General features: G+C 67.2%; 51 protein-coding genes, 4 tRNA genes and 2 pseudogenes. 31 read left to right on the top strand and 26 right to left on the bottom strand.

The annotated features are described in order from the left end of the window. Window positions 1–86: pseudogene (locus tag ACIBK1_RS39760) on the top strand (IS5/IS1182 family transposase); the annotation flags it as partial. A 127-nt stretch (window positions 87–213) separates the two neighbouring features. Here the strand turns inward: ACIBK1_RS39760 and ACIBK1_RS39765 are convergent. The 6 genes from ACIBK1_RS39765 to ACIBK1_RS39790 form a co-directional block, all read right to left on the bottom strand. Further along, window positions 214–1947: an ATP-dependent nuclease gene (locus tag ACIBK1_RS39765; protein ID WP_396740800.1), complete on the bottom strand. Its 1734-nt coding sequence runs from the start codon at window positions 1945–1947 to the stop codon at window positions 214–216. Window positions 1948–2361: 414 nt separating this feature from the next. Next, window positions 2362–2438 (bottom strand) — tRNA-Phe (locus tag ACIBK1_RS39770). A 20-nt stretch (window positions 2439–2458) separates the two neighbouring features. Next, a tRNA-Asp gene (locus ACIBK1_RS39775) sits at window positions 2459–2533 on the bottom strand. A 109-nt stretch (window positions 2534–2642) separates the two neighbouring features. Further along, window positions 2643–2715: transfer RNA gene (locus ACIBK1_RS39780), tRNA-Glu, on the bottom strand. Continuing rightward, entirely contained in the window at window positions 2716–4350 is a 1635-nt protein-coding gene (locus tag ACIBK1_RS39785; RefSeq protein WP_396740802.1) for a metallophosphoesterase family protein, read from the bottom strand. Window positions 4351–4407: 57 nt separating this feature from the next. Beyond that, window positions 4408–5043, bottom strand: a complete 636-nt coding sequence (locus tag ACIBK1_RS39790) for a TetR/AcrR family transcriptional regulator C-terminal domain-containing protein (protein ID WP_396740804.1) — start codon at window positions 5041–5043, stop codon at window positions 4408–4410. A 68-nt stretch (window positions 5044–5111) separates the two neighbouring features. Here ACIBK1_RS39790 and ACIBK1_RS39795 point away from each other — a divergent pair, with 68 nt between their 5' ends. The 4 genes from ACIBK1_RS39795 to ACIBK1_RS39810 all read left to right on the top strand — a co-directional run bounded on the left by ACIBK1_RS39795 (window position 5112) and on the right by ACIBK1_RS39810 (window position 8730). Then, window positions 5112–6059, top strand: coding sequence for an ATP-binding cassette domain-containing protein (locus ACIBK1_RS39795; protein ID WP_396740806.1), 948 nt, complete (start codon window positions 5112–5114; stop codon window positions 6057–6059). After that, window positions 6056–6886: an ABC transporter permease gene (locus ACIBK1_RS39800; protein WP_396740808.1), complete on the top strand. Its 831-nt coding sequence runs from the start codon at window positions 6056–6058 to the stop codon at window positions 6884–6886. The genes ACIBK1_RS39795 and ACIBK1_RS39800 overlap by 4 nt, the downstream gene beginning before the upstream one ends. A gap of 12 nt (window positions 6887–6898) precedes the next feature. Then, window positions 6899–7240: a metallopeptidase family protein gene (locus ACIBK1_RS39805; protein WP_030512067.1), complete on the top strand. Its 342-nt coding sequence runs from the start codon at window positions 6899–6901 to the stop codon at window positions 7238–7240. Between the two features lie 197 nt (window positions 7241–7437). Next, window positions 7438–8730 carry an MFS transporter gene (locus ACIBK1_RS39810; protein WP_030512068.1) on the top strand — a complete coding sequence of 431 codons (1293 nt, stop codon included), beginning with the start codon at window positions 7438–7440 and terminating at the stop codon, window positions 8728–8730. A gap of 1 nt (window position 8731) precedes the next feature. On the opposite strand, the gene ACIBK1_RS39815 is transcribed toward ACIBK1_RS39810, so the two are convergent. Further along, window positions 8732–9163 (bottom strand): PspC domain-containing protein, encoded by a 432-nt coding sequence (locus ACIBK1_RS39815; protein ID WP_051762736.1) that lies wholly within the window; start codon window positions 9161–9163, stop codon window positions 8732–8734. 85 nt (window positions 9164–9248) lie between these two features. On the opposite strand from ACIBK1_RS39815, the gene ACIBK1_RS39820 reads away from it, so the two are divergent. Then, the gene (locus tag ACIBK1_RS39820; protein ID WP_396740811.1) at window positions 9249–10406 is read left to right on the top strand and encodes an acyl-CoA dehydrogenase family protein; all 1158 of its coding nucleotides are present in this window, start codon (window positions 9249–9251) and stop codon (window positions 10404–10406) included. 128 nt (window positions 10407–10534) lie between these two features. Beyond that, a tRNA-Lys gene (locus ACIBK1_RS39825) sits at window positions 10535–10606 on the top strand. Between the two features lie 715 nt (window positions 10607–11321). On the opposite strand, the gene ACIBK1_RS39830 is transcribed toward ACIBK1_RS39825, so the two are convergent. From ACIBK1_RS39830 to ACIBK1_RS39840, 3 genes are read right to left on the bottom strand one after another with little or no spacing between them, the layout of a single operon-like run. Beyond that, window positions 11322–12575, bottom strand: coding sequence for a tyrosine-type recombinase/integrase (locus ACIBK1_RS39830; RefSeq protein WP_396740813.1), 1254 nt, complete (start codon window positions 12573–12575; stop codon window positions 11322–11324). Beyond that, window positions 12575–12754 (bottom strand): helix-turn-helix domain-containing protein, encoded by a 180-nt coding sequence (locus tag ACIBK1_RS39835; protein ID WP_079315012.1) that lies wholly within the window; start codon window positions 12752–12754, stop codon window positions 12575–12577. Before ACIBK1_RS39835 ends, ACIBK1_RS39830 begins: the two co-directional genes overlap by 1 nt. After that, on the bottom strand, window positions 12744–14249 hold the full coding sequence (locus ACIBK1_RS39840) for a replication initiator (RefSeq protein WP_396740815.1): 1506 nt from the start codon (window positions 14247–14249) through the stop codon (window positions 12744–12746). Before ACIBK1_RS39840 ends, ACIBK1_RS39835 begins: the two co-directional genes overlap by 11 nt. A 132-nt stretch (window positions 14250–14381) precedes the next feature. On the opposite strand from ACIBK1_RS39840, the gene ACIBK1_RS39845 reads away from it, so the two are divergent. Continuing rightward, window positions 14382–15224 (top strand): GntR family transcriptional regulator, encoded by an 843-nt coding sequence (locus tag ACIBK1_RS39845; RefSeq protein ID WP_396740817.1) that lies wholly within the window; start codon window positions 14382–14384, stop codon window positions 15222–15224. A 586-nt stretch (window positions 15225–15810) separates the two neighbouring features. On the opposite strand, the gene ACIBK1_RS39850 is transcribed toward ACIBK1_RS39845, so the two are convergent. Further along, window positions 15811–16485: a hypothetical protein gene (locus ACIBK1_RS39850; RefSeq protein WP_396740819.1), complete on the bottom strand. Its 675-nt coding sequence runs from the start codon at window positions 16483–16485 to the stop codon at window positions 15811–15813. A 1039-nt stretch (window positions 16486–17524) separates the two neighbouring features. Further along, the gene (locus tag ACIBK1_RS39855; RefSeq protein WP_396740821.1) at window positions 17525–17803 is read right to left on the bottom strand and encodes a hypothetical protein; all 279 of its coding nucleotides are present in this window, start codon (window positions 17801–17803) and stop codon (window positions 17525–17527) included. Window positions 17804–17915: 112 nt separating this feature from the next. Between ACIBK1_RS39855 and ACIBK1_RS39860 the strand changes: the two genes are divergently transcribed. Then, the gene (locus ACIBK1_RS39860) at window positions 17916–18167 is read left to right on the top strand and encodes a GntR family transcriptional regulator (RefSeq protein ID WP_396740823.1); all 252 of its coding nucleotides are present in this window, start codon (window positions 17916–17918) and stop codon (window positions 18165–18167) included. Here the strand turns inward: ACIBK1_RS39860 and ACIBK1_RS39865 are convergent. The 4 genes and pseudogenes from ACIBK1_RS39865 to ACIBK1_RS39880 form a co-directional block, all read right to left on the bottom strand. Beyond that, a complete protein-coding gene (locus tag ACIBK1_RS39865) occupies window positions 18155–18829 on the bottom strand; it encodes a hypothetical protein (protein WP_396740825.1) in 675 nt (224 codons plus the stop codon). The two genes, ACIBK1_RS39860 and ACIBK1_RS39865, sit on opposite strands and share 13 nt — an antisense overlap. Before the next feature lie 275 nt (window positions 18830–19104). Further along, a pseudogene (locus ACIBK1_RS39870) lies at window positions 19105–19332 on the bottom strand (transposase family protein); the annotation flags it as partial. A 38-nt stretch (window positions 19333–19370) separates the two neighbouring features. Next, entirely contained in the window at window positions 19371–19622 is a 252-nt protein-coding gene (locus ACIBK1_RS39875; RefSeq protein WP_030512071.1) for a hypothetical protein, read from the bottom strand. Between the two features lie 404 nt (window positions 19623–20026). Continuing rightward, window positions 20027–20713, bottom strand: a complete 687-nt coding sequence (locus ACIBK1_RS39880; protein WP_030512072.1) for a LysR substrate-binding domain-containing protein — start codon at window positions 20711–20713, stop codon at window positions 20027–20029. 481 nt (window positions 20714–21194) lie between these two features. Here ACIBK1_RS39880 and ACIBK1_RS39885 point away from each other — a divergent pair, with 481 nt between their 5' ends. Continuing rightward, on the top strand, window positions 21195–21686 hold the full coding sequence (locus tag ACIBK1_RS39885; RefSeq protein WP_396740827.1) for a DUF5994 family protein: 492 nt from the start codon (window positions 21195–21197) through the stop codon (window positions 21684–21686). A 170-nt stretch (window positions 21687–21856) separates the two neighbouring features. Here ACIBK1_RS39885 and ACIBK1_RS39890 read toward each other — a convergent pair whose 3' ends face one another. After that, complete coding sequence (locus ACIBK1_RS39890) at window positions 21857–22720, bottom strand: sensor histidine kinase (protein ID WP_051762740.1); 864 nt, start codon at window positions 22718–22720, stop codon at window positions 21857–21859. 397 nt (window positions 22721–23117) lie between these two features. Further along, window positions 23118–23777 carry a response regulator transcription factor gene (locus tag ACIBK1_RS39895; RefSeq protein WP_030512075.1) on the bottom strand — a complete coding sequence of 220 codons (660 nt, stop codon included), beginning with the start codon at window positions 23775–23777 and terminating at the stop codon, window positions 23118–23120. Window positions 23778–24201: 424 nt separating this feature from the next. Here ACIBK1_RS39895 and ACIBK1_RS39900 point away from each other — a divergent pair, with 424 nt between their 5' ends. The 8 genes from ACIBK1_RS39900 (at window position 24202) to ACIBK1_RS39935 (ending at window position 32841) form a co-directional block, all read left to right on the top strand. Then, window positions 24202–24501 carry a circadian clock KaiB family protein gene (locus tag ACIBK1_RS39900; RefSeq protein WP_036409130.1) on the top strand — a complete coding sequence of 100 codons (300 nt, stop codon included), beginning with the start codon at window positions 24202–24204 and terminating at the stop codon, window positions 24499–24501. A gap of 2 nt (window positions 24502–24503) precedes the next feature. Further along, the gene (gene kaiC / locus ACIBK1_RS39905) at window positions 24504–26024 is read left to right on the top strand and encodes a circadian clock protein KaiC (RefSeq protein WP_030512077.1); all 1521 of its coding nucleotides are present in this window, start codon (window positions 24504–24506) and stop codon (window positions 26022–26024) included. Next, window positions 26021–27142 (top strand): ATP-binding protein, encoded by a 1122-nt coding sequence (locus tag ACIBK1_RS39910; protein WP_030512078.1) that lies wholly within the window; start codon window positions 26021–26023, stop codon window positions 27140–27142. The genes kaiC and ACIBK1_RS39910 overlap by 4 nt, the downstream gene beginning before the upstream one ends. 111 nt (window positions 27143–27253) lie before the next feature. Further along, the gene (locus tag ACIBK1_RS39915; protein ID WP_051762743.1) at window positions 27254–28012 is read left to right on the top strand and encodes an ANTAR domain-containing protein; all 759 of its coding nucleotides are present in this window, start codon (window positions 27254–27256) and stop codon (window positions 28010–28012) included. Between the two features lie 287 nt (window positions 28013–28299). Continuing rightward, window positions 28300–29139 (top strand): sensor histidine kinase, encoded by an 840-nt coding sequence (locus tag ACIBK1_RS39920; protein ID WP_396740831.1) that lies wholly within the window; start codon window positions 28300–28302, stop codon window positions 29137–29139. A 308-nt stretch (window positions 29140–29447) separates the two neighbouring features. Next, window positions 29448–30398, top strand: coding sequence for an STAS domain-containing protein (locus ACIBK1_RS39925; RefSeq protein ID WP_269321833.1), 951 nt, complete (start codon window positions 29448–29450; stop codon window positions 30396–30398). A gap of 242 nt (window positions 30399–30640) precedes the next feature. After that, a complete protein-coding gene (locus tag ACIBK1_RS39930) occupies window positions 30641–31720 on the top strand; it encodes a ferredoxin reductase (RefSeq protein ID WP_030512082.1) in 1080 nt (359 codons plus the stop codon). A gap of 11 nt (window positions 31721–31731) precedes the next feature. Beyond that, the gene (locus ACIBK1_RS39935; protein ID WP_036409133.1) at window positions 31732–32841 is read left to right on the top strand and encodes a fatty acid desaturase family protein; all 1110 of its coding nucleotides are present in this window, start codon (window positions 31732–31734) and stop codon (window positions 32839–32841) included. A 158-nt stretch (window positions 32842–32999) separates the two neighbouring features. Here ACIBK1_RS39935 and ACIBK1_RS39940 read toward each other — a convergent pair whose 3' ends face one another. Further along, window positions 33000–34703: a SpoIIE family protein phosphatase gene (locus tag ACIBK1_RS39940; protein ID WP_396740834.1), complete on the bottom strand. Its 1704-nt coding sequence runs from the start codon at window positions 34701–34703 to the stop codon at window positions 33000–33002. A 485-nt stretch (window positions 34704–35188) separates the two neighbouring features. Here ACIBK1_RS39940 and ACIBK1_RS39945 point away from each other — a divergent pair, with 485 nt between their 5' ends. The 8 genes from ACIBK1_RS39945 (at window position 35189) to ACIBK1_RS39980 (ending at window position 40111) form a co-directional block, all read left to right on the top strand. Further along, window positions 35189–35518 carry a PadR family transcriptional regulator gene (locus ACIBK1_RS39945; protein WP_030512085.1) on the top strand — a complete coding sequence of 110 codons (330 nt, stop codon included), beginning with the start codon at window positions 35189–35191 and terminating at the stop codon, window positions 35516–35518. A 2-nt stretch (window positions 35519–35520) separates the two neighbouring features. Then, window positions 35521–35937, top strand: coding sequence for a DUF1048 domain-containing protein (locus ACIBK1_RS39950; protein WP_030512086.1), 417 nt, complete (start codon window positions 35521–35523; stop codon window positions 35935–35937). Further along, on the top strand, window positions 35934–36698 hold the full coding sequence (locus ACIBK1_RS39955) for an ABC transporter ATP-binding protein (protein ID WP_030512087.1): 765 nt from the start codon (window positions 35934–35936) through the stop codon (window positions 36696–36698). The genes ACIBK1_RS39950 and ACIBK1_RS39955 overlap by 4 nt, the downstream gene beginning before the upstream one ends. Window positions 36699–36708: 10 nt before the next feature. Beyond that, window positions 36709–37473 (top strand): ABC transporter permease, encoded by a 765-nt coding sequence (locus tag ACIBK1_RS39960; RefSeq protein ID WP_030512088.1) that lies wholly within the window; start codon window positions 36709–36711, stop codon window positions 37471–37473. 261 nt (window positions 37474–37734) lie between these two features. Next, on the top strand, window positions 37735–38943 hold the full coding sequence (locus ACIBK1_RS39965; protein WP_030512089.1) for a cytochrome P450: 1209 nt from the start codon (window positions 37735–37737) through the stop codon (window positions 38941–38943). A gap of 160 nt (window positions 38944–39103) precedes the next feature. Beyond that, a complete protein-coding gene (locus tag ACIBK1_RS39970) occupies window positions 39104–39430 on the top strand; it encodes a PadR family transcriptional regulator (RefSeq protein WP_030512090.1) in 327 nt (108 codons plus the stop codon). After that, the gene (locus ACIBK1_RS39975) at window positions 39427–39783 is read left to right on the top strand and encodes a DUF1048 domain-containing protein (protein ID WP_030512091.1); all 357 of its coding nucleotides are present in this window, start codon (window positions 39427–39429) and stop codon (window positions 39781–39783) included. Before ACIBK1_RS39970 ends, ACIBK1_RS39975 begins: the two co-directional genes overlap by 4 nt. A gap of 1 nt (window position 39784) precedes the next feature. After that, window positions 39785–40111 (top strand): DUF1048 domain-containing protein, encoded by a 327-nt coding sequence (locus tag ACIBK1_RS39980; protein WP_030512092.1) that lies wholly within the window; start codon window positions 39785–39787, stop codon window positions 40109–40111. A gap of 251 nt (window positions 40112–40362) precedes the next feature. Here ACIBK1_RS39980 and ACIBK1_RS39985 read toward each other — a convergent pair whose 3' ends face one another. Further along, window positions 40363–40689, bottom strand: coding sequence for a hypothetical protein (locus ACIBK1_RS39985; protein ID WP_156081239.1), 327 nt, complete (start codon window positions 40687–40689; stop codon window positions 40363–40365). 282 nt (window positions 40690–40971) lie between these two features. Further along, window positions 40972–41094 (bottom strand): hypothetical protein, encoded by a 123-nt coding sequence (locus tag ACIBK1_RS39990; RefSeq protein ID WP_231514178.1) that lies wholly within the window; start codon window positions 41092–41094, stop codon window positions 40972–40974. A gap of 34 nt (window positions 41095–41128) precedes the next feature. Between ACIBK1_RS39990 and ACIBK1_RS39995 the strand changes: the two genes are divergently transcribed. Then, window positions 41129–41806, top strand: a complete 678-nt coding sequence (locus ACIBK1_RS39995; protein ID WP_396740839.1) for a glycosyltransferase — start codon at window positions 41129–41131, stop codon at window positions 41804–41806. 199 nt (window positions 41807–42005) lie between these two features. Here ACIBK1_RS39995 and ACIBK1_RS40000 read toward each other — a convergent pair whose 3' ends face one another. Next, window positions 42006–44777, bottom strand: a complete 2772-nt coding sequence (locus ACIBK1_RS40000) for a SpoIIE family protein phosphatase (RefSeq protein WP_396740841.1) — start codon at window positions 44775–44777, stop codon at window positions 42006–42008. Window positions 44778–45828: 1051 nt separating this feature from the next. After that, entirely contained in the window at window positions 45829–46554 is a 726-nt protein-coding gene (locus ACIBK1_RS40005) for a VOC family protein (protein WP_396740843.1), read from the bottom strand. A gap of 246 nt (window positions 46555–46800) precedes the next feature. Here ACIBK1_RS40005 and ACIBK1_RS40010 point away from each other — a divergent pair, with 246 nt between their 5' ends. Beyond that, complete coding sequence (locus ACIBK1_RS40010; RefSeq protein ID WP_396740845.1) at window positions 46801–47148, top strand: hypothetical protein; 348 nt, start codon at window positions 46801–46803, stop codon at window positions 47146–47148. A 2-nt stretch (window positions 47149–47150) separates the two neighbouring features. Beyond that, window positions 47151–47999: an AAA family ATPase gene (locus ACIBK1_RS40015; protein ID WP_396740847.1), complete on the top strand. Its 849-nt coding sequence runs from the start codon at window positions 47151–47153 to the stop codon at window positions 47997–47999. Here the strand turns inward: ACIBK1_RS40015 and ACIBK1_RS40020 are convergent. Further along, window positions 47986–48237: a hypothetical protein gene (locus ACIBK1_RS40020; RefSeq protein ID WP_076440278.1), complete on the bottom strand. Its 252-nt coding sequence runs from the start codon at window positions 48235–48237 to the stop codon at window positions 47986–47988. The two genes, ACIBK1_RS40015 and ACIBK1_RS40020, sit on opposite strands and share 14 nt — an antisense overlap. A 614-nt stretch (window positions 48238–48851) precedes the next feature. Next, a complete protein-coding gene (locus ACIBK1_RS40025; protein ID WP_396740849.1) occupies window positions 48852–49349 on the bottom strand; it encodes a DUF6461 domain-containing protein in 498 nt (165 codons plus the stop codon). A gap of 32 nt (window positions 49350–49381) precedes the next feature. Between ACIBK1_RS40025 and ACIBK1_RS40030 the strand changes: the two genes are divergently transcribed. Beyond that, window positions 49382–52180 (top strand): AfsR/SARP family transcriptional regulator, encoded by a 2799-nt coding sequence (locus ACIBK1_RS40030; RefSeq protein WP_030512552.1) that lies wholly within the window; start codon window positions 49382–49384, stop codon window positions 52178–52180. Window positions 52181–52354: 174 nt separating this feature from the next. Next, window positions 52355–52768 carry a hypothetical protein gene (locus ACIBK1_RS40035; protein ID WP_030512551.1) on the top strand — a complete coding sequence of 138 codons (414 nt, stop codon included), beginning with the start codon at window positions 52355–52357 and terminating at the stop codon, window positions 52766–52768. Window positions 52769–52896: 128 nt separating this feature from the next. On the opposite strand, the gene ACIBK1_RS40040 is transcribed toward ACIBK1_RS40035, so the two are convergent. Beyond that, on the bottom strand, window positions 52897–56985 hold the full coding sequence (locus ACIBK1_RS40040) for a golvesin C-terminal-like domain-containing protein (RefSeq protein ID WP_396740851.1): 4089 nt from the start codon (window positions 56983–56985) through the stop codon (window positions 52897–52899). Window positions 56986–57135: the final 150 nt, after the last annotated feature.

Raw genomic sequence — 57135 nt, forward strand, 5'->3', positions numbered from 1 at the left:
TCCGCTGCTGCCCTCACCGCGCCACCCCGATCGTGCAGGCCATCCTCGTCCTGCAAGCCGTCGAAGACGACCGCTACTCAGGATGAAAAAGGCTCTATGCTCACGTCTCCCTCGGCGACAAGCGCCATGCTCTGGAGAGACTGGGCCAGGTATTGAACTAGGGAAGCACGCAGGCGGCCCGTCGACTCGATCGGGCCGCCCGTACTTCTGCCTCTACTCAGGCAGAGCGTTGATCTCCATCAAGACTTGAACCATCTCTTCGAACATCTCCTCAGACTTGACGTTCTTGGCGATAGCCTCAAATGAGACCGCTTTGAAGCCAGCCCCCTGCAAGAACCGATTCATCGCAGAGAGAACATCTTTGGGTGGACAGCTTGAATATCGAAACTCTACACTTTCCCAGTTATCCCGGAAGTCGCGCAACACGGCCCTTGTGACAGCAACAGCCTTATCGGGAGAGTACTTATCCATACCCTGCACTTCGGCGAGAAACCGAGCAAATATGGAGTCCTCTTTGCTGGCCACTATCCGATCAAGCTCAGCCGTAACCGTCTCCAGGGGACACCTGCTAAGCCGTGATATGACGGCCGGGAGCAATAGGTAGCTCTCAAGCTCTTTCCTTTTCCAGACGTGAGCCCGGAACCCTGCCCCTTTTAGCTTTTCCTCTACAGCAGCGACCTGCTGGTCACTCCTGTAATCACGGTCAAGCAGGATCATGGAACGAACGGCGTTTTGCAGAAATTGGTCAGCAAACCACTTGAAGGGTTCGACGTGATTCCAGTTCGAGTAACCGTTGATTGGGACTGCAGCAAGCACTGTCTCCTGAACGATTCGCTCAAGACCAAGTCTCTTGCCCAGTAGTTTGAGGATCTTTAGGTCTTTCCCTTCAACGAAGAGAACTCCGCGGGCACGGAGCGCGCGTGCTAGGCCGAGATTGAAGGCACTTCCAAGGGCAGCATCAAGGCCCGCCATGGATTCGTCTTTAGGGGAACGAATGGCTCTTGCGCGTGTCTTGTCCACCCAGACGATCGCGTCACGGGGAGCCTCCGCCAGTACCTCGCTTGAGTGGGTAGCCAGGACTACCTGGGCCGGCAATGAGTCGAGTAGACGCACCAGTCGACGTTGCAGGTCGGCATGTAGAAATACCTCCGGCTCATCCAAGACCAGCGTAGGAAGATCCTGCGCACGATAGAGGTGCAGCAGGAGTTGGAGCCAGATTTGGACGCCATCCCCAGCCCATACGAGCTCTTTCTCCGCCCGACTACCTGGTTCAGTATAAAAAACGTCGATACTAGATTCGCCTTCTGCGCGGTATCGACTTACTGGCTGCGAAAGCCTTATTCCACCCAGCCAGGGATCGGCAAAATCTATGAAGCTCTCCCAGTCGCCGTCATCTACGAGCATCCTGAGATTGTTTCTGAAGTGACGACTACTCAGCCGTGTTGCGAAGTTCTTTCGAACGTAGTCGTAATTTAGAATCTGCTCTTCATGCTCTAAAGGGGAGAGTGTAGGGATGATGCCGACAGTTGGGTAACCTTCTCTTGCTTCCTTTGGCGTTCGTACCACTCGGCCATCTTTGTCGAGCAAATAAAAGAAAGGGGCAGGAATCTCGTCGTCGTCATCGACCGGGAGCCATACCGCCCGCAACTTGTATCCAGAGCGCCAGGTTAACTCAAGGCTCGTCTCTTCGTTTCGGAAGTCGTGGCGGATGCTCTCGTTGAGCGCTTCGAACTCTCGAATAGGCGTCGGGTGTGCCTGTACCCACCCATCTCGATGCTGGCAAGCAAGCGATGGGCGGTTTCGTCGCGCCAGGCGCAGACAAGCCTCAGCCAGGCGAAGCGCTGTCAGGATGGTACTCTTGCCGGCACTATTTGGGCCGACCAGGAACGAAGTGTCTTGGAAGTTGATGGCAAACTTCTCAAAAGCCTTGAAGTTGCGCAGGCGCATGTCCCTAATCATGCTCTGATGCCACCCATACCTGTCTTTGAGGACCGACTTACAGTAAGGGCCGCAAGTTTACGGCTTGTGTCCGCACCACTGCAACGCGTATTCCGACCAGGAACATTACGATTGAGGTAGGCCCCCTCTGTGGGTCCAACACAGGTTTGTTTTGGCTGCCGCCGTTGAAATCGGGCTGGACGACCTCTAGGCGCCTCCACCAACGGGCCACCGGAGTGGAGGGAGCGGAGCGGACGGGCGGGGACCGGAGCTTCCTTCCGATGCAGCGACCCAACCCGGCCAGGGTTCGTGGACACACCGCTAGGCAGCTCAGTTCTGGCCGTTGCTGTCAGCGTTGCTGTCACTGGAGATCAAAAACGCCCCGGGCCGTGATCGGCTCGGGGCGTTTGGGCTGTTCAAGACTGGTGGTCAGGGGCAGGGTCGAACTGCCGACCTTCCGCTTTTCAGGCGGACGCTCGTACCAACTGAGCTACCTGACCTCGGCGGCTGCCGCCGTACGCGGTCCTGACGGGACTTGAACCCGCGACCTCCACCTTGACAGGGTGGCGAGCACTCCAAACTGCTCTACAGGACCTTTATGTCCGGGGGGCTTTCGCTTCCCCGTGTTGTTCGGCTCGCCTAGCTTACCAGCTTCCGGTAGGTCTTCGACCTTCCGTCATCCGGCGCGCCCGACGCGCTCCACGTGCCCCCAACGGGATTCGAACCCGTGCCGCCGCCTTGAAAGGGCGGTGTCCTAGGCCGCTAGACGATGGGGGCTCAAGGCTTTCGCCCTGTTCCGTGACGCCTTCCGTCGGAGACCTCTGAAGCATAGGGGACGTTTGCCCCTGATGCCAAAGCGGCCGGCGACGGCGAGCCGCTGCCGGTTGCCGTCGGCGACGGCGGCGCCTGCGGCGACTCGGGAAAAATTGTACGACCAGGGTCCGGCTCGATATGACGCTCACACTGGATCCACTGCTCACCGAGGCCGCCGACGGTGATGTCGTCCCAGGCCTCCAGGCGGTGGCTGCTCTTGCCGAAGTAGAGCACCGAGGCGGTCAGCGGGGTCGGCTCGTCGTGTTCCAGGCCGCGAAGGCCGGCGCCTCCGGTGGACCCCTGGATCATCAACCGGGTGCCGGAGGGCAGCAGCTCGGTGGACCGCGCATGGACGTGCCCGCTCAGCACGAGCGGCACATACCCGGACAGGCCGCGCCCCACGGTCGGATCGTGGACGGCCACGATGTCGGCGGCGATCTTGTCCGGGGCCGAGGTGGAGGCGGACCGGGGCCACTCGCGCGGCGCCAGCTTGGCCGCGTTGGCCCGGCCGAGGTCGAGAAGGCTCTTGCTCTCGTCGCCCGCCGCCTGCACGGACTTGTCCGGGGTGAACCTCGGGTCGCCGATGCCGTAGATGTTCAGCCCCTTGACCGTGGCCGCGGCGCCGTCCAGCACGACGGCGTTCTTCTGCTTCTCGACCGCCCGCTGGGTCGTCATGGAGTCGTGGTTGCCGCGCACGAAGACGTACGGCACGCCGAGCGAGCCGATCTCCTTGACGAACTCGTTCTCGGCCTTGGTCCCGTGGTCGCTGATGTCGCCGGTGTCGACGATCAGATCGATCTTGAACTGGTCCTTCAGCGACTTGATCATGTTCCAGCCCAGCGGGTTGATGTGCAGGTCGGAGACGTGCAGCACGCGGACGGTGTCCGGATCGGGGTCGAAGATCGGCAGGTTCGACCCCGCCTCGTACAGCTGGGAGACGTTGGTCACCAGCTTGGCGAGCTGGCCGCGATATTCGGAGAACTTGGTCACGATCGACTGGGCGCTGCCGACCAGGGACGGCACACCCGTGAGCAGCCCGGTGTACCGGGGCTCGGCGATCGAGCGGGGGTTGAACGTCAGCGCGGAGACGCCGCCGAGAACGACGACCATCACCAGCGAGCCCGCCGCGGTCCAGACCGCCCGCGACAGCCGCCGGAAGGCGACCAGGCCGGTGATGAACCCGACGGCGACGGCGAACAGCACCGCGCGCAGGACGAGGCTCCGCAGACCGGAGATGACGTCGGCCTCGATGGTCGTCGGCAACCGGTCGGCCCACCGGGGATTCTTGAGAATCTCCTCCGCGACTTCCGGGTGGACCGCCTCGATCGTCAGGTCGAGGCGCAGCGGGCCGTCGTGGCTGTTGAAGCTGAGCGTCCCGAGGGGCCGTACGTCGATGACGGTCTCCCCGCTCCAGGACGGAGTCAGGGACATCCCGATGTCGGCAGGCCCGACCGGTGTGTCCACTTTGGCGCCGAACGCCATGCCGAGCCATCCGCCGACCACCGCCGCGAGCACGACCGCGAGCACGCGGACGGACACACGAGCGACCCGGCTGTCGGCCGTCTTACGGGCGAACGCCCTCAACCACGAGTTCTCCATCCCTTCCTGACTACCCGAAGATGCGCCCTCTTTGGTTACCGGACCACGGTCTTCCGGTTACCGACCGTCCGGGTGGGCCTCGAGACGGGCCCGCATGCCCGACAAAATCAGCGCCATGCCGTGCTCGAAAGACGCGTCCGTCTGCGGGCCCTTGGTCTCGGCCATGACGGCGCGCACGTTCGGGTACGGCGCGAGGCTCTCCAGCGCCTCCTCGAACAGGGCCGGGTCCTGCGTGCCCCGCTCCTGGTCGGCCTGCTCCTCCAGGACGAATCCGCCGAGGAAGCTCGCGAGCGTGCCGAGACCCCACATCGCGTCCGTACGGGGGAATCCGGCGCGCTGCAGCGACTCCAGGATGGTCTCGACGGTCTGCAGCGTGGCCGTGCCGGGGTGGGTGCCGGCGGCGAGGCGCGCGGTGTCGCGGTGCGACTTGAACGCGCGGCGCTGGCCCCTGCACCACTCCGCCAGCCACTCCTCCCACGACTCCCCCTCGCCGAGCGGCCGCAACGGCTCCTGCACGGAGATCACCTCGGCCATCTCGTCGAGGAGTTCCTGCTTGTTCCTGAAGTGCCAGTAGAGAGCGGGGGCCTGCACGCCCAGCTCGGTCGCGAGCCTGCGCAGGGTCAGCTGCTCCAGCCCCACCTCGTCCAGGAGCCGGATGGCGGTCCTGACGATCGTGTCGCGTTCGAGTGCCACGGTTGACAGCTTAACGGTGTTCAATGCATCCTTAACGTTGTTAAATTTAACTGCGTTAAGGAGATGCCGTGATCCATGCGGAAGGAGTACGCAAGCGGTTCGGCACGACCGAGGCGCTGCGGGGCGTCGACCTCGACGTGCCGCGCGGCTCGGTGTGCGGCCTGCTCGGGCCCAACGGCGCCGGCAAGACGACGATGGTGCGCGTCCTCACGACGCTGCTGCGCCCCGACGGCGGCTCGGCCCGGGTGGCCGGCTGCGACGTGGCCGGGGACTCCGAACGGCTCCGCTACCGCATCGGCCTCGCCGGCCAGCACGCGGCACTGGACGAGCTGCTGACCGGACGCCGCAACCTGGAGCTGTTCGGCCGGCTCTACCACCTGCCCCGCCGTACGGCCCGCCGCAGGGCCGAGGAGCTGCTGGAGCGGTTCGGCCTGACCGAGGCGACGAACCGTCCGGTGCGGACGTATTCGGGCGGCATGCGGCGCAGGCTCGACCTGGCCGCCAGCCTGATCGTCTCCCCGCCGGTGCTGTTCATGGACGAGCCGACCACCGGCCTCGACCCCCGCAGCCGTCTCGCGCTGTGGGACGAGCTGCGCGCGCTCGTCGCCGAGGGAACGACCCTGCTGCTCACCACGCAGTACCTCGACGAGGCCGACCACCTGGCCGACCGCATCGCCGTCATGGACGCCGGGCGGGTGGTCGCGGCCGGGTCGCCGTCCGCCCTGAAGGCGAAGGTGGGCGGCGACCGGGTGAGCATCGCGTTCCGCGACACCGCGGACCTGGCTCCCGGCGTCGCGGCGGTGCGCGGCGTGCTTGCCGGCGAGCCCGAGATCGACACCGCAGAACGGCGGCTCGTCGTGCCCGTCTCGGACGGCGCCGCCTCCCTGGTCAGGGTCGCCGCGGCCCTCGGCGCGGCCGGGGTCGGCGTGGAGGACCTGGGGCTGCGCCGGCCGACGCTGGACGAGGTCTTCCTGGCGCTCACGGACGCGCCGGGCAGAGAGAAGGAGGCGGCATGATCACGGTGGAACCCCCCGCGACGAGGGGGCAACGGCTGGGCTGGGCCCTGAGCGACACGTTCGTCATCGCGGGGCGCAGTTTCTCCCAGCTGCGCGCCCAGCCGGGCCAGATCGCCGCCCAGCTGATCGCCCCGGTCATCATGACCATTCTGTTCGGGTACGTCTTCGGCAGCGCGATCAGCCTGCCCGGCGGGGGCGACTACCGGAACTACCTGATGCCCGGAATCTTCATGCAGGTCATGGCGCTGTCCGCGGTCGCCGCCGCCACGTCGGTCGCCGAGGACATGGCGCGCGGCATCATCGACCGCTTCCGCGTCCAGCCCATCGCGCGCGGGGCCCTGCTGGCCGGGCGGAGCCTCGCGGACCTGTCCAAGGACTGGCTGTCGCTCGCGATGATGGCCGTCTGCGGCCTGCTGATCGCGGGATGGCGCCCGCACGGCACCCCTCTGGAGACGCTCGCCGGCTTCGCGCTGCTCGCCCTGTTCGGGTACGCGATGATCTGGGTGGGCACGTACATTGGGCTGTTCGTGAGGAACGGCGCGTCGGCGGACGCCGCCACGTTCGGCTGGCTGTTCCCGATGACGTTCCTCGCCAACGCGTTCGTGCCGCTGGAGGGGCTCCCCGGATGGCTGCGGGCGATCGCGGACTGGAATCCGATGAGCGCCGTCGTCTCGGCCGCCCGGGAGCTGTTCGGCAACCCCGGCTCGGCCGCCGCCTCCTGGCCTCTCCAGCATCCGGTGACGGCGTCGCTGTGCTGGTCGCTGCTGATCATCGCGGTGTTCGCACCGCTCGCCGTACGGCGCTACCGCACGGCAGCCTCGCGATGACACGATGAGACCGTGATCGACGTCCCGCTGAAGAGGTTCGAGGAGCTCGTGGCCGAGGCGCTCGACACGATTCCCCCGGACCTGGCCAAGGTCATGGACAACGTCGTCGTCGTGGTGGTGGACGACCCGCCCGAGCCCGGCCTGCTCGGGCTCTACACCGGCATTCCGCTGACCGAACGGGGCGACTGGTATTCGGGGGTTCTCCCGGATCGCATCGAGATCTACCGGAACCCCACGCTGGAGATCTGCGAGACCGAGGACGACGTGGTCGAGGAGGTCCGCGTCACCGTCGTCCACGAGATCGCCCACCACTTCGGCATCGACGACGAACGGCTGCACGAGCTCGGCTGGTGACGGCCCCTTTCCCCGGGTGTTTTCCCTCGTCAGGGCGGCGATCGCCGTTCGCGGCCTGCGAAACGGGACCGTCAGCGGGTTGCAAAAGTCGCTTCCGACGGGCACTGTAAGTGACATGTTGACCACGGGCTGTAAGATCCAGTCGCCGCGGCGGACACCGGCGGACATGGCCGGCGGAGCGACCTCTGCGGAGTGAGATGGCGGCCACCAAGCCCGGCAGGCTGTCCGGCCGGCACCGCCGTCCCCCCGAGGTGCGGGCCACATATCGGGAGGTCGCCGCGATCCCCGAGTTCCGGGCCCTGTGGCTCGGACAGGGCATGTCGCTCCTCGGCGACCAGCTCGCCCAGGTGGCGCTCGCGGTGCTGGTCTACAGCCGGACCGCTTCACCGCTGGCAACGGCCGCCGTCTACGCCCTGACCTACCTGCCGCCCATCGTCGGCGGGCCCCTGCTGTCCGGGCTCGCCGACCGGTACCCGCGCAGGCGGGTCATGCTCTGGTGCGACATGCTGCGCGCCCTGATGCTCGCCGTGATGGCCCTGCCCGCGACACCGTTTCCGGTGCTGTGCGCGCTGGTCTTCTTCGTCGTGCTGCTCGGCGCGCCGTTCTCCGCCGCCCGCGCGGCGCTGCTCCCCGAGGTGCTGGAGGGCGACAGGTACGTCGTGGGCTCGGCCCTGCAGAACGTGACCAACCAGGCCGTGCAGATGCTGGGATTCGCCGCCGGGGGCGCGGCGATCGCGGTGCTCGGGCCCTATCGGGCGCTGGCGCTGGACTGTGCGACGTTCCTCGGATCGGCCCTGGTGATCGTCGCGGGAGTCCGGCACCGCCCGGCGCCGCTGCGGGAGGACGGCGACCGGCCGTCCATATGGCGGATGACGCTGTCCGGCGCGCGCCTGGTGTTCGGCGAACGGCGGCTGCGCACGCTCGTTCTGTTCGCCTGGCTGTGCGGGTTCTACGTGATCCCCGAGGGCATCGCGGTGCCGTACGCCGCGGCGCTCGCCGACGGGAGGCTGCCCGTCCCGGTGATCACGGGTCTGCTGATGGCGGCGATGCCGACGGGCACGGTCATCGGCGCGTTCTTTTTCGGGCGGTTCGTCACGCCCTCGGGACGGCTGCGGGGCATGGGATGGCTCGCCATGCTGACCTGCGCGCCGCTCGTGCTGTGTGCGATCCGGCCACCGCTGGAGGGCGTGCTCGCCCTGTGGGTGCTATCCGGAATCGGTGGGGCCTACCAGCTCGCGGCCAACGCGGCCTTCGTCCAGTGTGTGCCCGCTTCGGGGCGGGCCGCGGCGTTCGGGCTGGTGCAGTCGGGCCTGCTGGCCGCCCAGGGAGTCGGCATCCTCATCGGAGGCGCCGCCGCGCAGCGACTCGGCCCAGAGGCCGTCGTGACGCTGGCGGGCGTTGCCGGGCTGTGCACCGCGGCCGTGCTCGCCATGCTCTGGACCGAGTCGCGTAGGGAGATCATCGCCAAGGTCCGGGCCGCCGCTACCTGAGTCAGGCCTGCGGACCCTGGTTCTGGGAGTCGCCGGCGGAGGGCCGGCCGTACGGGTGCTGCTCGTAGCCGGGGGCCTGCGGGGCCTGCGGGGGGTAGGGGGTGCCGGTGGGGCGGCCGCCCTGGTTCCAGCCCTGCTGGACGTTGTCCCACTTGGCCTTGGCGTCCTGCCAGACCCGGCCGTCCTTGTTCTTGTCGATGAGGTCCTGGACGATGGAGGAGTTCTTGCCCTCCTCGGGGAGGAGGAGCCAGGCGACGGCGTAGACGCCGACGCCGAGGCCGCCGAAGAAGCTCGCGACGGCGAGCCCGAGGCGCAGGATGTTGGCGTCGATGCCGGTGTACTCGGAGACACCCGAGCACACTCCGGCGACGATCCTGCCGTTCCGAGTGCGGTGGAGCTGCTTGACCGAACCGTTGGAGTTCATCTCGTTCATACCTCCACAGTGCCTTTCGGGGGGGTGGACGCACATCGGGATTCCCCCTGGCCCTACCCCGAGGAGGCCCGGATACCCTGACGCCATGGACGACCTTCTCGAGCTCGACGACCAACTCGACCCCGAGCACCGCATGATCAGGGATTCCGTAAGGGAACTCGTCTCCGGCAAGGTCCTTCCCCACGTCGCCGAGTGGTTCGAGCAGGGCACGTTCCCCGCCCGCGAGCTCGCCCCGGCCCTGGGCTCGCTCGGCCTCCTCGGCATGCACCTGGAGGGGTACGGCTGCGCCGGGCTCGACGCCGTCTCGTACGGCGTGGCCTGCCGGGAGCTGGAGGCGGGCGACTCGGGGCTGCGGTCGTTCGTGTCCGTGCAGGGGTCGCTGGCGATGTTCCCCATCTGGAAGTACGGCTCGGACGAGCAGAAGGAGGAGTGGCTGCCCCGGCTGGCGTCAGGGGAGGCCATCGGGTGCTTCGGCCTGACCGAGCCCGACCACGGGTCCGACCCCGCCGGCATGCGCACCACCGCCAAGCAGGACCCGTCCGGCGACTGGATCCTGAACGGCGCCAAGATGTGGATCACCAACGGCTCGATCGCCGACGTGGCCGTGGTGTGGGCGCAGACCGACGAGGGCATCCGGGGGTTCGTCGTCCCCACCTCGACCCCCGGCTTCTCCGCCCCTGAGATCCACCGGAAGCTGTCCCTGAGGGCCTCGGTCACCTCCTCTCTGTACTTCGACGACGTACGGCTGCCCGCCTCCGCGGTGCTGCCGGGCGTCACCGGGCTGAAGGGCCCGCTGTCGTGCCTCACCGAGGCGCGGTACGGCATCCTGTGGGGCGTGGTCGGAGCCGGCCGGGCCTGCCTGGAGGCGGCCGTGGACTACGCCACCACGCGCGTGCAGTTCGGCAAGCCGATCGGCGCCTTCCAGCTCACGCAGGAGAAGCTGGCCTGGATGGCCGTCGCGCTCGGCCAGGCCGGGCTCACCGCCCTCCACCTCGGCCGTCTCAAGGACGCCGGAAAGCTGAAGCCCACCCAGGTCAGCTTCGGCAAGCTGGCCAACGTCCGGGCCGCGCTCGACATCGCCCGCGAGGCGCGTACGGTGCTGGGGGCCAACGGCGTCACGCTGGAGTATCCGGTCATCAGGCACATGAACAACCTGGAGTCCGTGCTCACGTACGAGGGCACCCAGGAGGTGCACCTGCTCACTCTGGGCAAGGCGCTCACGGGCCTCGACGCCTTCCGCTGACGCCGCTGTTCACCGCGATCAGGGACAATCGCGTCGCCGAAGACGCGGTACTCTCTGTACCCTGCATCATGGGGAGTGTTCCACGGATCACAGCGCGACACGGGCCGGGGTCCGCGGGGCACGACCAAGGGGTGCTAGCTCAATGGCAGAGCTGCGGACTTTTAATCCGTCGGTTCAGGGTTCGAGTCCCTGGCGCCCCACCTGCGCAAACAGCTCTGCGAACATGATCGTTGAGGGCTGTTGACGGCTACGATTGACGGCAACGTCGTTCATCGGGTGGCCATGGAGCCGTCGAGCCCATCTTGACTGCCCTCCGCGCCCAGAGCATGGACGCGGTGCTGTACAAGGGCCGCACCGGGATCCCCCGGCGCTACCTCCCGCTCCCTAGGACCGGCCCGAGCCAGCCCTGCCACTGCTTACTCGACAGCGGGCCGCCTTCTCACGCTGACTCTTGCGCCAATGCCTCGCAAACTCTGCGGCCAGCGCTGGTCGATGAGGTCCGCGGCCTCTCGGCAGGCGCCACAGGCGCTAGCTCGTTCTGGGAACCATAAGTAGTCAGATGGAGACATGCCAGCTGACTCGATGCCGCACAGTGTTCTGCCGTACGAACCGTAGGCGTGGGCAATGTCAACCGGCAAGTCATCCGCAACGGCCCTCTCCCACCGCATATCCACGGGCATATACGGCGGTCGTGCGATCTCGAACCACTTGCCACCCACATGCGTAGTCGCATAGCACCAAGCACAGGACCAGATTTGCTCTTCGCATTGGTTCGGTTGCACCGGCCACTGCCACATCGCGCGCTCACACACGTCACACTTCACAACCTGATCCTCACACGCGCGATCAACCGGGCCGGAGTAAACGGCAGCAAGTGATCAGGATGAAACAACTTTCCTCAGGACAAAACGCTCTTTAAGTCAGACCTCCGAGCGCCTTTTCCAGCTTGTCGAGCGCGGTCGCCTGGTGCTCGGGCAGCACGTGAGCGTAGGTGTTCATGGTCAGCACGATCGTGCTGTGGCCGAGGATCTCCATGATCGTCCGGGTGTCCACACCCTGAGCGAGCAGGATCGTCGCGCAGGTGTGCCGGAGGTCGTGCAGTCGTACGCGCCGGATGCCCGCCGCGTCGCACACGGCCCGGAAGTGCCGGTAGAGGTTCTCCGGCTCGATGGCGGTCCCGATGTGCGTCGTGAAGACCAGGCCGTGCGGGTTGTTCCACGCTGATCCGGCTGCCAGGCGCTCCGCGGCTTGCTCGGCCCTGTGCTCCTTGAGGACCTTCACCAGGTTCTCCGGGAGCCGGATCGTACGGCGAGAGCGCTGCGTCTTGAGCGGCACGAGCTTGAGCCCCTCGCCCTTCTGCCGCTGGAGTGCCTGCCGGACGCGGAGCACGCCGTTGTCCAGGTCGACGTCATCCCAGCGGAGCCCGAGGGCCTCACCGCGCCGGAGGCCGACGCCAAGGGCCACGGCGTACACCGCGTAGAACCGCCCCTTGCGTGCCTGCCGGAGGAACTGCTTGGCCTCGTCAAGGGTGAGCGCCTGGATCTCCGGCCGCTCGACGGTGCCCAGTTGGACGTTCTTCGCAACGTTGCGCAGCACCAGGTCTTCGCGCACCGCCTGGGCCAGAGCGGCCCGGAGCAGGGCGTGAAGGTACTGGACCGTCCGGGACGACGGCACCTTGTTGCAGCACTTCCCGATCGCGCAGCATCGCTGCTGCTTCGCCGGGTCCTTGTGCCGCTTCGGCCGTTTGGCGTCGTGACCCTGGAGACAGCACTGGCACGTCTTGGACACCTTCACGAGCCACGTCCGGATGTCCTGGGCCGTGAGCTTCTTGAGCTGCTTCTTGCCGAGCCCGGGGATCAAGTACAGCCGCACGTACGTCTCGTAGCTCCGGTAGGTGGACGGCCGAACCTTCGGCTTGGCGACCTGTTCGAGCCAGTACGTCAGGTAGTCGCCGAGGCTGAGCGTCGTCGTCTCCACGGGGACGCCCTTGCGCGCGTTGGCGAGAGCTTCCGTGAGCTTGGCGTTGGCCTCCTCCCACGTCTTGCCGTACACCCGGAACCGCTTCCGGGTGCCGTCGAGGGATTCCAGGTAAGCCGCGCCCTCCCACCGGCCGTCCTTGCGCTGGTAGACGCTGCCAGCGCCGTTCGGTTGCTTCGCTCGTCTGGGCATCAGGAAGCCTCCTTCATCAATCGGGCGACGAGATCGTCTATGGCGGATCTGGGGATTCGGCGACGGTGGCCGATGAGGAACGAGGCCAGTTCGCCGGAGCGGAGAAGGTCGTAGAGCGTGGATCTGCCGATCTTGAGGAGCTGTGCGGCCTCCTCCACCGTCAGGAAGTCATCCGCCAAGCCGGTCCTCCTCGCGCTCGGCGGCGATGGCCCGTGCGGTCTCGACCCGTTGCCGGATGTGCTCGGCGAGGATCGCTTCTCCGGGGGTGTAGCCGATGCCGGCGAACCGCCAGTGACCGAGCACGAGGGTGGTCGCGTCCCCCACGGCCGGAAGGCTGTACTTCTCCCGTGCCTCCGTCGCGCGGTGCATGGCGCGCTCGCCGCGAATCCTCGTGAGCGTGGTGGAGTAGTCACGGCTCTTGGTGGAGAAGTGGCCCCGGAAGCCGAGCATGTGAGCCCAGGGCCGCAACCGTAGGTCGGCGAACTCCGGACGGCCGCCGAGGTCCCAGCACTCGCGAATCATGCGCCGGGCATGCTCGGTGACGGGCAGGGCGTCCAGGTGCAGGCCCGGTTTGAGGCCGGTCCCCTGGCAGCGCCGACAGGTGGCGAAGCGGTCACGCCCGCGGCCACCGCACGCCGGGCAGGCCAACCGTTGATCGACCGTCCCGGAGGCTTCCGCGGCCTTGGTGGCGTACTTGGCGATGTAACTCGCCACGGCGCGCTCGCTGAGGCCCTCCGCAGCACCGCCGAGGACGATGGGCCGGATGTCGAGCTGATCGCCCCATCGGAGGTCCCACTGTCCGAGGGCGCTCGGCGCAGTGGTGACCCGTACCCGCTTGACCGCTGGCGAAATGGCGCGGCAGAGCAGCGCGTGGTCCGCCCATTCGGGAGGTACCTCTGACGCGCCGCCGGGACCATCCAGGCGGATCACAGCGTGGAAGTGGACGAGTCCCCGGCGCTGATACTCCGCCACCTTGGCGAAGGAGACCCGGACGAGCTGCGCGAAGGCCCTCCGGCTCAGGCCCGCCTGACTGGCCAGCTCTCGCCGGATCTCCAGCGTGAAGCGGTGCCACAGCGCCCCGACGTGCGCCTGCCAGAGGACCGCGCCCCGGTAGTCGTAGCACCCGGGGCAGATCGGTTGTCCGAGCTGTTCGTCTTTCGGCTCGTGCCGGATGTGGCAGCCGACCGGCCGCCCGTGTTCGCAGGGTTCGTCTCGACTGCGTGGACGGCAGGGGCGGGACGTGCCGTCCTTCTCCCTTCGGGTGTGGACCGGGCCGAACGATGGAGCGGTAAGCGTGACGAAGACCCGGGGGTGTGCGCTGACCTCGGCGGGGACGCCCTTTCCTCCCGACAGCCCGGCCCTGACGAGCTGGAAGGTATCCGCCTGGTAAAGCTGCGAGCAGGCCCGGCAGACCGACGACCGGCGATTGCCGCAGGCGACGAGCAGTCGCCCGTACGGCTCATCCGCCGTGCGATACGTGTGCAGGACCTCCCCGGTGTCCGCGTGAACGACGAGGGACTCCCCTGTCAGGTGCACCGGATTGGCGCATCCCCCGGTAGCCGCGACCATCGAGCGCCAGCGGTCATGGCCTGGGTCGTTCATCAGCCGTGCGAGATCGAGCAGCCATTCAGGCTGCTGGTGTGGGGTGTGGTGCTGTTCCTCCTTGCTGTTCATGCGACCTCCTCTCTCCCGATGTGACCTAGACGTAGTCCAAGACGTGCTACGTGTTTGCTCACGTGGACATGTTAGCCAACACGTGCTACCTCTTGTAAATACATCCGCGACGAGAAGAAGGGACAACGGCACATGGCCGAGGAGAAGGAGGCCGCCCGCTGGCGGATCATCGCCGACCTCTTGCGCAACGACGTGCTGGAAGACCACTACCAGCCCGGCCAGGCCCTGCCGGGAGAAGCATTCCTCGCCAGCGAGTACGCCACCTCCCGGCCGACCATCCGCAAGGCCATCGCGCAACTCGCCGGAGAGGGGCTGCTGACCGTCGCCCACGGACGCGGCACATTCGTCCGCCCGACCCCCGACCGCCGTCTCATCCTCACCGGCTGGCCCGACCACCATGACCTGCTGAGCCCGGCCTACGACCCCGCGAAGCAAGGGTGGGAACACGTCACCGTCCCCAGCGAGGCCGAACGCGCCCAAAGCAAGGTCACGCCGAACTCGGCGCTGTTCATGACCGCCGAGGGCAGCAGAGCCGACATCCTGGCGGTACGTCGGGGAACGATGGTCGTCTACCGCTACGCCTACTGGCAGCACACCAAGACCCGCGCCCGCATCCATCTGTCCTCGTACGTACTCGCAGACCAGGTCGCGACGATCAAAGGCGAAGGCTCAGGCCGGGAGATCGATGCCCACGTCGAGCCCGAGGACTACTACACCCACCTGGAGCGCGAGCATGGGCCGCTGCGCTGGACCACCTCCGTCCACGCCCGGATGCCGTACGGCGAGACCTGCGAGGATCTCGGCATGGAGCCGATCGGAACGCCCCTGCTGGTCGTTCGCCGGGTCATGCTCAGCCAGCACGGTCGCCCGCTGGAGTTCACCGAAATCGAAGCCCCAGGCGACCGCTTCGAGGCCGCATCCGTCAGCGACCACGAGACATCCGAACCAGGAGGACTCGCGGCCCTTCGCGTGTAGTGGGCTCAAAGTTTCTTTACTGGTTCAAGGCGACGGCGCTCCGCGCCGCCGCTGGCGGCCCCACGCCCGCCCGCCGTCCGGGCGTGCGGCTCTCCGGCCGGTCCCGGACGTCGGCGACTCGGGCCGCCCCACCGTCAGCAGCGCCACGCCGTACCGACCCGAACCCGCCGACCACACGCGCCGTCGCCCACCGCTCTGCCGCCGGCCCAACCACTACGCGGCCTATCGGGCGCATATGGCGTTGCACCGGCCGCTGCGCTCCCCGGCTTCAGGTGCAGGGCCGACGAGGGCTGAGCATGAATGCGCCTCCGGCGGGGGCACTCCGGCCCCGAGGTGATCGCCAAGCATGAGCGCAGGCCGTAAGTGGCGGGGGCTGATCGCCTCGTCCGCCGTCGCCCCAGGCAGAGCCCAGCAGACCGGCTCCTACAGCGCAAGCCCGGCCGTGCGAGCAGGACAACCAGCGGGCACGGAAGGTCACCGGGAGCCAGGTACACGCGAGGCCGAGCTTGCCCCTCCGTCCCCGGCCCGCTGCCGCTTCGCGGTGGGACGACGGCGTACGAGGCGATCAGGCCTCCTACTTGAAAATTTATCGCTTCTTAGCCTTTGGCTTAGGCTTAACAAGCTCCCAGGATTGATCCGAAGCGAGAACTCCCCCGTTGTATACGACCGGATAGACATCCTCTGGCTCATCATTATCATCACCGATAAATGCCGTAACTCGGAACGGCATGCCGTGATCATCTATGATTTCTTTGAAAACATTGCCATTATCCAGGACGGATATTTGAACCCGGAACTCGCAGTAACGATTGTCTGCCGTGTTTACATGGAGCTTAAAGACCTCTTCCTCGTTATGCTTTAAGGAGATCGTTCTGTCGGCGAAGTAGTCACCCGTCAGCTCTCCATTTCTATGGAGGTTACGCGCCTTGGCATAGCGTTCATTGAGATCAAACCCGAGGCCGATTACTTCAGCGGAACCCGCGCTTGGCGAGTTGAAAAATGTTCCCCGCAGCGCATTACTACAGTGAGGCAAGGCACGCATTCCAATGATCCGGACTTGAGTTGTGCGAGCCCCTTGCAATACCAATTTGATAGTGATATTTCCTAGCGTCACGCCACCGTGACTCCGGAACCATCTGATCTCGGAATATGGATAGTCTTGCGATGATTCCGTGCGGTTCAACCCCGCCAACTCTCGTGCAGAGAGAATCGCAGGCTGCGCGAATACCCAGTAATCCGTTTCCTCCTCATGAGGCTCCACCCGTACAAGCTCGACGCGGACAGGATCCCCAAGAGGAGACGGTGAGGGTGTGGGGCTGGGGGATTTGGACCTGGGAAGATCCGGAGATGCGGAAATACTGCTGGAGGAGTTTGACGGTACGGCAGCTTCCGCGCGAGTTGCACTAGGGACTACAGAGAGGTTGGAGCCATCACCCTTGTCGAAGGGTACAGCTGCCGCAGCTAGGGCAAAACCGAATATCGCGGCCGCCCCCATTGCATACCTCGTAGCCCTTTCAGGGGAATAGTTACTGAAAAGAACGATAAGACAGCCAGTGGCCATGGCGATAGCCGACGGAATTACCGACACGCCCGGATGCCCTCCCAGACCTATATAGAGATAGGACCCAGCACCCCCTAACGTGATAACCGAGCCAAGTACCGTGAGGACGATCCTCTTTTTAGACCACACACGTGCATGCTTGCGTGGCGCTATGCGTCCAGTCGCATTCGGACGCGGAACCTCGTCCGACATATACGCCCCTCCTCACAGCCCAGACGAAATACGAAGGGTCAGAGCGACACTTGATAGGTGGGACGCCTCTTGAGGTTCGAGGGACTGCACGGCAGGTGTATCAACTTGGTAACATAGGGTCACCCAAAGTGAGGTAAAAAGGCAACCAGCAACAAGGAGGGTCAGGCTCACTTTCGGAAGAACTAAATCCACTTTTAGTGCTGGTTGTATTTAGCGAGCAGTGCCAATCAAGACCCTGCTCCACCAAAGGCTGGCCTCGCTCCGCCTCCACCCGCCGGCATAGGCGTGCTTGGGCGGTTGAGACTGGATGACCTTGTGAATTAGGTAGATCCCGCCACAGGAGATCAGCTCGTAGAGCACGGCTTGGCAGTCGCAGGTGTAGTCCACGACGCGGTATGGCCCGCGAGGCTGAGAGAACCAGAGCAGCTTCTCCGGCTCGGGGACAGCAGTGCGGAGGTGTGGCGAAAGACCTGGACAATCCGGCTCCTCCAACAGGTCCGCCGGGTCCTGGACGAGGCCCCGCAGCTTCGCGGTCATCTCGCGCCGCTCAGTGCGAGAGGTTCCAAGTGGCAGGGCACTGCGCTTCGCCGTTGGGCAGAACGTCAGCCAAGGCGGCTTGCCGGCGAAGCTCCTCGGCCAGTTGCCCAACGTCATCACCGTCGATGGTCTGGCATAGGCCTCGGTTGTAGTCCTCGTTCGTCAGGCGACCGTTCCGCGTGGCCCACAGGCGTCCTGCCGAGCTTCGCCAGATGCTCCAGCCGGGAAACGCCACCCGCAGGCCGCTGACGGTCAGGGCAGGGACACTCGCCGCCTTCTCGCTGCTCACTTTGCTCTCCTCCCGCAGGCCTATGAGCTGCATAGTAGGCAAAGAAAGCTATGGCACGCTATAGCGTGCTGTCCATCGCCACGGCGTGCAATGGCTTCCTACCGTTGCTCGCGTGGTGGAGTTCAAGGCCAATCAGCCGAGGTGGCGGCAGGTGTACGAGATCATCAAGGCTCGTATCGCCTCCGGTGAGTACAAGCCTGGCGAGCGCATCCCATCACTCGTTGCCCTGATCGAAGAGTTCGGCATCGCGAACGCCACCGGCCAGAAGGTTATGCGGGCACTCAGGGCAGACGGCCTGATCCACACCGAGCCCGGCATGGGCAGCTTCGTAACCGCCCTCGAAGAACGAGATCAGTCCGAGTAGACATAACCGATCTCAGCCAGATCCTCCTCAAGAGTGGCTAGATCGACCTCTGGATTCAGCACCGACACGATGCTTTGCGTCAGCGGCTGCAGCGCATAGACAGACCGAACCGCCTCGAGGTTCACCGCAACCTCGTAGTACTCCTCCGCGAACTCCTGATACGCCTCCGGCCTGCCGTCGAGCAGAACGTCGAACAGCCACTCGACGCTGCCGTCGTCCTTTGCGGCTTCCGGCATGCTCTTGATCGTCCCCGCTCTCCATGCAACGTCGCCGTACTCCCGCCAGAAGCACACCGTAGCCAGCGGTATCCCCGCCTCGTCGCAGAAAGCGGGCTCGGTGACCTGGGAATGAAACACCTCGGGCACAGTGTCGAGCAGGCCGGGCCACGGCATCGGAGGCTTGACGCGATACGGGCTCATGGGAGATTCGTGATCGAACCCCCGGGCATACGCGCCGGCCTGGGAGAAAATGATCGAGTATTCGTTGCCGCTTCCGTCGCGCATCGAGGCCATCTCCTCGTTCGGCGACCAACGGCAGTTGAACGAGTAATACCGTGACGCCCACTCAGGGCTCATGATCGCATCCAACGTGGCCATGGCGCGGCAGCGATCCCGCACAATCGAGATGCTGGGCAGTCGTTGGATCACCTCAAAGACGGACACAGGCCCATCCAAACCCATCGCTCTGACATCTTGCGGCGCTTACGATCTTCTCTGTCCGGGCGGCAACTGACGGCAACCGTTGACGGCAACGTCGCCAGACGCCTCCGGACGCGGCTGGACGCCCCTGGACACTTGGCCCCAGTTCAGAGGCCGTGTGCCCAGGGCGTCGATCAACTTTTAATCCGTCGGTTCAGGGTTCGAGTCCCTGGCGCCCCACCACTCCACACCCAATCTGAACTGGGATTTCTCGGCCAGATGGGTCTCGCGGGAACAGTTGATCTCGTTTGGTTGAGATACTCACGATGAAAAGGGCTTAACGAGTGATAGCCCTTGTCGGCGAAGGTCATCACGTTGTTGCTGGTCAACGCATCGATGAGGCCGACCGTCCGGGTGGCGGTCAGGTCGTGCATCGCACTGGGAAGGGCAGGAGAGGCCCAGACCAGGCGGCCGGCGGGATCGGCGAGGACCTGGACGTTCATCCCGTGGCGCTTGTGCTTGCCGGAGCGCGCGTTCGTGGCCGAACAGGGCCCTTCACAATGGCTCAGAAGCTGCTGATCCGTGTCGTGGTGTACGGGGCGAGCCGAGCCGCCACCACATGCCTGAAGTTGACCACGTAGGTGAATGGGCCCGGCTCTCCCTCGTGGGAAATTTGGAGGGACACCACAGTGCCCTGCTCCATCCAACTGACGAGTTTCTCGGCTGTGGGCATCGTGCCCTGCATGCGGAGGATCAGTTCCTTTTCCTTGCCAACGCTGAGTAAGTAGAGCAGCCCCGAGGGGGCGTCCGTGGCCATACGATTCTCCTCGCATCAGGGACGGTGGCCCGGTCCACATCGGTATCCCCCGCGATCCTCGGGGGTAGCCGGATCTCAGCGGTGATGTCTACGGCGGGAATCCGCGTCGCCGCCGCCGAGGCTTCTGGAGCCGTGCCGTCGCAGGTTCGGGCACCGGGACCCGCCTTCTACCAGTCCGTTACCGGTCCTGGATCGCTTCCTGTGCCCTTCCTGGCCCCGGCCTGCGGCTGCCCGGACGCGGGCACCGGGTACACATCCCTACGGATGGCCGTTCGTGGCCTGGGTCTTCGGTGGTTGCCGCTCCCTCGGAAGGCTCTGTCTGTGATCCTTATGCGTGCGTCCGCATCCCCTGGATCTTGGCTGCGGCCTGAGACAATCCCACTTCCGTTATCCACGCATGCACTTCAGACACCAGCCTGTGGATCCAGGCTCAGCGAGCGCGCGGTTCCGAGCCAGTCGAGCCGGCGGGCAACTTGCCGGGCGGTGTCGATGACGGCGTTGACGTATGGGGACGGGTCGCCTGAGCGCCACAGGAGCGACCAAGGGTAGTGGTGGTTTGGTTCGATCAGTGGCCGCCAGACGGTGCCTGAACGGTTGGATGTGCGGGCGGAGGAGGGGACGCAGAGCACGCAGCGGTGCTGGAGGACGAGATCTTCAGCTGCGTGGTTGCTCTCGACGGTTCCCTTGTAGACGGTGGGCTCAAAGCCGGCTGAGCGGCACAGTTCGCGGACAAATTGGTTGGACTCCGGCGTTTGGGCCTCCTCGCCGAGCAGGAGGAGTTCCTCGGCCAGGGATGCGAGCCACGGGCGGGCGGTGAAGGACCCATGGGTCAGCAGCCGGTGGAATCCAACGGTCACCCCGAACCCCGTCACAACGTACAGTGCCCCGGCCAGCACCAGGTCGGTGGGCGCCACTCCACGCCCCCACGCCAGCCAGAGCCCGAGCATCAGGGCGACGAACGGCAGCACCACGATGATCGTGGTCAGGCCTATCTGTGCTCTGCCCGCCGGAACCTGCTCGGCGGCCCCAGGAAACGGTGACGTGCCGTCGTAGTCCTTCCGATGTTTCAGGATCTGTCCGGATGTAGTCATGAAACGAGGCTTGCCGGGATCGGCCTCGTCCGGCCGGAGCGCCCGGCGGAGTCGACGGGTCACCGAGCACGCCGGCAACCGCGTTTCTCCGACCTGGGCACCCCGGAGGCCGCTCTGGGATGGTCCGAATCCCCACGGACCGCGGCCCATCTCACAGTCAAGCCCCGGGCGCCTCAACAGGAAACCGGCAACGCCAGATGAGCCGATCACCCCTGCTGATGGCGGCACCCGGTCAGCGTGGGTGACCGAGCGTTCCCGCTCAGGCCCGGACTCCGGCCTGCACCTGGACGACGCGGTCAGCGCCCACCAGGCCTGTCGCAAGCCCCCCACCGGCCAGCGGAAGGAGTAAAATTGCTGGTACCGGGGGCATTTCGAATGCCGGCAGTCGCGCCGGCACCGTCTGCGGCGTTTCATCAGACGCAGCCCCGTCGGGGCTGAGGCAGGTCGGCCGATCATGACGCTGACGCACACTCGAGTTCCCATGACCCGTGTTCTGGCGGAGCAGCCGCGTGACATACCCGTCGTACGGCTCAGCCTGGAACCAAGCCCTCGTCGCACGCGTGCTGTGGACGGGGAATGGTGGCCCCGGTCAACGGACGCGGCGGCCGAACTCCCAGGTCTTATCGCGGCCGTCGACCACCGACTGGGGAGGATGACGCTCCGGGTCGGACTGCATGTGGACGCCTGGAGCAACATTCCGCACCGAATTCCAGTCGCCGGCCGGGCCGTGAAGGTCGGATGGTTCCAATCCATGGACCGCGGGCTGGTTACCCTGACCATCAACGGCCACGAGGGAATAACGTTGCGGGTGATACCGCCGGAGGCCGCATCCGCGTCGGCCCCCAGGGACCCGAACGGTGCGCCGCCCGTGGAGGACCGGACTCCCGCGCCCGGGGTCCCGGCGGAGCAAGAGGCAGAGCAGGATGTCTGGGAGGACGAAGGCGCCCGCTTCGGGCGATCTGGCTGCCCGTGATCTGGCCCGGCATCGCGTCCGGCTCTCTGCCCGCCTTCGCGTTATCGCTCGGCCACTTCGTGCCGACGAACTTCACCGCCGGCGGGACCGTCAGATCGGTGGGCTGGACACATTGCGTGCCTGCGATGTCGCGTTGGGCGGCAGGCGGACGTCGTGGCCGAGTTCGGCGATCAGTACAGCCGTTGGTCAGGCCTCATGACACCGTCGGGGCCCGGAAAGGCCACGAGGGGAAGCCGCAGTGTGAAACGTGCGCCGCCGATGGGAGAGGTTCCGGCACGGAGAGTCCCGCCGTGAGCCTGGGCGATCTCACGGGCGATCGACAACCCGAGGCCGCTGCCGCTGCGGTCGCGGCGGCAGCCTGCGTCCAGTCTGGTGAATCGTTGGAAAATCCGTTCACGGTCGGTCTCGGCGATCCCTTCACCGTCGTCGGAGACCGCCAGTTCCGCGATGTCCCCGTTACGACTGACCTCGACCCGTACGACCTTCTCGGCGTGCCGTTGGGCATTGTCCAGAAGATTTGTGAGCACCCGGCCGATCTGGATGGCGACGATCTTGACGCAGACCGCGGGAGCGAGCCGCATCTGGACCGGAATACGATCCGCCCGACAGGAGACTTCCGCCTTGACCAACTGCGCCAGGTCGACCGGTGCCCGCCCGTACGGCACGGCGCCCCCGACTCGGGACAACAGGAGCAGATCGCTGATGATCGCCTCGAGCCGGTCGACGGCGCTCAGCGCACGCTGGAAGGTCTCGTGCGGTTGAACATCATCTGGATGCAACTGAGCCCACTCGAGCTCTGCGCGCAGCCCGGTGATGGGGTTACGCAACTCGTGTGACATGTCGGAGGCGAACCGCCGCTGTTGCTGCAGTGCTTTGTTGAGCCCTTGCAATGCGCAGATCGCGGCCCTGGTGGTCCGGGCGATCTCGTCTTCGCCGAGGGGCTCGGATACCTCCGGATCAAGGCGTGTGACATATGCGGGGATGTCAAGATTATTGATACAGCCGGACAGAGCTTCAACGTGTCTCATGTCCATATCAGTTCTTCCTTCCCGCAACCAAGCGGTCGGGGCGTGGATATCGCTAGCGCGCCTGCCTCATCCTCGTGGACCACGGGGAGCGCGTCATATGCCGGAGCATGCCGGGATTTCTTTCCGGCCCTTGGCCGGGGATGCCGAGGGTTGGATGCCTCGGGGGCGGCAACGAAGACCTCATAGCGTCTATGCGCGGCAAGGCCGGCGTACCCGCTGAACGAAAGCGGCGCTCTCGTTTGCCGGGATACCGGCACGTGGCGTTCTCGAGCCCAACCCCGCCGAGGCGGTATCTCGGGAAAGAGCCGCGGTGCGACGCATATTCACAATTTAGGCGGACGGCAGACGCCACGCCACCCGCATATGGTCCGGCTACGCCCCCCAAATGGGCCGCATCGCGGGCTCAACCAGGCTTCCGCGGTCCTGGCAGGAGCCCCGTCCGAGTGGCCAGGACAACCGCCTCGAGCTGGCTGTGCGCGCCCAGTTTCATCATGACGTTCTTGACGTGGCCCCGAGCGGTGTGGAGGCTCACGACGAGTCGCCCGGCGATCGCACGGGGATCGAGCCCTTCGCCCATCAGCCTCAGAACTTCCAGCTCGCGCGGGGTGAGCCCCGCCCGGTTCTCGCGGCCGGCGTGTGGCGCTGCGAAGCGATCCTTGAGGAGCGCTCTGAGAGGGTCACCCTCCACCATAAGGATGTTCTTCTCGACCGGGGCGCGGATCACTTTAAGAATATCCGGGAATTTGCTGTCTTTTGCCAGAAATCCGGAAGCTCCTACCGCTGCGGCGGCCGCGAACAGGTCGGGCCTGGCATCGCCTGTCAATATGAGGACGCGGACATCCGGGTGAGACGCTTTGATCCGCCTCGTTCCCTCGATGCCGTCGACATCCGGCAGATGAATGTCCATGAGCACGACATCGGGCCTGTGTACCCTCACGAGCGAGACGGCGTCCTCGACCGTTCCGGCGGCCCCCACGCAATGCAGATCGGGCTGGGCGTCGATCGCGATCTCGAGAGCGCCCGCGAGCGCCCGCTGATCCTCGACCACGAGAACCCGGATCACGGGAGTCTCCCGCCGCCCGTGACCTCGTCCACTGCTCGGCTCATGGCTGCTCACTTCACAAGCGATCTCGCCGCCGTTGAGTCGGCCGGTTCCGCTCCGCCCGTCCCCGGTGAGGCGTAGCCAACAGAGGTGAGGGCGCGTCCGCCTTGGTGCAAGCGGGCCGAAGACCCTGTGGCCTGCCCCGATGAACTCCTCATGACGCTACCCCGCATGCATCGTGATGCACAATCGGATCGATCTCAACGCCGCCGCACGCGAGCTGCGGCGACGCTTCGTGCAGCAAGCGGGCGGGGAGGACACCTCCATCCGCTGCGCGTGCCGGCTCCTCTTCCGATGCTCGTCCCCGCCTGTCTGCGGGGTACGAACAGGGGTAGACCGCACGGCCCCGTCCGGAGCCCTGCAGATGTTGGAGACGGGTCCTGACGTGACCATTTACTCATTCAGGCTGTACGTGGCCGGGAACACGGAGCGGTCCCAGACCGCGGAGGTGAACCTGCGGTTCCTGTGCGAGGCTCGCCTCTCCGGCATGTACGAGGTCGAGGTCATCGACGCCGTCGAGCGGCCCGAGCTGGCCGAGGAGGGACGGATCCTGGCCACCCCCACCGTGGTCAGGCTCACGCCGCCACCACAGCGACGGGTGATCGGGGATCTGTCCGATCACGGTCGCGCCGCCATCGCTCTGGGCCTTCCAGCCGCGGACGCGTCGCCCTCGGAAGGGCAGTGACGATGACTGACAGCAACGCCATCGGGCGGATCCCCACGGGGATCGACGGCTTCGACCACATAGCCCTGGGCGGGTTGCCCGCCGGTCGATCCACGCTGGTGAGCGGCACGACCGGAAGCGGTAAGACGCTGTTCGCCGTTGAGTTCCTCTCCCGCGGAATCACGCGATACAACGAGCCTGGGGTCTTTGTCACCTTCGAGGAGACAGCCACCGACATCCGCCGCAACTCAGCCTCGCTGGGCTTCCCCATCCAACTGTGGGAGGACGAAGGAAAGTGGGCCTTCGTCGAAGCATCGGGGAGTATCAGCGAGGACACGCCCGCCGTCGGTGCCTACGACTTCGGTGCCCTGGTGGCGCGTATCGAACACGCGGTCCGCCAGACCGGGGCTTGCCGTGTCGCGCTCGACTCGCTCAACGCGATCTCCACCCGGTTCACCGACATCGCCGTCGTTCGCCGCGAGCTGTTCCGGGTCGCCTCCGCTCTTAAGGCGCTCGGAGTCACCTCGGTGCTCACCGCGGAGCGCCCCGAAGAGTACGACGGTGTGACCCGCTACGGGGTCGAGCCATTCGTGCTCGACAATGTCATCATCTTGCGCAACGTGCTCCGGCAGGGTCGGCGAACCCGGACGGTTGAGATCGTCAAGTTCCGCGGCGCCCCGCATCGTACGGGGGAATGGCTGTTCACCATCGATCCACGGGACGGCATCGTGGTGGTCCCCCTCGCGTTCCTCACCCCGTCCGACCACGCGTCGCTCGCCCGCGTCTCGTCGGGCATTCCCGGGTTGGACGAGATGTGCGGCGGCGGCTTCTACCGGGACGCGATCGTCCTGATGACCGGGCCCCCCGGCACGGGCAAGACGCTGGCGAGTCTGCGTTTCACGGCCGCCGGCGTCGAGGCGGGTGAGCGCTGCCTGCTCTGCACCTTCGACGGGACCCCCGGGCAACTCTTCCGCAGCGCCGCGGGCTGGGGTCTGGACCTGAAGGCGATGCGGACCTCGGGTCTGCTCCGGGTCATGTCCGGCTACGCGGAGGTGATGTCGCCAGAAGACCACTTTCTGCGGCTCAGGCAGGCCATTGAGGAGTTCGCGCCCGGCCGGCTCGTCGTCGACACGTTGTCCGCTCTCGAACGCGTGGCCGCGCCGCGGACTCTCCTCGATTTCGTCATCGCGTTGGGGGCGGTCCTCCGGCAGAACGAGATCACCACTCTTCTCACGGGGACACCTGCCGGACGCGTCAGTTCGGCGAACGCGCCATTGATCACCTCCGACATCGCCGGGCTCTCCGACGTCTGGATCCAGCTCCGGTACGTCGAAAGCCCCGCCGAGATCCGGCGCGCCATCGCGGTGCTCCAGGCGCGCGGCTCCGCCCACGACCACAGCATTCGCGCACTCAGGATCGACGGCAGCGGCATGCACATCGGCGAGCCCTTGTCAGGTGTCCCCCACGTCTCCACGGGACCGGTCGATCCCGAGATCGCACGGGGGGCGTCCGAGTCCGAAGAGACAGAAGGTCCGGCGAGGTGAGTGCCGGTGGCGGGTCCCCGCCTGGCGGAAGCCGCGCAGGAGGCTCCGATCCAGGGCGGCCCGACGACATCGAATACCGGGACGAGATCAGCCAGGTCATCGTCTCGGCCTCGGCGGACGGGATCGTCGCCGTCGACGAGGAAGGGATCATCAGGCTCTGCAACCCCGCCGCCGCGGAGCTCTTCGCCCGCTCGGCAGAGGATCTGATCGGCACCCCGTTCGGCTTCCCCATCGCCGCGGGTGCGGCGACCGAGATCGACTTGATGCTGCCCACCGGAGGCAAACGGGTCGTAGAGATGCGGGTCACCGCCACGACCCTGGAAGACGAGCCCCTGTACGTCGCCGCGCTCCGCGACGTCACACGGAGCAGGTACGTCGAACGAGAGCTGGAGGCGGCCCTGGAACGCCAGAACGTGGCGGTCGCCGTCGCAGCCCATGAACTCCACAATCCCCTGGCCACCATCAGCGTGCTGGTGGACGTGCTCCGTGATCGCCTGATCGCGCTCGCTGAGGAGCAAAGAACCGAGATCGTCGAGCGCATCGCCGATCGGACGGCCCGGCTCCAGGGGCTCGTCCGAAAGCTCCTCACCGCGTCGACCATCGAAGCGAAGGGCGCGTCCGCCCGCGTGGAACGCGTCCCCGTGCTCGAAGTGCTCCTCGAACGACTCGGCGAGCTGGACGAACGGTCGCGGGACGTGTGCGTATCCTGCAGCCCTGATCTGGAGGCCCTGGTCGACCGCAGGGAGTTCGCCGCGATGGTGGACAACTACCTGGAGAACGCATTCGCCTATGGGCGTCCACCCGTCGTGGTGTCCGCGACCGGGCAGCCGGGATGGATCCTTCTCCGGGTGTGCGATCGTGGGCCGGGTGTGCCTGCGGCTTTCGTGCCGCGGTTGTTCGAGCGCTTCAGCCGTGAGCGGGAGGTTGATCGCGAAACAGAGGGGACGGGCTTGGGACTGTGGATCGTGCGAAGCTTCGCCCGGGGCAACGGCGGCGACGCCTGGCATGAGCCCCGTGAAGAGGGGGGAGCCTGTTTCTGCCTCCGTGTGCGACGAGCGCCCTCGGACCGACGAGCCCCTTCGGACCGACGAGCCCCCTCGGACCAGAGCGGAGAGTAGGCGCAACGGTCACGGTGCCACTGCGGAAGCGCACGGCGGAGACGGCTACCGCGACTCCTCAAACCGGACAAGAGTTGATATTCGGCGATCGAGTCCCCCCGGGAGGCAGTCGTGACGCGGGAACGCCAACTGACCGACGCGTTCGTCGAGTTGACGGACACCCTGGTCGGAGACTTCGACGTCGTCGACCTGTTACACCAGCTCACCATGCGCTGCGTGCGACTGCTGGACGTCGATGCGGCCGGGCTGCTGCTGGCCGATCGGCAAGGGCGGCTGCGTCCGATGGCGGCCTCCACGGAGCAGGCCCGCATGTTGAAACTCCTCGCCCTCCACGACGTGGACGGCCCCGGTCTGGACTGCTACCGCACGGGCGAGCCGGTGACGAGTGCCGATCTGGTCGCCGAGGGAGGGCGCTGGCCCCGCTTCGCCGCAGCGGCGCAGCTCACCGGCTTCGTCGCGGTCCAGGCACTGCCGATGCGCCACCACGACAGGGTCATCGGCGCACTCACCCTGCTGCGGACGGCGCCCGGCCGGCTGACAACCGATGAGCTGCACATCGGGCAGGCGCTGGCCAACGTGGCCACCATCAGCATCCTGCAGCAGCGCAGGCTGGAGCGGCACGAGGCAGCCACGGAGCAGCTGCAGACCGCGCTCAACAGTCGCACGCTCATCGAGCAGGCCACCGGGGTGCTGGCCGAGCGCCACCGCAGCGACATGGACCATGCCTTCAACTCCTTGTGCACATACGCGCGCACCCGCGGCCTGCGCCTGTCCGAGGCGGCGCATGCCGTCATCCACGGCGAACACGACATCGCTCAACTTCCGACCGACGATCACAGCCGATGGCGGGGAACCGGCAACGCCGGATGAACCGGTCTCCGCTGATCGCGACACATGGAGGCCCGGCGCGTCGGCGATCGCCGGGCGTCGATCCGGCCTGCGGTGTGGGCGACGGTGCACGAAAACGGACGTACGCCCCCATTGACTCACTTGCCGGCGATTTGATCGAGGTAAAGGACTGATTGACGGGTAAGGGATCCACAGCGGGATGGTTCTTCGGGGAGCATCCGATGGGCAGATCGATCCTGAGTGAGCGGCTGGAGCGCGCCGGTCCAAGGAGAGACACCGGTTCCCACAAGAAGTGGTGGAACCTTGTGATGGTGCTGGCCGCCGCGGTGACAGGCCGGATCTTCATCCGCCGGCTGCTGCGACGCGTTCGTACCATCTCCGGCGACCTCGCCGAGATCAACGTCAGCGATGAACCCGCCCAGATCACTCAGCGGCGTGACCCGCAGGAGGTGACGCAGCTGGTCGACAACATCAATGCGAGTCTGGACATGCTGGACCGCGAGCGGCAGTTCGCCTCCAACATCGCCCACGAGATCCGCTCCCCGCTGACCGGGATACGCGTCACAGTGGAACAGGCGACCGCTCGTCCCGGCGAGGCCGACTACCCTCGCGTGCTGGAGGCGGTCCTGCGTGGAGTGGACCGGCTGGAGGCACTGTCCACCGCGCTTCTTCTGGTCGCCCGTTCCCGCGCCGCCCAAGCCGACTGGGAACAGATCGATCTGTGCGAACTGGTCAGGCAGGAGGTCGCGGGCCGGAACGACCCCATCTCCATCGACGTCATCTGCACGCCCGATGTCCGGGTCACCGCCATGCGTACGCGGATCACCAAGATCGTCACCAATCTGCTGGACAACGCGCAGCGCCACGCCGCCCACCAGGTGCAGGTCCACGTACACCGCACCGACGGCAACGCGCGGCTGGCGGTGTCCGACGACGGCCCCGGCGTGCCGGAGAAGGACAGGGAACGCATCTTCGACCGGATGTACCAGCTCAAAAGCATTTCCCAGCGGGGCAGGCCCGGCATCCGCCTCGGTTTGGCCATCACCCGCGACATAGCCAATGCCCACCACGGAGCCGTCTGGGTCGAATCGTCCCCTCTCGGCGGCGCCTGCTTCATCCTCCAATTGCCCATAGCCGCCGCCCCCTGAGCCATGGAAGTCGTCAGCAAAGACCCGAATCCACCCCACCTGGCGCGCCGCATAACTCGAAGCAAACGGAACACGCAGGATCAAAAATCCTCTCAGATGGAATTCTCGATGCGACGGTGTCTCCGACCCGCGCTCCGGCGTTCCAGGAAATCGGGGACATTTTACTTCCAGAACGGCGCCATTCCGGAAAATCACGCGGTAATATTCAAAGACCGAGGACTTTTCGTGCGTTGGCATTCAGGTCGGCGTCGCCCGCGGCGATCTATCAGTGCGTGGTCCTTTACAGGGCCAAGACGGGCCAGGCGATCATGACCGCGACGTTGCTCTCTCGCTCCACACCACCCAGCGTCCCTGCCGACAAAGACCCCGTCTTCGGCTCTGACGTTCGACTACGGTTGGCGCCCGCCCTAGGCCTGCGGGGCACTGTGGACGGGGCATGGTGGCCTCATTCCCGTGACGCCACGCTGGAGCTGCCAGATTTCATCACCGCCGTCGACCAGCGGCTGGGACTGACGACGCTACGCGTCGGCGTACACGTTGACGCATGGGACCACATCCCCCACCGTGTCCACGCCGACGGACGCCAGGTCAAAGTGGGCTGGTTCGACAGCGCCGACCCTCGTCTCGTCACCCTGACGTTCGCGGAGGCTGAGCCTGTCATCCTGCTGGTCGTCCCGCCGTACACCGCGGATGGCCCTGCCGGGACCGCGCTCATGCTCGCCAGTCAGGGCATGGTCGGCCTGCTCCCGGTCGACCTCTTCACCACCGCAGCCCATCAAGTCGGCGATACTCGGGATGCGGACGGGGAGAACGAGGGCGGGCACATCAGCTCGCTGCCGGCGGACCTGCTCGGCGGGTGCCGGCACCACCGATCGAACGCCCACCTGCCAAGCTCGCCGCCACAGACTCCGCCTCGTCGCCGACCAGAGCATTCCATCTCCATCCGTGACCCCGCGCCACTTGGGGGAGCCGACCCGTCAGCGCCGACGACCATCCGACTGTCTGGTGAGATCGACATTTTCACCAGTCCCCACCTGCGCAAAGACCTGATGGACGTCCTGCGCTACAGCAGCAGCCTGCTCATTCTCGATTTGTCGGGTGTGGCGGCATGCGACGCCTGCGGGCTGGGGGTTCTGGTCGGCATCCAGCGCCGCGCGAAGGCGATGGGGATCACCCTCTCCCTGACCGCAGCCCGCCCGTACCTGTCTCGGTTACTGCATGTAACCGGCCTGGACCGCACCATTCCGATGACGGCGTAGCGGAAGGCCGGGAGCAGCGACGCAGGCGGCAAGCCCCTCGCCAGAGGAGAGGCCGGCTCCTCGACCCTCTTCCTGCCGCCGTGCTGCCAACGGGCCCGGGCCGCCCACCGGGGCATTACCGATCCTGGACCGCTTCCTGTGCCCTTCCTGGCCCCGGCCCACGATGCCGGACGCGGGTGCCGGGTACATGTCCGTACGGATGGCCCATTCGTGGGGATTCTCCATTGCCTTGGGAAGGCTCTGTGATCCTTACGTCCGCATCCCCTGCGACTCTCCTGCAACGGCTGTCGGCTGCCGCGCAGTGGCTGACGTCACCGCTGCTTCCCGACGACTACCTCGGATTGATCAACCCGCTCTGGGGCGCGGGAGAGCTGTGCGGCCGGGTCGAGGCGGTGCACGCGGAAACCAGCGACGCGGCGAGCCTGGTCATCCGCCCGGGCCGGGGCTGGGTCACGCACCGTCCCGGTCAGTGGATCCGGATCGGCGTCGACATCGACGGGCGGCGACACTGGCGCACCTTCTCACTGTCGTCGGCTCCGGGCAGGTCCGACGGTCGCGTCACCGTCACGGTGAAGGCCGTGCGCGGCGGGCTCGTCTCCGACTACCTGGTACGGAGCACAGCACCTGGGACGGTGCTCAGGCTGGGACTGCCCGAGGGGGCGTTCGTCCTTCCGGAGCCGCCACCGCCTCGCCTGCTCTTCGTGACCGCCGGGAGCGGCATCACACCAGTGATGGCGATGCTGGACGGCCTGCGTCTAGACAATGCGGACGGACCGGACGTCATACTGGTCCATTCGGCGCCGACACCCGCCGACGTCATCTTCGGCCGGCGGCTTCGGAACCTGGCCGCGCGATGGCCGCGGCTTCGGTTGCACGAACGGCACACGCGTTCTGAGGGACGGCTGCGGCCCGCGGATCTGGCCCGGCTCTGCCCCGACTGGACCGAGCGGTCCCTGTGGGCGTGCGGACCGCCCGCGATGCTCGACGACATCGCGGCGCACTGGACCGGGCCCGCGGACAGGCTCCATGTCGAGCGCTTCAGCCTGGTGCCGACGGCGGCGGGTCCGGGGGGACGTGTCCGCTTCACCAGGAGCGGCCGGGAAGCCGAGGCCGGCGGCGAAACGCCGTTGCTGGCCGTCGGCGAGAGCGCGGGGGTGCTCATGCCGAGCGGCTGCCGCATGGGCATCTGCTACGGATGCGTCGCCCGTCTTCGCACCGGCCAGGTCCGTGACGTACGAACCGGCCAGGTACACGGAGAGGTGGGAGACATGATCCAGACCTGTGTGTCGCTGGCGGCCGGGCCAGTCGAGATCGAGCTGTGAAAGGAACACGCATGCCTGCCACATTCCATTCGGCCTCTGTCGACACCGAGGAGTTCGGGCGCGAGCTGGACAAGATCCGCGACGAGGTGCTCGCGAGCCTCGGCGAGCGGGACGCCGCCTATATCCGCAATCTCATCGCGGTCCAGCGCAAGCTGGAGCTGGGCGGAAGAGCGCTGCTGTTCGCCTCCTGGTTGCCCCCTGCCTGGGCCGCCGGCACAGCGGCACTGGCGGTCGCGAAGATCCTGGAGAACATGGAGATCGGCCACAACGTCCTGCACGGGCAGTGGGACTGGATGCGGGACCCGAAGATCCACTCGGCCACCTGGGAGTGGGACATGGCCTCCCCCGCCGACCAGTGGAAACACTCCCACAACTTCGTCCACCACACCTGGACGAACGTGCTCGGCAAGGACCGCGACATCGGCTTTTCGGCGATGCGGATCAGTCCTGAGCAGCCGTGGCATCCGATCTATCTCGCCCAGCCGTTCTACAACGCGCTGCTGGCTCTCTTCTTCGAGTACGGCATAGCCATCTACGACGTCGAGCTGGAGCGGATCCCGTCGGGGAAAAAGGATCCGAAGGAGGCGCTGACCCAGCTCCGGGCGGTGCTGGCGAAGATACGACGCCAGATCGTCAAGGACTACGTCGCGTTCCCGCTGCTCGCCGGCCCGGCCTTCCTGCCCGTCCTGCTCGGCAACCTGACCGCGAACATGGCACGCAACGTGTGGGGGCACACCATCATCTTCTGCGGCCACTTCCCGGAGGGCGCGGAGGTCTTCACCGAGGACCGGCTGGAGAGCGAGACCCGAGGCGAGTGGTACCTCCGCCAGCTGCTCGGCTCGTGCAACATCGACGGCGGACGCCTCTTCCACATCATGAGTGGCAACCTCAGCCACCAGATCGAGCACCATCTGTTCCCCGACCTGCCCAGCAACCGGTACGCGGAGATCGCGCCGCGGGTCCGCGCCCTGTGCGAGCGGTTCGGCCTTCCCTACACGTCCGGATCGCTGGCCCGGCAGGCGGGTTCGGTCTGGAAGCGTGTCCTGCGCCTGGCCCTGCCGGGGCCGAGCCCGCAGCAACCAGCGGCCGGGCCGCCTGCGTCGTTCGAGGCGGCGGCCTGAGCCCGAGCGGATCCACTGCCGCATGGCACGGCCCCGGACCCGCGGAGAGCCCGGGACCAGATGCCCGTCGAATATGGGCCAGAACCGAAAGGCGTGCCTGTGTGGCCTGCTTGCGGAACGACCGTACGCCCCGGCCGCAGGCATGATCCCGTATACGATCAGGTGTCAGCGCCGCACGCGGGAAGGCGTAGCGCGAGAAGGGCGACGTCGTCGGTGGTCCCGTGGGGTATGCGTCGTACGATCTCGTCGCACACGTCCTCCAGCGGGAGGTGAGCCGCGGCCGCGGCCTGACGCAGCAGCCGGGCCAGTCCGGTGGCCAGGTCGCTGCCGGGACTTTCAACGAGGCCGTCGGTGTAGAGCACAAGAGTGCTCCCAACGGGCATCGGCTCGACGGCGTCGCGCCTGGTTGACTCGATACCCAGCCGGAGCCCGAGCAGTAGGTCCTGCCTGTGTTCCAGATAGCGGGCATGCCCGTCAGGGGTGACCAGCAGGGGCGGCGGATGCCCGGCGTTGCTCCAGCGCAACTGCCAGGGACCGTCTTCGGTGCCCTCCACACGCGCCAAGATCATCGTCGCCATGGGCACGTCCGTCACGGCCGACATCGCCTCATCCACGCGGTTGACGACCAGGCTGGGCGACGTGCAACGGTCCCACGCCAGCGTGCGCACCATGCTGCGCAGCTGGGCCATCTCAGCGGCGGCCGTGATGTCGTGGCCGACCACGTCACCGATGACCAGGGCGGTGACGCCGTCGGGCAGCAGGAAGGCGTCGTACCAATCACCCCCGACCTGAGACCCCACCGGGGCCGGCAGGTAGCGCGCGGCCATCTCAAGGTGGCCCACCTGCGGCAGCGGGGCCAACAGATGACGTTGCATCATTTCGGCCACCTCGCGTTGCCGGCCGAACAGGCGCGCATTGCCCACTGCCAACCCCGCGCGCCGTCCGATGTCGGCGACCAGCGTCACATCGGTGGCGTCGAAGGGGCGGGCCGGGTCGGTGCGCGCCACGGTGAGAGCCCCCAGCACCTGCCGCTGGGTGCGTAACGGCGTGATGATCGCCGACACCGCTCCCCGGGCAGCGAACAGCTCACGCTGCGCGGCGGCCATGCCGGAGCCCGCCTCGCCGACCATCTCATCCGGACCCAACAAGACGGTCTCACCCCGATCCAGCACCCGGGCCAGCAGGGAACTGGAGGGCTCGGGCAGCGGGAAGCCCTGCACCTCATCCGCAGGAGGGATCACCACCACCCGCTCCACCTCGTCATGATCGATACGCAGATCCACCACCGCCCAGTCGGCCAACCGCGGGACGATCAGCCTGCCCAGCCGTCGCAAGGCCTCGTCCACGTCCAGCGTCTGGGTCAGCACAGAGGTGATCTCAGTGACCAGCGTCAGGCGGGCGTTGAATTCCTCCAACATCGCCAGATGGCCGGCCTGCTGACGAGAGAAGTCCAGCCGCTCGGTGATGTCGGTGAAAACGACGATCAACCCGAGCACCTGCCCGCCCTGCAGTATCGGAGCGGCCGACAAGGAGACCGGCAGCAGGCTGCCGTCGCCCCGTAAGAAAGTCGACTCTTCGCCACGCACCGGACCACCGTGCTCCAGCACCCCCATCAGCCGGCAGGCGGAGTGAGGAGCCAGCCCGTCGTCAGCGCCCCTGTGCAGCAGATCGTGGGCATTGGCGCCCAGCATCTCCGCCACGGGACGGCCCAGCAACGCCCCGGCCTGCCGATTCGCCATAGTGATACGCCCAGCGTGATCAGTCAGATAGATCCCCGCCCCCGCGCTGTCGAAGGCCGCCTGCACCAACCTCTGGTCGGGCAGCCCGACATGGCCATGCGCACTGGGCGGATGCCGCATCATCGCCGCTCTGCCTTCCTTCGATCCATCGCTGCCTACGCCCTACCCGCCGGCACCCCCAGCACGCGGGGGACGCGCGGCCATATCGCGCCGGCCGGCTCCCGTGAAGAGGCCGGAGGGTCCCATCTCGGCGAGGCACGGGCAGTACTCGCCAAGCGGACCGACCGTGCGGTGTGGCGTCGGCGGCCGTGTCAGGACGGCAACGGCGTGGTGTCAGCGCTTCCAGCGATCGTTGATGCCATGAACAGATCAGCAACCTCTTCCTCACGGTCGCGGGCACTCCCGCCGCGTCCAACAGCGATCGAGCTCCCCGGCGGGCCGACGCAGCCGGTCTTCCCCTGAGAGATGGCGGACTCGCTCACGAACAGCGACCAGGCCGCTCACACCTACAGGCCGTGCAGAGCTATTCGGTGTTGCTAGGTACTAGTACTCAGTGTTACTTTGTACCGGTAGCTAGCGTCACCAAGTAGCTGAAAAGGAGGTGTTCCATGGGCAAGCAGCTGACGGAGATGCTCAAGGGAACGCTCGAGGGCATCGTCCTGGCACTTCTGTCCGGCCGGCCCGCCTACGGCTACGAGATCACAGTCTGGCTGCGCGACCAGGGCTTCACCGACGTCGCCGAAGGCACCATCTACGCGCTGCTGGTCAGGATCGAGCAGCGCGGATTCGTCGACGTGGAGAAGGTTCCGTCCGAGAAGGGACCGCCCCGCAAGGTCTACTCCCTCAACGCTCAGGGGCGGGAGTACCTCGAAGAGTTCTGGAGAACTTGGAGCTTCCTGGCCGCAAGGCTCGAACAGCTCCGCGAAGGAGGCAAGTAGACATGACCACAGAGTCGAACGAGCCGAAGAGCCGCTACCTGCAGCACCTGGAGATCATCACCGGGCCGCTGGAGGACAAGAAGCGCTGGCGGCAGTACAAGGCCCGCGTCAAGCAACTCCCCGAGAACTACCGCATCGCGGTCGAAGCGCTGGAGCGCTACCTCATGCACTTCGGGCCGGCCGACGGCGCCGGCGCGATGGCGATGTACGGCGACCTGGCCGAGCTGTTCGAACAGAGCGCGGCCGACGGAACCCCGATCCGCGACATCTTCGGCGACGACCCGGTGGAGTTCGCCGAGGCGTTCATGGCCAACTACCCCCTCGGACAGTACCGGGCCCGGGAACGGCATCGGTTCGCCAGTGCCATTGAACGCGCCGCCGGCGAGAACCCCGACAGAGAAGACAGGACTAAGCGATGACGACACAACAAGCCGCGGCGATCCAGGTGCACGGCCTGGAGAAGTCGTACAAGGAACTCAAGGTGCTGCGCGGCGTGGACTTCACCGTGGCGCGCGGTAGCATCTTCGCCCTGCTCGGCTCCAACGGAGCGGGCAAGACCACCGCCGTGAAGATCTTGTCCACGCTGCTCAAGGCCGACGCCGGCGCCGTACGCGTGAACGGCTTCGACGTCGCCACCCAGGCCGCCGACGTACGCGAGTCGATCAGCCTCACCGGACAGTTCGCCGCCGTCGACGAGATCCTCACCGGTCGGGAGAACCTGGTGCTGGTCGCCCGGTTGAGGCACCTCAGAAACCCCGGCAAGGTCGCCGACGGCCTGCTCGCCCGCTTCTCGCTGACCGACGCGGGCGCCCGGAAGGTGTCGACGTACTCCGGCGGCATGCGTCGCCGCCTCGACATCGCGATGAGCCTCATCGGCAACCCGCCGGTCATCTTCCTGGACGAACCGACCACCGGGCTCGACCCCCAGGCGCGCATTGAGGTGTGGCAGGCCGTCAAGGAGCTCGCCGAGAACGGCACCACGGTGCTGCTCACCACGCAATACCTGGACGAGGCCGAACACCTCGCCGACCGGATCGCGATCCTGCACGAGGGCCGGATCATCGTCAACGGCACCCTCACCGAGCTCAAGCAGCTCCTCCCGCCCGCCAAGGTCGAGTACGTCGAGAAGCAGCCGACCCTCGAGGACGTCTTCCTCGCCCTCGTCGGCACGAAGGGATAAGGAAACCATGATGAGCAAGCATTTCTTCGGCGACACCACCGTCCTGCTGGGACGCTCCCTGCGCCACATCACCCGCAGCCCCGACACCATCATCACGACCGCGATCATGCCGATCGCCATGATGCTGATGTTCGTCTACGTCTTCGGCGGCGCGATCAACACCGGATCGGGCTCGTCGTACGTGAACTACATGCTGCCCGGCATCCTGCTCATCACGGTCGCCTCGGGCATCGCCTACACCGCGTACCGGCTGTTCATGGACATGAAGGGCGGCATCTTCGAGCGCTTCCAGTCGATGCCGACGGCGCGGTCGTCGGTGCTGTGGGCGCACGTGCTGACCTCGCTGGTCGCCAATCTGGTCTCGCTCGTGGTCGTGATGCTCGTGGCCCTGCTCATGGGCTTTCGCTCGGGGGCGGGCGTGCTGGCCTGGCTGTCGGTCGGCGGAATCCTGATCCTGTTCACCCTGGCGCTGACCTGGATCGCCGTCATCCCCGGCCTGTCGGCCAAGACCATGGAGGGCGCGAGCGCATTCTCCTACCCGCTCATCTTCCTGCCGTTCCTCAGCTCGGCGTTCGTGCCCACCGACACCATGCCCACCGTGGTGCGCGTCTTCGCCGAGAACCAGCCCGTGACCTCCATCGTCAACGCCATCCGCAACCTGTTCGCCGAGCAGCCGGTCGGCAACGACATCTGGATCGCCCTGGCCTGGTGCATCGGCATCCTCGTCGTCTCGTACGTCTTCGCCATGAACACCTACCGCCGCAAGATCTCCTAGGGAGCAGCGCGGTTGCCCTGAAGAGAACAGTGCTTCCTCAACTCGTCTCGCGCCGCCAGTCGGAAGCTTCCAGGGGATTTGCGCGAGATGAGCACCGGGCTGTGAGCGGGACCGACCCGGACACGTGCGGTCCCCGCTGATCCATAGCCGTGAGAGTGACGAACGGCCTCCACCATGGGCCGGAGCATGTAGCTCGCCGTCATTCCCTCCCGCAACCTTCAAGTTCAGGCAACACGTACTGTCGCGAGACAAGGAAAGGTCTTGACTGAATCCCTCCACACCGTCACACCGATGCCCGCCGAACGCCAGTCCGGATGTCCCTTCGACCCACCCAAGGAACTGGTCGAGGCCCGCGAGCACGGCCCGATCAGCCGCTTCCCCTTCCCCGACGGGCACCAGGGCTGGCTGGTCACCGGCTACGACCTGGTCCGCTCGATCCTGGCCGACCCCCGGTTCAGCTCCCGCAAGGAGTTCATGAGCCACCACCCGACCATCGACTACGGCGACATCGAGGTCCCCCCGGCGCCGCCCGGCGAGTTCCTGCTCATGGACGAGCCGCAGCACAGCCGCTACCGCAAGCCCCTGGTCGGCAGGTTCACCGTACGGCGCATGCGGCTGCTCACCGAGCGCGTCGAGCAGATCACCGCCGAACACCTGAACGCCATGGAGAAGGCCGGCCCGGGCGCCGATCTGGTGACCGCGTTCGCCAAGCCCATCCCGGCCATCGTCATCTGCGAGCTGCTGGGCGTGCCGTACGAGGACCGGGGCCGCTTCCAGGACAACATCGACAAGTTCCTCGGCGGTGAGGCCAGTGACGAAGAGCTGATCGCCGCCTACCTCGCCACCCAGCAGTACCTCGCCGAGCTGGTGGCCGCCAAGCGCGCCAACCCGACTGACGACGTGCTCACCGACCTGCTCGACAGCGACCTGACCGACGAGGAGCTGCAGGGCATGGCCCTGATCCTGCTGTCGGCCGGCTTCGACACCACCGCCAACATGCTGGCCCTCGGCACCTTCGCCCTGCTGGAGAACCCGGACCAGCTCGCCGCCCTGCGCGCCGACCCCACCCTCGTCGACCAGGCCGTGGAAGAGCTGCTGCGGTACCTGTCCGTCGCCAAGCAGTTCTACCGGGTCGCGCTGGAGGACGTTGAACTGGCCGGCCATACCGTCAAGGCGGGCACGACGGTCATCCTGTCCCTCAACACCGCCAACCGCGACCCCGACCGCTTCCCCGACCCCCACACCCTCGACCTGCGCAGGCAGAACGGCGGACACCTCGCCTTCAGCCACGGCATCCACCAGTGCCTGGGCCAGCAGCTCGCCCGCGTCGAGATGCGCGTCGCGCTCCCCGCGCTCCTCAACCGCTTCCCCACCCTGCGCCTGGCCGTACCCGCCGAAGAGGTTCCCCTGCGCCCGGAGATCGCCGACATCTACGGCGTCAAGAGCCTCCCGGTCACCTGGGACGCGTAACCACGAACCGCTTGGCCTGGGGCTACAGCGCCTACCCGGGGCAGCCAGTCGGCCTGGCCACGAACTGGGGCAGGTCAGCGCCCACCGCACCACTACTCTGTGCTACGGTATAGCACTACCCAGTACCACTGAGTACTAGGGGGACGAAAGAGGACCCACTTTGGACAACCTGACGGAGATGCTGAAGGGCACGCTCGAGGGTTGCGTGCTCGAAATCATCGGTAGCGAGCAGACCTACGGGTACGCCATCACGCGTCGGCTGAACGAACTCGGCTTCGCGGACGTCGTCGAGGGGACGGTTTACACCATCCTGCTGCGACTGGAGAAGAACGGGTTCGTCCAGGTGACGAAACGACCGTCCGAACAGGGCCCGCCGCGCAAGTTCTACGCGCTCAACGACGCGGGGCGCGAAGAACTCGCGACGTTCTGGGCGAAATGGGAGTACATCACATCGCGGATCGACAAGCTCAAGGAGGGTGGAAGATGAACTTCTGGGAGACCATTACAGGCAGCGATCTCACCAAGGATTGGAAGGCGTTCGAAGCCCGTGCCGAGGCATTGCCGGCCGACTACCGGGCGGCGTGGGAAGAGATCAAGGGTCATCTTTCTCTCTACGGGGACTTCACAGGTCGAAACTTGATGCCGATTATCGACGGCGCTTTGGGGCTGCTCGAAGAGACGGCGTCCGACGGGCAGAGCATTCACGAGGTGCTGGGTGACGACATCCCGGGCTTTTGCGCGGCACTGGCCGGCGGAGCAGGCGCTCGAAGCTATCGCGACCGGTGGCGCGAGCAGGTGAACAGGAACGTCGCAAGGAAATTGGGCCGACTCGGAGGCTGACGTGGGCATCCAAGACATCATCGAGGGCAAGAAGCAGTGGCGGGCGCACATGGCCCGCGTCAAGGCGCTCCCGTCGGACTACCAGATCGTCTACAAGGAGATTCAGCGGTACTTCTTCAAGGTCGGACCGGTTGGACTGGCTGACGGGTCCCTGCTCTCGGGGATCGTCGATTTCTTCGAGGAGGGCGTCGGGGCCGGCAAGGGAGTCCTGGAACTCATCGGCAACGACGTCGCGGCCTTCTGCGACGACCTGATCAAGGACTCGCGCACCTACTCCGACATCTATCAGGAGTCCATCAGCGGGAAACCCGGTACGGCCGAGAAGTAATACCTTTCCCCCCCAAAAACACCGGCGGACGCCTTGACCACTGGGATGTCGTTGTCGTGCCAGTAGACGCATGGACGTATTCGGCCAGTGCAGGACGGCGGATCAGTCAGACGAGCGGGTGACTGTGCTCGGACGTCCCTGTTGCCGTAGGAGGAGTACGTCTTGTCGGCGTCCACCGCGCCCGGTCGGTCCAACAGGTCCGCCGGGTCCTGGACGAGGCCCCGCAGTTTCGCGTCCACGTGGTGCCGTGCTCAGTACGAGGTGTCCCAAGCGGCAGGGCACTGCCCTTCGCCGTTGGGCGGAGTGACAGCCAGCCCGGCTTGCCGGCGGAGTTCCTGCGCCAGTTCGGCGACATCATCGCAGTCGATGGTCTGGCATAGGCCGCGGTTGTAATCCACGTTCGTCAGGCGACGCGTGTGGCACACAGGCGTCCCGCCGAGCTTCGCCAGATGCTCCAGCCCGGAAACGCCTCCCGCAAGCCACTGACAGTCAGGACAGTCCACCGGCCAGAAGGTCATGCGGACGCTCAGGGCGGACGGCCTGATCCACGCCGAGCCCGGCATGGGCAGCTTCGTCACGGCCTTGGAAGAGCGCGACGAGCTCGAGTGGCCAGGCACCGGAGGCGCGCGAACTGACGGCAACCGTTGACGGCAACGTCGTCAGACACGGCCGGACACGGCTGGACTCCCCTGGGCACGTGGCCCCAGATCAGAGGCCATGTGCCCAGGGCGTCGATCAGCTTTTAATCCGTCGGTTCAGGGTTCGAGTCCCTGGCGCCCCACCCTCGATGAGCTGGGCAGACTCCCGAATCGTGATCGTTCGGAAGCCCGCCCGGTTGCATTTCTGGTTGCAGTTGGTTGCTAGTCCCATAGCGCGCGGCCCATCCGCGCCATGGCGTCGCCGGCCAGGTTCTCCGTGACGTGGGTGTAACGCTTCGTCGTGGTGAGCTGGGAGTGCCCGAGGATCACCTGAACGACCCGCATATCTATCCCCTGCTCCAGGAGCAGCGTCGCCGCCGTGTGCCGGGCATCGTGGACCTGGCAGCACATCGAGTACGTGATCGGGTTCAACCTGGACCGGCGCGCCTTCGAGCTGCTTGACTGCACGGCGACCGTCCCGGGCGCGATCGGGGCGTTCCGACGTTCGGCGCTGGTGGCACTGGGCGGGGTGAGTACGGACACGCTCGCCGAGGACACCGACCTGACGATGGCGCTGTGCCGGGCCGGCTGGCGAGTGGTGTACGAGGAGAAGGCGCTGGCCTGGGCCGAGGCTCCGACGACGCTCGGCCAGCTGTGGAAGCAGCGCTACCGCTGGTGCTACGGCACCCTGCAGGCCATGTGGAAGCACCGGCGTTCGCTGCTGGAAGGGGCGTCCTTCGGCCGCCGCTGCCTGGGTTACCTGACCCTGTTCCAGGTGGTGCTGCCGCTGCTCGCGCCTGTGGTGGACCTCATGGCGTTCTACAGCACGGTGGTGGGCGATCCGCTGCCGGTCGTCGCGGTGTGGGCCGGATTCGTCGCCGTGCAGGCGGTGACCGGCTGGTACGCGCTGCGCCCCGACGGCGAGCGGGCCTCGGCGCTGTGGGTGCTGCCGCTGCAGCAGTTCGTCTACCGCCAGTTGATGTACCTCGTGGTGATCCAGTCGGTGGCCACGGCCATCCTCGGTGTACGACTGCGCTGGCACACGATCAACCGGTAGGGCACCTTCAGCGCGCCGGACACGTTGGGCGGCGAACTCGCCGGGCCGGTCGGCCGGTGAGCAAGGGCGGCCGGCCCGTTCACGGGCAGGCGTTTTGCCTATCCGGAGATCTGCAGTTCTGGCACTGGACAGGCGAGCGACGCGGATCCAGTCGAACCTCACCTTCCGCCGCGCTCGTGGCGCACGTCAAAAGACAAGGTCAGAGGGTGGGGTCGTCGAACTGGGCGAGGAGGGTGTCGGCAGGTGTGTCGTCCATGGTGGCGGCAGCGGCGCCGTCGTGGAGGGGTTGTTCGGCCCAGATGACTTTGCCGCGGGGGTTGTAGCGGGTGCCCCAGCGTTGGGCGAACTGGGCGACCAGGAACAGGCCGCGGCCGCCTTCGTCGGTGGTGGCCGCTCGGCGTAGATGTGGCGAGGTGCTGCTGCCATCGGACACCTCGCAGGTCAAACTGCGGCTGTGCAGCAGCCGTACTGTGATCGGTGGCGTCCCGTATTTGATCGCGTTGGTGATCAGCTCGCTGAGGATCAGTTCCGTGGTGTACCCGATGTCCTCCAATCCCCACGCCTGCAATTGCGCCCCGCACTCGGTACGCACCGAGGCCACCGCCGCCGGGTCTGGTAGCACATCCCAGTGCGCCACCTTTGATGGCGAAAGCTTCCGGGTACGCGCCACCAGCAGCGCGATGTCGTCGGAGGGGTGTGGCGGCAGTGTCGTGTCGATCACCGCCTGACACGTCTCCTCCGGGGTGCGCCCCGCGGCCCCCTCCAACGCCCCTTGCAGCTCATCCAGCCCGGCCTGGAGGTCCCGGTGCCGGTCCTCGATCAGTCCGTCGGTGTACAGCACCAGTTGGGAGCCCTCGGGCAGGCGCAGCTCGGTGGTTTCGAAGGGGTGGCCGCCCAAGCCGAGCGGAGGGGAGACCGGCACGTCCGGATATGTGACGGTGCCATCTGGATGGACCACCGCGGGGCCCACATGGCCGGCCCGGGCCATCGTGCACGCCCCGGTCACCGGATCGTAGATGGCGTACAGGCAGGTCGCCCCGGTCACCGCCTCGCACTCGTGGGTCTCCGGGCCGTCACGGGTGCTCTCCTCGTTGTCGATGCGGGTGACCAGGTCGTCCAGGTGGGCCAGAAGCTCGTCCGGCGGCAGGTCGAGAACGGAGAAGTTGAGGACCGCGGTGCGCAGCCGGCCCATGGTGGCGGCGGCGTGGAGGCCGTGGCCGACCACGTCGCCCACAACGAGGGCGACGCGGGCGCCGGGTAGCGGGATGACGTCGAACCAGTCCCCGCCCACCCCGGCCTCCGCCGGGAGGTACCGCCAGGCCACGTCCAGCGCGTCCTGCTCTGGCAACCCCCGGGGTAGCAGGCTGCGCTGCAGCGTCACCGCCATGGTGTGCTCCCGGGTGAACCGGCGGGCGTTGTCGATGCACACCGCAGCACGGCCGACCAGTTCCTCTGCCAGGGCCAGGTCATCCTCCTCGAACGCGCCCATGCGCCGGGAACGGTAGAAGCTCGCCACGCCGAGCGTGACGTCCCGGGCCCGCATCGGCACCACCATGAGCGAGTGAATGCCCTGTTCACGCACTCTCCGGCCGCGTTCCGGGTCCTGCGGCGTCCACCAGAACGTGGTATCCAGCTCAACTTCGAGCACCGACCGCCCGTCAGCCAGGCAACGGCCCTGCGGCGTGGTCGGCGGCGGGTGGGTGAGCGCGCCGACGTCTTCCAGGTCGAAGTTCCGCAGGGTGGTGGCGAGGGCGATGCGGCGCAGCCCGGCGTCGAGCACGCCGGGCTCGTCGCCACGTAGCACGGGGTCGGGCAGGTCGACGGCGACGAAGTCGGCGAAGCGGGGCACGGCGACCTCGGCCAGTTCCTGAGCCGTCCGCGTGACCTCCAGGCTGGTACCGACGCGGGAGCCGGCCTCCCAGATCAGGCTGAGCCGTTCGCGCGCCTTGACGGCGAGCCGCCCGACACCGGGCTCGCCCACGGCGAGCAACCACCGATCGGCCGCGGTGTCGGAAACAGGGGCGCCCGGGAGAGGAGCAGCTGTCAGAGGAGATTCCGGGACGCGCGGGGCCGAAACAGTGGATGCCGGACCAGCGGCGAGGGCGGGTTCGGCGGTGGGGGGCTGGTGGACGGGCACAGGTGTGGCCGCTCGGGCGAGTGGTCCTCGGCGCGTCGTCGATGCGTCACCGTGATCCCCACGGGAGCCGGAGGTCACGTGCCAGAATGAGCCGTCGGTCAAGATGGCCTCCACGGCGATGCCGCGCGTTCCGTCGGGATTCTCGATCACGCGGCTGACCAGGGTGGCGGTGCGGCCCCCCGACAACGGCACCACCGCGACGACCGCCTGGCCGGCGGAGATCAGCTCCGTGGCCTTCTCCAGCAGGCGTAGCCGGTCGTGCGAAAGGATCGGGCCGGCCCGGTCGATCGGCTGGGCGGTGACGGCGCCCACTTCGCCGCCCCGGCGCCGGGCCTCCAGGAACGCGCGCAGCATCGCCTGCTCCCGCTGCGAGATCTGTTCGAGCAGGCATTCCTCAATGCGGTCGGTCGCGTTCACGGCGACGCCGAGCATCGCCGGGTCGGCGAACTTGTCCAGGCACGCCAGGTTGAGCACGCCCTCGACGCGGCCACTGATCGGGTCGCGAATGGGCGAGCCCGCGCACACCAGCCCGCTCATGGAGTCCGGGTAGTGTTCCCGCCCCCAGACGAGGACGGGACGCCGTTCGGCCAGTGCGGTGCCCAGGCCGTTCGTGCCGATGGCCTGCTCGGAGAATTCGAAGCCGGGTAGCACCTGGTTGTCGTCGAGCCCCCGCAGGAGCGCCGGCTCGCCGACCCGGCGCTGCAGCACCCGGGCGTGCTCGTCACCGAGGACCACGGCCACCTTGATGCCGGAAAGGCGGGCTTCGAGCTCGTCGAGCACGGGCGTGGCCGCCTGCGCGAGCCTACTGTGCAGGTCGACGTCGGAGTCGTACACGGGGGGCATATGGTATGACACGACACCCAAGTGCCGGCTGCGCTCCCATGAGGTCAGCACCCAGGGCCGAACGTCGCTCTCGACGGGTTCGCCGGCGCAGAAACGTTCGTGGGCCCGCTCGAGAAGGGTGAGGTCCTCGCGGTCGGCGACATCCATGACCAGCTTCATCCTCCCCCGTCTCTCTCTAGTACAACTCTGCCCGACCCGGGCATACCTTTCGTTCAGATTTGTCTAATGTTCTGCGGGTTCATGGGAGAGTTTGACCAGAATCAGGAAAATGTCGTCTGCCTTTTACGCTCCACTCAGCGCCGTCGGTTGCGCGTAAGACGGGGTCCGGGGGTGGGCGGTATCGTCCCGATGCGGCAGCTCGCCCGGGACGGGTGAGGCGCCCTAAAGCCGATCGAGGAGGGAAAGACCGTGAGTCACAACGGCCACTGTAGCGGGGTGCGCCTGGGACAATTACGCCTCCGTCGCGGGGCGCTCCGGCTCCGGGTTATCACCAAGGGGCTGCGCATCGTGGCCCTGAGCCGCTCGTGGACCGGGCGTGCGGCTTGGGCCGGCCCTGACCGCCGGCAGATTCCGGCCGCCGGCTATGCGCTCTGATCCACCGATATCAGAACGCGACCTCGATCAGGCATCCGATAGCCATCAGCGACGCGGTGACCAGCAGTAATACATTAAGGAAACGTGCGAGTATGTGGCGGACTCCCGTCTGGGCCTGCCGCAAACACCACACCAAGACGGCAACGCCGGCCTGACAGATGACAACCACTGCGAACCCCCATACCGGGATCGGCCAGCCAGGCGGCACAGCAGCCAAGAGAGCCTCCCAGACAAAGCGAGGTGGAGCGCCGAGGAACACCGCTATTACGAACCACCCCTGCCATACAGCCACCCACGTGAAGACGGCTAGAGCAAAGTAGCCCAGCAAACAGCAAATCCAGAGCGTTGATCGCTGAGTCGGCATGCCAAAAGCCTGACCCTCTACGATCTCTGGATGGTCACTCGAAGATCACAATGACCTGCCTCCGGCGGCATCGGCGGGTTTCCGTCAGCCTTGATAAAGGTCGATGCGGTTTCCGCTCGGATCTGCCACGCATGAGGAACGCGGCTTCCACAACTTATCCGCCGGTGGGGAGACCTCGATGGCCCCGGCATCAACGGCACGGCGGTGCGCGGCGTCCACGTCATCGACGAGCAGACCGAATCGGGACACTCCGGCTGGGCCATCGTGCTTGCCATGCTCGTTGAGCTCATGTGCGACAGTCAGGAGAAAGAAGTCCTCACTCGGCCAGACACCGAACTGGAACGATGAGATCTCCTCGTTGAACACCGCGTCGAACGCCGCCCGATAGAACGTGATGGACTCGGCGAGGTCTGCGACGTTGATGGTCACCTGGACGATGCGAGGGGTCTTCAAGTCGGGCATAGCCACTCCATGTTCGATGTAGTGATCCACAACGTGGACCATGCGGGAAAGAGCCTCGACACGATTCACCAGCCGCTCTCGGTGCGAATGCAGCAGGGTGCGCAGTGCCTCATCGTCTGGGTCGTCCATCACGAGGCGAACGGCGTCGATTGGCATATCGACGCGCCGCAGCGCACAGATGAGGCGAGCTTGCCGGACCTGCTCGGGGCGGTAGCGACGATAACCAGTGACCGGATCGACGACCGCCGGCCGAAGCAGGGCGAGTTCGTCGTAGTGCCTCAAGGCATGGATCGACAGGCCGCTGACCAAGGCGAAAACACCGATGCTCAAAAGATCGTCGCCGCTCACCCAGACAGCATCCGGTCTCGGCCTACCCGAGAGTCAAGCGGGCACGGCCCAACGCGGCCGTGCCGTCAGGGGCGGTCGACCACGGTCAGTCACGGTCGCCGGCGGACCGCAGGCCGGGGTCGCGGCATCGGCTATGACGACCTGCGGCAGGTCACCAGCTACAGGTCCTGCGATCCGGACAAGCGGCTGTGCAACCCTGATAGCAACTGCCGGCCGAAGCCCACCTCGTCGGAGGCCACACCTGTCATGACCAGCCCCGGGCAGGAGCGCGCGTTCCTGCGCCGCCTCCGGGAAGAGGGCGCGCAGCAGCTCGGCGTCGCCCGGTTCGGCAGGCATGACCGCATCGTCGGAAAGGCCGCCACGGCGGGTGACGGCCGGTTCCGGGTCCGCACCGCCGAACACCACGGCTGGGCCCACGGCGATGCGGGGACAGGCAACCGGGACGCGGCCGCGATCACCGGGGTGTCCACGCCCGTCCTGATCGCGTCCGTCGAGTGGGACGAACTCCCGGCCACGATCTGCGCCGAGCTCCTCAGCTACGCGCCCGACCGGCCGTGCTCACGCGCGCTCCTGGCACGGGCCTCGCGGAGCTGACCGTGCTGATCACCCGCCTGAGCGTGCCGCCGCCTCAGCCGAGGCGGTGGCCATTCACCATTCCCGCCGTCCAGCACCTCAGCGCAGGGCTCGACATCACCGCCCCCGTGACGTTCCTCGTCGGGGAGAACGGCTCAGGGAAGTCCACGCTCGTCGAGGCCGTCGCCGACGTGTGCGGCATCAACGCCGAAGGAGGCAAGGCCGGCACCCGGTACGCCTCCACCGGGGAGGCGACGCCGCTCGGCCAGGTGCTGCGCGCCGAGTTAACCACCTCGGGGCTGCGCCTGATCCGCGGCCCGCGTACCAAGCGGCGGGCGTTCTTCTTCCGCGCCGAGACGTTGTTCAACCTCGGGCAGAACGTGTCCGGCCTGCACGGGTTCTGGGAGGAGGACCTGACCGAGCAGTCGCACGGCGAGGGGTTCTTCACCGTGCTGGACCGCATGGTCGCCGGACCCGGCCTGTACCTGATGGATGAGCCGGAGGCAGCCCTGTCGTTCACCTCCTGCCTGCGCCTGGTCGCGTTGATGGACCGCGTTGCCCGCGAGGGCGGGCAAATCATCTGCGCCACGCATTCGCCGGTCCTGGCCAGTCTCCCGGGGGCACAGATCCTCGAGTTGGACGACGATGGGATCCACCGTGTCGCGTGGAGGGAGCTCCACCTGGTCGACCATTGGCGGCGGTTCTTGGAGTCGCCCGACGCTTATCTGCGGCATGTGGTCGATCGCCGTGCGGCGCGCCGCCGTAGCGGGGACGAGCCGGAGCGGTTTCAGCGAAGGATCTCCGGCTCTTCGGCGTGTGGCCCGGAAGACGAGGGGCGATCAGGGCCTACGCGACGACTCAGAAACTGCTGATCCGTGTCGTCGCGTAGGGAGCGAAGCGGGCTGCCACCACGTGCTTGAAGTTGACCACGTAGGTGAATGTGCCCGGCTCGCCTTCATGGGAGATCTGGAGCGACACCACGGTGCCCTGCTCCATCCAGCTGACGAGTTTCTCGACGGCGGGCATCGTGCCGTGTACGCGGAGGATCAGTTCCTTTTCCTTGCCAACGCTCAGCACGTAGAGCAGCCCGGTGGGAGCGTCCATGGTCATACTCTGCTCCTCATCGTAAGGATGGAACCGGGTCCACGTGGGTATCCCCGCAAAGCCCGCCGCGTAGCATCCGGGCCGCCGTCGAGTATCAGGTGGGCGTGCTCGTGCGGGGTCATGGCCTGTGCGTACTCGGCGTCGGCCGGCATCCACTCCTTCTCCCATATATCCCGTGCGCTCTCGCCATCGCGCTCGATGCCGCGTACCAGCCGCACCTCATAGGGAGCCTCCACCCATACGCGCAGATCGTATGCACCGCATAGCTCTTCACGGGTGACTTGACGCTGAATCCGGGGCCAGTCAAAAAATGCCGCGACCGTCCCGAACCAGGGATGATCGGGTTGGCATTCAGGAGAGGAAGATGGCCGATAAAAGTCGTCGATGTGGACCAAGCCGGCCTGAGGGAGGCGGGCGGCCTTAGCACGGGCCAGCGTGCTCTTTCCTGATCCTCCCCATCCACACCTATCAAGACAAGGCGCCTGTCGGCCTTCAGGTTGACGAGATCGTCCAGCAGGACATCGAGCGGAACGATCGTCGAACCAGTCACTTGGCCTCATCCAGGATGTACCGCGTATGAGCTGTGCCGTGATCAAGCCGTGGAAAAGGGCCGAAGCGGCTCAGTAATCGAGAACGCCGTGGGCAGCCACGACGTCGCTTGAAGCGTTCGGCCGCACCTCGGTGATGCGCTCGGCCAGCAGCAGCGCAGCGGCGAGCCCGCCCTCCGACTTGTCGCCGACCAGCCCGAGCTCGACCCGGTCGGCCAGGTAGTCCTCCGGAAGGCCTTCCTCGTCGCCGGGAAACAGCGGATCGAAGGACAGAACGCTGCGGCCGTCAACGTAATGCTCGAAGGACGCGACCTTGTTCACGTTGACGAAGACACTCGCCGTGGCCGTCCCGGCCGACAGTGGTCGCAGCACCTCGTCCAGCGTGCCGGCGAAGCCGTTTAATCCGCGCCCGGGATGGTGGTCCGCATCGGGCCGTACGGGCCACGTGAAGGCGCCCGGGGACAAGAGGTTCGCACGGCGCCGGGCACCGCCTTGATCATATGTCGGCGGGCACGAATAGACTGTGGGCCGCCACCGTCGCGGAACGCCGATGACCCGCCGCCGCCCCACGGGAGCGGCCGTCAGCGGGCGGGGAGGTCAGCATGGATTTCCGGCTCCTCGGCCCCGTCGAGGTATGGGACGTCGACGGACAGGTGGCACTCGGGCGGCGGGCGGAGCGGTGCCTGCTCGGGCTGCTGCTGCTCGACACCGGGCGGGTCATCCCCGTCGGGCGGTTACTGGACCTCCTGTGGGAGGGCGAGCCGCCGGACAACGCGCGCGGCGTACTGCAGAGCCACGTCGCGCGACTGCGCGGCACACTGGACCCGGACCGCACCGGCGGACGCGGGTTCCGGCTGCTCCGCCGAGGCGACGGCTACCTGGCCGAGACCGACCCCGGCGCGGTGGACGTCCATCGGTTCCGGGAGGGCGTCGGACGGGGGCAACGGACGTCCGACCCCGAGGAGCGGGCCCGGCTGCTCCGGGAGGCTCTGTCCTACTGGCGCGGTCCGCTGCTCGCCGACGTGGCGAACGAGCGGATGCGTGATCGGGTCGGCGTCGGGCTCGAGGAGCTGCGGCTGTCCGCGCTGGAATCCTGCCTGGAGGCCGAGCTGGACTGCGGCCGGCACCGGGAGCTGCTGCCCGAGCTCGCCGACCTGGTGCTGCGGCACCCCGACAGGGAGAGGCCGATCCGGGCCTACATGGTGGCGCTCTACCGCGACGGCCGTCCGCCCGAGGCGCTGGCGGTGTACCGCAGGGCGCGTGCCCACTTCAGCCGCGAGCTGGGCCTGGAACCCACCGCGGAGCTGCGCCGGCTCCACCAGATGATCCTCGCCGGAGACGCCTCGCTGCATGCCCGGACGCCGGACCCGGCCCGTACGGCCGTGGCGCGGCCCCGCCCTCCGGTGCCGGCGCAGCTCCCGCCGGACCTCCCCCACTTCGTCGGGCGGACGGCCGAGGTCGCCCGGCTCGACGCCGTCCTCGCCGGGGCCGCGTCGATGACCGTCTGCTGCCTGTCGGGGACCGCCGGGGTGGGCAAGACGACGCTGGCCGTCCACTGGGCCCACCGAGTGTGGGACCGGTTCCCGGACGGGCAGCTCTATGTGAACCTGCGCGGCTTCGATCCGGACGCCGCGCCGGTGGATCCGTTCGACGCGCTGCGCCGCTTCCTGGGCGCGTTGAACACCCCGCCCGAGCGGATCCCCCAGGACTCGGACGCGCTGGTCGGGCTGTACCGCAGTCTTCTGGCCGGACGGCGCGTGCTCGTGGTGCTCGACAACGCGCGCGACGCCGAGCAGGTCCGTCCCCTGCTGCCCGGCGGGGCGAGGTGCCTGGTCCTGGTGACCAGCCGCGATCCCCTCACCGGGCTGGTCGCGGCGGAGGGCGCGCAGCCGCTCACGATCGGCCTGCTGTCGCCCGGGGAGGCCCGGGAGATGCTGGCCGCCCGCCTCGGCGCGCCGCGGCTCGCGGCCGAGGGCGAGGCGGCCGACGATCTGGTCGCGCTGTGCGCGCGCCTGCCCCTCGCCCTCGCCGTCCTGGCGGCACGCGCGGCCACCGAGCCGGACCTGCCGCTGGCGGACCTGGTGGCGCGGGTACGCGGCGCGGGCGCCGAGCTCGACCCGTTCGGCGGCGAGGACCGGGCGACGGACGTGCGCGGGGTGTTCTCCTGGTCGTACCGCACGCTCGGCGCGCCGGCCGCGCGCCTGTTCCGCCTGCTGGCGCTGCACCCGGGGCCGGACGTCTCCACGCGGGCCGCCGCCGCCCTGGCCGGGCTTCCGCACGGGCGGGCGGGCGACCTGCTCACGGAACTGGCCCGCGCCCATCTGGTCACCGAGAACCTCCCCGGGCGGTTCGCCCTGCACGACCTGCTGCGCGCCTACGCCAGGGAGCTCGCCGACCGGGACAGCGCCGACGAGGGCCGTGCCGCGCCGCTGCGGCTGCTCGACCACTACCTGCACACCGCGCACGTGGCCGCGATGGTCATCAATCCGCGCCCGGACCCACTCGGTCTCGCGCCCCCCGCCCCGGGGGCGGCCCCCCAGGAGCACCCGGACTACGACCACGCCATGACCTGGTTCGCCGAGGAACGTCCGGTGTTGCAGGCGATGGTCCCGTGGTCGGTGGCGAAGGGCTTCCCGGCGCACGCCTGGCGGCTCGCCTGGACCATGGTCGACTTTCTCGACCGGCGCGGCTTCTGGGACGAGTGGGCCAAGGCCGAGACCGTCGCGCTCGACGCGGCCCGCCGGACCGGGGACCTCGCCGGTCAGGCCCTGTGCCACCGCGACCTCGCCTCCGCGTACACGCAGATGCAGATGTTCGAGGCGGCGGAGGCGAACCTGCGCGCCGCGCTCGCGCTGTTCACCGACCTCCAGGACGTGCGCGGCCAGGCGGGCTGCTACAACAACCTCGGCTGGCTCTACGGGGTCCAGGACCGTTACCAGGAGGCGCTGGAGAACGCCGAACAGGCGCTGCACCTGGTCAGGCTGATCGACGACACGGTGGAGGAGGCCCGGGCGCTCAATTCGGTCGGTCAGAGCCACGCCCTGCTCGACCATCCCGAGCACGCCATCCTCTACTGCAGGGAGGCGCTGACGCTGTTCGAGCGTGCCGGCGACCTGCACGGGCAGGCCGCCGCTCTCGACGGGCTCGGGCTGGGGTATCAGAAGCTGGCCGACCACGCTGAGGCGGCCTCGTGCTACGAACGCGCGGTTGGCCTGTTCAGGAAGGCCGGCGAACGCTACTTCGAGGCGGACACGCTGTCGAAGCTCGGCGACGTGCTGCGCGCGGCCGGCGACGACCGGGGCGCCCGTCTGATCTGGCGTCAGGCCCTCGACATCCTCAGCGAGCTGGAACACCCGGACCGGGCACTGCTCCAGGAAAGGCTCGCCGGCCCGGGCGTGTGACGCGGCGGTTCGGGCGACCGGCCCCGGGAGCACCCCGGGCCCCGCCGCTTGACATGCCCTTGACGCGACCGCCCGCGACGACCCCTCGTCCCGCCCCCACGCCGCCGCGAGTGGCAAGCCTGTGTCAAGCCGCCCTGGCGATGCTCTCCGGGACACGAAAGAAACGGAGACATCATGAAGACCACCCGAATGCTCGCCGCTGCGGCGACCACGGCCGCCCTGAGCCTCAGCGTCCTCACCGCCTCGCCCGCCGAGGCCGGCGTCACCCGCAGCTTCAGCGAGTCGGCCTCCGATGGCAGCGCCAGCTGGGGCACGGTCACCTTCAGCAACTACTCGTGGAGCGTGGACGCGTACATCTACCGCGACTCGGGCGCCACGATCACGCTGGAGGTTTGCGGCCATCAGACCCTGAACAACGGCAGCTGGGGCCTGCTGACCTGCAAGTCGGCCAGCAACGGCGGCTCGATCGGCTCGACCCGGCACGTCACCCTCAGCGGATCCGCGGACTGGGCCAAGGTCGGCATGGTGACCACCTATCTCTACGTCAACGGCGTGTACGCCGACGGGGACTGGAACTACGCGTTCTGACCTGGCCGGACGAACGGCGACCCGGGCCGTTCCCAGCGGCCCGGGTCGCCGGCAGCGCCTCCACGGGGAGGGACGGTGAGGCGGGGCGCCTCCATACGAGGTGCCCCGCCTCACCGTTTCTCCTGTGTCTACCAGCCTGTGTAGTTCACCCCGGAACTGCGCAGGTGGTTGCCGAGCACCGTCGCGAACTCCGTCGCCCCTCTCTTGGTGGGGTGCATGGAGCTGCGGCTCGCGCAGCGCACCCCGTCGGTGATGCAGCCGTCCCAGAGGTCACCGAAGTCGCCCGGGCCGGTCTTGGTGAACATGACGGGGTTGATCCATCTGTCGCTGTCGCACACCCCGTGCCCGGTGAACGCCGGCATGGAGTCGGCGAAGGACACCTCGAGCCCGGCGTCCCTCAGGATCCGGACGGTGTCCTTCGTCTCGTTGACCAGGTACTCGGCGACCCCGTGCAGGGTCGCCCGCTCGTAGGTGTCGAAGTGCGCGCAGTTCGGCGCGCTGCCGAACACGTCCGGGTAGCCCATGAGCACGATCTTTGCCTTCTTCCCGCGGGCCGCGTCGCCGTTCTCCGTCTTGCTCTCGATCTGCTGGAGGATATTCGCGACATTCGCCGGGTCTCCGGACACCGTCCGGTAGTTGAGCACGGCGGGAATGTCGGCCTCGAAGTGACCGTCGTCGTCGTTGCAGTTGAGGACGTAGCACTCCGCGATGACGTCGGACCACCTCGCGTCGTTGGCGCCGACCGACAGGGCGACCAGCGTCGTGTTCTTGTTCAGGAAGCCGCTGTTGAGCTGGGCCGCCTCCCGGAACCGACCGTCCGCGATCCCCCGGTAGTCCGACCAGGATCCGATCGGCTCATCCATCCAGTCGTACTGCGTCTTGGTCATGTCCAGCGTCCAGGCCCCGGAGCAGGCCACGAACGCGAAGTCGAGCCTCGGGTCGAAGGAGTCGGCAAGCTGGCCGATGGTCTGGGTCTCACCCGGGAGGACCGTCTGCCTGATCCAGGCGTCCTTGCTGCGCCGGCAGGCGTTCCACCGGGGGGTCTGGTACTCGAAGTCGGTCTCGGGGTAGTAGTTGCCGACTCCTTCGCCTGAGGTGATGGAGTCACCCATGGCGACGACGAAGTGCTTGGGCCGTTTCGCGAGCACCTGGAAGGCGATCGCGTCCCAGGAGATGGCAGCCGTGCCGTCGCCCTCCAGGTTCAGGTTGGTGAGCGACACCTTCGGGGTCCCGGCGAACTGGAAGACGCCCAGGTTGTACCACTCGTTCTGCTCCCGGCTCTGGTTCAGGTAGCGGGTCTCCGTGACGCCGTTGCCCAGGTCGACGGTGTACGGAGCCTGCTGCGTCTCCGCGCGCCGTTTCGGGATGTGGACGAGGACACGGGCCCACCCGTTGATGGCCTGATCCGGCTTCCAGGTGCCGGTCACCTGCATCACGCCGCCGTTCCTGGACCACGTCCGCGTGTACCCGAACCACTCATGGCCGCCGAACCCGTTGCCGAGCTGCTGGAAGTCGGCCCTGGCGGGCACCCTGCCGGCGGAGTCCTGGGCGAACTCGAAGGTCAGCGTGCCGTGGTTGGTCCACCCGGAGTTGTCGCAGCCGCCGCGGATCGCCGGGACGGTGACGTCGTCGACGATCAGGACCTTCGTCGTGTCCCCGGTGACGGGTGGGAGCCCGGGCGTCAGGCAGGGCGTCCACATGTCGGTGGGTTCGACGCGTTCCGTTCCGGCCCAGGTCGAGTCGTAGCGCAGCGACGCCTCGTTACCGCATGTCGACGGGCAGGTCTTCCACGTCTTGGGCAGGTGCCACCAGCACTTGGAGTCCGCCCGCTGGCACGTGCCGGGCCTGTTGTTCGAGGGCGGCTGACATTCGTTGTTGTCGGGTCCCGCGGAAGCCGGCACGCAGAAGGCGTTGACGTCCACGAACGACGTGTTGAGGACGGTGGGCACGACCTTGGTGCGGTCGCTGACGGCGGTCCACCAGGCGTAGTTGTACCCGCCCTCCGTGACGAGCTTGTTCGTGGCGGGGTCCAGGTAGGTCTTGGCGATCGGCCACGCCGCCCAGCCCAGCACCTTCTCCTGGTAGGGCCAGTCCTGCGGGTGCGCGGCGTCGGCGTAGCTGTTTCCGTCCAGGAACGGGTGCCGGTCCTGCCGATACGCGGGATTGGCGGGGTTGTTCAGCCAGCCCACACCCCACGCGCCGTTGTTCGGCTGATTGTTGGCGTCCCGTCCCCACGCGTCGGCCTTGACGTGCCAGCCCGAGTTGTACGCCCAGACGGCGAGATACCAGTTCTCGATCTTCGACGGGTCACCGTCGTTGATCTTCGCCATCCCGTTGGTGTCGGTCCAGATCTGGTTCCACTTGCTCGCCAGGGTGGACATCCCCGCGGCGATGTTGGTGACGTAGTCGAGGGCCACCCGCTTCTGCTTGTCGGCGTCCCACCCGGGGGCACCCTTTCTCATGTTGTCGGTCTGCTGGGAGATGCCGTACCCACAGTCGGACTGGGAGAAGTCGACCGCCCAGTCGTTGGTGGGGTCGCTGTCGTAGATGTTCACGCCGTAGTAGTTGCCGACGAGCGGGTTGCCGGTCTCGCCCTCCTGCACACTCCGCTGGGCCTGCCAGAGGTTGGACTCCTGCGCGAGGATGCCGAACATGATCGACACAGGGATGCGGCCGCCTCCCTGCAGGTCCGGGGCGGGGAACTCGGTCTGCGGGTTCCACCCGGGCAGCCCCGAGCCCTTCCAGTTGTTCGGGCGCGTCACCTGCAGCCGGTTCTTGAAGACGAGCTGGTCCACCGCCCACTCCACCTGGCGCCAGTGCGGCTGGTACACCTGGATCGCCGGGTCGTTGCGCGGGACGGCGCAGGTGTAGCCCTGGTCGACGGTCCCGGTGACGGCCGCGGTCACGGCGGCGCCCGCCGTCTTGGAGGTCAGCGCCAGCCGGGGGTTGGCCACACGTCCCGAGGAGGCGTCGGGGGCGAGGTCCGCGCCGGGCTGCACCTCGAAGCCGACGTCCGCCTTCGTCGCGACGACCCGCGCGGTGATGTCGACGGGCTCCCCGTCCGGCATGTCAGGGCTGACGCCGCGCTTGTCGTCGCCCTGGGAGGCGGCGGGGTCCGGCCGCCCGGCGGGTGGGGCGCCGGGTCCGGCGCGCAGTCCTCGCCGCGCCGCCGCCGTGATCGCCAGACCGCCCTCCGAGGACACGTCGGCCGTCGCCGGCGCGTCCAGCACCGACACGGCCTGGGGCAGGGCGCCGCGCCGCTCGGTCTTGCCCACGAGGAAGACGCGGCCGTTCGTGCCGGCGTGCACCGCCAGCTCGCCCAGGGGACCCGACGCCAGCTCCCGGGTCTCCCCGCGCAGGTACTGCCGGATCGTCACGGTCGCGCCGTCGCGCGCCGCGAAGGCCACGCCGCCGTCGGCGGTCGCGCGGAGGTCGAAGGGCACCGAGCCCGTGTCCGCGAGCTGCTTCAGCTCGCCGCCGGTCCGCACCTCCACGAGCCGCGGCCCGTGCGCCGCCACCAGCGTGTCTCCCACGGGGACGGCCGAGGTGACCTGGCCGGAGGCCACGACGGCCCGGGTCACGCGCTTGGTGGCGGTGTCCACCATGAGCAGGCGCGTGGTGTCGCGCTGCTCGCTGACGCCCTGTGTGAGCGCGACCGTGTCACCGGCGCCGCAGCCCGGGTTGAAGTAGGCGAGAGTCACCTGGTCCTTGAGCTTGGTGACCGTGCCGGTCTCGGCGTCGATGATCGCGGCGAACGCGCCCCGGCTGAACAGCCAGGACCGGTTGGTGAAGTGGCGCGGAGCGTAGACGGCCACGATCTTCTTGCCGGATCCGGTCAGGCAGGCGTTGCCGATCCACTGGTCGGTGTCCATGCCGGGCTCGCTGAGCGTGGCGACGGTCCGCCACTGGTAGCCCGTTCCGGCCGTCGCCGTGAGCACGTGGAACCCGGTCGCGTCACCGGCCGTGGTGACGGCGACATCAGTGGACTTCTGCCAGTTCGCGCCGAGCACGCGGTCACGCTGGGCCGGCTGGACGGACGATCGGTCGAGGTGTTCCGGCCGGTCCGCGGGCGGCTGGGCGGACCCCGGGGCGGCGGAGGCGGCCGGGGCGGTGGGCGCGGGGGCGGCCAGTGCGATGTTCGCGGGGGTGGTCAGTACGGACAGACAGGCGGCGATCGTGGCGCCGAGAAGCGGCAGCCGTCGCCGGTGGTGTCTCATAACGCTCCAGGGGTCGGTATGACGGGGAGACAAGGGGAGAGGAGAACCGAAGGCCGAAACCGTCACGCCGGGCGACGCCGACCTATAAGGTCTCCGACAGCATCGCGAGACCGGCTTGACACGGGCTTGCCATTCGCGGCCGTGCGCGCG

The sequence above is a fragment of the Microbispora rosea genome (assembly GCF_044460045.1).
GTDB lineage: Bacteria > Actinomycetota > Actinomycetes > Streptosporangiales > Streptosporangiaceae > Microbispora > Microbispora rosea.

Coding starts and splice junctions, on each gene's coding strand:
- ACIBK1_RS39935 (WP_036409133.1), top strand. CDS start 31,732: ATGCCTGCCACATTCCATTCGGCCTCTGTCGACACCGAGGAGTTCGGG.
- ACIBK1_RS40030 (WP_030512552.1), top strand. CDS start 49,382: ATGGATTTCCGGCTCCTCGGCCCCGTCGAGGTATGGGACGTCGACGGA.
- ACIBK1_RS39990 (WP_231514178.1), bottom strand. CDS start 41,094: ATGCGGGTCGTTCAGGTGATCCTCGGGCACTCCCAGCTCACCACGACG.
- ACIBK1_RS40020 (WP_076440278.1), bottom strand. CDS start 48,237: ATGACCATGGACGCTCCCACCGGGCTGCTCTACGTGCTGAGCGTTGGC.
- ACIBK1_RS39940 (WP_396740834.1), bottom strand. CDS start 34,703: ATGATGCGGCATCCGCCCAGTGCGCATGGCCATGTCGGGCTGCCCGAC.
- ACIBK1_RS39765 (WP_396740800.1), bottom strand. CDS start 1,947: ATGCGCCTGCGCAACTTCAAGGCTTTTGAGAAGTTTGCCATCAACTTC.
- ACIBK1_RS39840 (WP_396740815.1), bottom strand. CDS start 14,249: ATGAACAGCAAGGAGGAACAGCACCACACCCCACACCAGCAGCCTGAA.
- kaiC (WP_030512077.1), top strand. CDS start 24,504: ATGACTGACAGCAACGCCATCGGGCGGATCCCCACGGGGATCGACGGC.
- ACIBK1_RS39880 (WP_030512072.1), bottom strand. CDS start 20,713: ATGACTACATCCGGACAGATCCTGAAACATCGGAAGGACTACGACGGC.
- ACIBK1_RS39920 (WP_396740831.1), top strand. CDS start 28,300: ATGGTGCTGGCCGCCGCGGTGACAGGCCGGATCTTCATCCGCCGGCTG.
- ACIBK1_RS39830 (WP_396740813.1), bottom strand. CDS start 12,575: ATGCCCAGACGAGCGAAGCAACCGAACGGCGCTGGCAGCGTCTACCAG.
- ACIBK1_RS39845 (WP_396740817.1), top strand. CDS start 14,382: ATGGCCGAGGAGAAGGAGGCCGCCCGCTGGCGGATCATCGCCGACCTC.
- ACIBK1_RS39960 (WP_030512088.1), top strand. CDS start 36,709: ATGAGCAAGCATTTCTTCGGCGACACCACCGTCCTGCTGGGACGCTCC.
- ACIBK1_RS39945 (WP_030512085.1), top strand. CDS start 35,189: ATGGGCAAGCAGCTGACGGAGATGCTCAAGGGAACGCTCGAGGGCATC.
- ACIBK1_RS39950 (WP_030512086.1), top strand. CDS start 35,521: ATGACCACAGAGTCGAACGAGCCGAAGAGCCGCTACCTGCAGCACCTG.
- ACIBK1_RS39875 (WP_030512071.1), bottom strand. CDS start 19,622: ATGGCCACGGACGCCCCCTCGGGGCTGCTCTACTTACTCAGCGTTGGC.
- ACIBK1_RS39890 (WP_051762740.1), bottom strand. CDS start 22,720: ATGGACATGAGACACGTTGAAGCTCTGTCCGGCTGTATCAATAATCTT.
- ACIBK1_RS39975 (WP_030512091.1), top strand. CDS start 39,427: ATGAACTTCTGGGAGACCATTACAGGCAGCGATCTCACCAAGGATTGG.
- ACIBK1_RS40010 (WP_396740845.1), top strand. CDS start 46,801: ATGACCAGCCCCGGGCAGGAGCGCGCGTTCCTGCGCCGCCTCCGGGAA.
- ACIBK1_RS40040 (WP_396740851.1), bottom strand. CDS start 56,985: ATGAGACACCACCGGCGACGGCTGCCGCTTCTCGGCGCCACGATCGCC.
- ACIBK1_RS39885 (WP_396740827.1), top strand. CDS start 21,195: ATGACCCGTGTTCTGGCGGAGCAGCCGCGTGACATACCCGTCGTACGG.
- ACIBK1_RS39785 (WP_396740802.1), bottom strand. CDS start 4,350: ATGGAGAACTCGTGGTTGAGGGCGTTCGCCCGTAAGACGGCCGACAGC.
- ACIBK1_RS39810 (WP_030512068.1), top strand. CDS start 7,438: ATGGCGGCCACCAAGCCCGGCAGGCTGTCCGGCCGGCACCGCCGTCCC.
- ACIBK1_RS39925 (WP_269321833.1), top strand. CDS start 29,448: ATGACCGCGACGTTGCTCTCTCGCTCCACACCACCCAGCGTCCCTGCC.
- ACIBK1_RS39800 (WP_396740808.1), top strand. CDS start 6,056: ATGATCACGGTGGAACCCCCCGCGACGAGGGGGCAACGGCTGGGCTGG.
- ACIBK1_RS39820 (WP_396740811.1), top strand. CDS start 9,249: ATGGACGACCTTCTCGAGCTCGACGACCAACTCGACCCCGAGCACCGC.
- ACIBK1_RS39815 (WP_051762736.1), bottom strand. CDS start 9,163: ATGAACGAGATGAACTCCAACGGTTCGGTCAAGCAGCTCCACCGCACT.
- ACIBK1_RS40035 (WP_030512551.1), top strand. CDS start 52,355: ATGAAGACCACCCGAATGCTCGCCGCTGCGGCGACCACGGCCGCCCTG.
- ACIBK1_RS39955 (WP_030512087.1), top strand. CDS start 35,934: ATGACGACACAACAAGCCGCGGCGATCCAGGTGCACGGCCTGGAGAAG.